The organism is Citrobacter sp. ABFQG (assembly GCF_004322975.1).
GTDB classification, from domain to species: Bacteria; Pseudomonadota; Gammaproteobacteria; order Enterobacterales; family Enterobacteriaceae; genus Citrobacter; species Citrobacter freundii.
The window spans coordinates 3,969,896-4,027,566 of the sequence record NZ_CP036435.1 but is presented as its reverse complement, the minus strand read 5'-3'; the positions used below and the strand labels follow the sequence as shown (position 1 = coordinate 4,027,566).

Below are 57,671 nucleotides of genomic sequence, written 5' to 3'. Positions count from 1 at the left end.
GGGCTTTGTGGTCTGGTGGTTGAAGGTGGACATCCAGGCTTGCAAGGCGAAGAGGCGCGCGTTCAGCGTCGTCTCTCGGATGGCCGCTGGGCTGCGCGTTTTCGCGCAGAGCCGCTACGTGAGGTGTTTAATGACTGGTATCAACAGCCCGTTTTTTCCTCGCTGAACACGGCACAAAGAGAGGCGCTGGTCGCTCTGCGTAGCCAGAATAATGGGCAAACGCTGGCGGCAATGCTGGAGGCCACCTCGCTTGCCGTACAACCTGATTTACGTGCGCAACTCACGACGCGCACATTTCCGTTTTATTATTTATGTGGTGAACGTGACGATAAATTCCGCGCTCTGGCGGCGGAAATATCAGTACCAAACCATGTGATTCGTAATGCCGGACACAACGCGCATCGGGACAACCCCGCGGGTGTAGTGGACTGTCTGGCTCAGATTCTGCGTCGCTGACTATAGGACATTTTATGATCTATCCTGATGAAACAATGCTTTACGCACCGGTAGAATGGCACGATTGCTCTGAAGGCTATACCGACATTCTTTACGAGAAATCCACCGACGGTATCGCAAAAATCACCATTAATCGTCCGCAGGTACGCAATGCCTTCCGTCCGGTCACTGTGAAAGAGATGATCCAGGCGCTGGCGGATGCTCGCTATGATGACAACATCGGCGTAATTATTCTGACCGGTGCTGGCGACAAAGCGTTCTGCGCAGGCGGCGATCAGAAGGTACGTGGCGACTACGGCGGATACCAGGATGACTCCGGTGTGCATCACCTGAACGTGCTGGACTTCCAGCGTCAGATTCGTACCTGTCCGAAACCGGTCGTGGCGATGGTTGCAGGTTTCTCCATTGGCGGCGGTCATGTGCTGCACATGATGTGTGACCTGACCATTGCGGCTGAAAACGCCATCTTCGGTCAGACCGGTCCTAAAGTCGGTTCCTTCGACGGCGGTTGGGGCGCTTCCTATATGGCGCGCATCGTCGGTCAGAAAAAAGCGCGTGAAATCTGGTTCCTGTGCCGTCAGTACGATGCGAAACAGGCGCTGGATATGGGGCTGGTCAACACCGTGGTTCCGCTGGCGGATCTGGAAAAAGAGACAGTACGCTGGTGTCGCGAAATGTTGCAAAACAGCCCAATGGCGCTGCGCTGCCTGAAAGCTGCACTGAACGCCGACTGTGATGGTCAGGCAGGTCTGCAGGAGCTGGCAGGTAACGCCACTATGCTGTTCTACATGACGGAAGAAGGTCAGGAAGGCCGTAACGCCTTTAACCAGAAACGTCAGCCTGATTTCAGCAAATTCAAACGGAATCCGTAATGCGTAGCGCGCAGGTATACCGCTGGCAGATCCCCATGGACGCGGGGGTGATTCTGCGCGACAGGCGGTTAAAAACGCGTGACGGGTTATACGTATGTCTTCGTGACGGTGAGCGTGAAGGGTGGGGAGAAATCTCCCCGCTGCCGGGCTTCAGTCAGGAAAGCTGGGAAGAAGCGCAAACCGAGTTGCTGGCCTGGGTGAAAGGCTGGCTGCAAGGGGATGCCTCCTTACCGCAACTGCCTTCAGTCGCCTTTGGCGTAAGCTGTGCGCTGGCCGAACTGGCTGGCGTATTGCCACAGGACGCAGACTATCGTGCTGCACCGCTGTGTACGGGCGATCCTGACGATCTGGTACTGCAACTGGCGGACATGCCGGGCGAAAAAGTGGCGAAGATTAAGGTCGGTCTGTATGAAGCGGTTCGCGACGGCATGGTAGCCAATCTGTTACTTGAGGCGATCCCGGAGCTGCATTTGCGACTTGACGCCAACCGGGCCTGGACGCCGTTGAAAGCTCAGCAGTTCGCGAAATACGTTAATCCGGAGTACCGTGGACGCATTGCCTTCCTCGAAGAACCGTGCAAAACCCGTGATGATTCTCGTGCCTTCGCGCGTGAAACCGGCATTGCCATCGCCTGGGATGAAAGTCTGCGTGAAGCGGATTTCACCTTCGAAGCCGAAGAGGGCGTCAAGGCTGTGGTTATCAAACCTACGCTGACCGGCAGTCTCGATAAAGTCCGTGAACAGGTGGCAGCGGCGCATGCGCTTGGTCTTACTGCCGTTATCAGTTCGTCAATCGAGTCGAGTCTGGGCTTAACCCAGCTGGCGCGAATTGCTGCCTGGTTGACGCCGCAAACCATCCCGGGTCTGGATACCCTGAGCCTGATGCAGTGCCAGCAGGTACGCACCTGGCCGGGTAGCGCGTTGCCGTGTATCGACGTTGATGCGCTGGAACGTCTGCTATGACCCAGCAGGAAATGCCCGATAGCGTGAGCTTATCGGGCCTGATACAACCCAGTGACTGGCCGTGGCGTCACTGGCGACAGGTTCGTGCGAAGGCGCCAGCCTTACGCCTCAACGATGAGGCATTAAGCTGGAGCGAGCTCTGTGCGCGCATCGACCATCTGGCCTGTGGTTTTGCCGCTCAGGGCGTGGAAGAAGGCGATGGCGTCCTGCTTCGCGCCTGGAATCATCCGCGCGCTTTGCTGGCCTGGCTGGCACTGTTGCAGTGTGGGGCGCGGGTTTTACCTGTGAACCCACAGTTGCCTCAGTCGCTGCTTGACGCGCTGGTTCCGGACTTAACGCTACGTTTTGCGCTGGATCTGGAGGCTGCTATCGCACTCCCGGAACTTAGTCTGCTACAGATGCAGTCGTTGCCAGGCTGTCACGCCGCCGCATGGTTGCCCGAGCGTTTGAGCACGATGACGTTAACCTCAGGTTCTACCGGATTACCAAAGGCGGCGGTGCATACCTGTCAGGCGCATCTGGCAAGCGCACAGGGCGTACTGTCATTAATGCCGTTTGGTGCTGAGGATGACTGGCTGCTCTCATTGCCGCTGTTTCATGTTTCCGGGCAGGGCATTTTGTGGCGATGGTTGTTCGCCGGGGCGCGAATGACCGTGCGCGACAAACAGCCGCTGGATCAAATGCTGGCTGGATGCACTCACGCTTCACTGGTGCCCACGCAACTGTGGCGCTTACTTGTTAATAACACGTCAGTCACGCTAAAAGCGGTGCTGCTGGGCGGTGCGGCAATTCCTGTTGAGTTGACGGAACAGGCGCGTGAACAGGGGATTCGTTGCTGGTGCGGTTACGGATTGACGGAGTTTGCTTCTACGGTTTGTGCGAAAGAGGCAGATGGCCTGGCGGATGTGGGCTCTGCTTTACCAGGGCGGGAAGTCAGGATCGTTAATGACGAAGTTTGGCTACGAGCCGCCAGCATGGCGCAAGGTTACTGGCGTAACGGACAGCTTATGCCTTTAGCGAACGCGGAAGGCTGGTTTGCAACCCGCGATCGCGGCGTGTTGAAGGACGGCAAGTTAACCATTGTCGGTCGTATGGACAATCTGTTCTTTAGCGGCGGGGAAGGCATACAGCCGGAAGAGGTGGAACGCGTGATTGCCGCACATCCACATGTTCTGCAGGCCTTTATTGTGCCGATAGAAGACAAAGAATTTGGCCATCGCCCGGTGGCGGTCGTTGAGTATGACGCTAATGCTGGAGAAACTAATCTGGCAGAGTGGGTAAAAGATAAGCTGGCACGCTTTCAGCAACCGGTATGTTGGTTGACATTGCCACCCGAGCTTAAAGCCGGAGGGATTAAAATCTCGCGTCGTGCGTTGTCGGATTGGGTAAGTGCTTCATCATTAACATTAAGAAAGCATTAATTACATTTCTCATTTTTGTCATTCCGCAGCTATTGTCCTTTTGTTTATCTGCTGAAGTGTAACCTATTGTGAAATTTTTTAACAAAAGGTGCGCTATGGAATGGCATGTGAAGAAGTCTTGCTGTCACAAGAAAGCAGAGAGGCTCTATATCGTACTTTGCGATAGTGGTGGTTCGCTTAAGATGCTCGCTGAGGCGCAATCTTTCGAGCGGGTTAAACCTGGCGATCTTCTTTCACCGCTGAAAGATGCGCAGTATTGTGTTAATCGCGATGTATCCCGCGTGATTAAAATAATCGATGCCAGACAGTACATATGTGACGAATGGGAGCGCCTGTTACGACTGTCGGCAGATAAATGAGCTCAGCGCCGGTGCTTGTCTGCAGGCAGAAAAATCGTCATTAAACCCGCCATGATGCACAGTACCCCAACCAGCGCCTTTACTGAAAATGTTCCCTGCCAGCCGGGCAGAATCATTGATGCAACCCAAACCAGCACATAGCTCAGGCTGAGCAGGGCATAAGCTTTGCTCAGCGCGAGCTGGTGCAGGGCTTTATGCCAGCAAATAACCGACAGCAAATAGCCTGCCAGCCCGGCAGATAAAGCAAACGCTCCAATACTGAGAGATAATACGGCGGAGATGAACTCCAGCGGCTGCATCATTGGCGGCAGATTATCCATTGCGAAGCCGAGGCTCAACTGGGCTGCGGAGGTGATAATAACGCTACATAATCCCCAAAAGATGCCCATTACACTGCGCTCCCAAGAATAAAGATGCCGGTAATGATCAGCCCAACCCCCAGCCAGTGGCGTGTAGTGACGGGTTCGCGCCAGATTTTCCAGGCGGCCAGCGTCACCCAAACAAAGTTAAGACTCAGCATGGGATAGGCGATGCCGACAGGAATGTTCTGCAGTACCGCCAGCCATAGCAGCATGGCCAGACCGAGGCTTGCCAGAGCAAGCCCAATCCATTGCGTGACGTGGCGTTTTCGCGCACGAACGGACACCGGTCGGGTCGCCTGCTTCTGGCATAGCTGGCCGCAGACGCTGAGCAGGCTGGCGAGAACTAAGGCTATCCAGATCATTTTGGCCGATACTGAATCAGGACCAGTCGCCCCTGATTATCAATGTAATCAGCGGGAGGGATAGCGAGATGATTAATATCTTCATCCTTATCAATCGTGAGCACGAGCGTAATATTTCCTTGCTGACGATGTTGCGCTAACCAGTCGGCAAAGTCTTCCCGACTGACAAAGCGCCCCTGAGCATCCGGGTAGTTGAGGCCATATTTTAACTCGCCCGTTTGGCCGTACATCATGATGTCGTCACGCTTCAGGCTCCAGGCCAGCCCTGCGGCAACGCCAACGTTGTCGGTGAGAATGTAACGGCTCGACTCCAGCGACTCTTTAGTCATCTCGACAAAAAACTGCGGCTGTTTAGACTCCATCACCCGGTCAGGGACTGAGAAACCAAACAACAGCGCGAGTCCCAGCGGGCACAGCGCGGCGAATTTCCAGTTCTTCTCGCGGTTATTTAGCGTATACCAACCGAACAGTGCCCAGGTGATAAAAATACCCCACGCGCAAAACACCTTATACGTTTCGATATGCGACCAGACCGGCGTCTTTAACGGACCCAATGTGGAAACAATAAATGTGGCGACAATGCCGGTCACGCCGAACAGCACGTTGATCCAGCCGTTCACGCGCAGTGCGGCGGAGCCTTTTTCCGCGGCCTGCAGGCCGAAACGCGCCGTTAATATCGCCAGCGGGGCGAAGCAAGAAAGAATATAGGTTGGCAGTTTTCCTTTGGCGATGCTGAAAAACAGGATTGGCATGACAATCCAGCTTAACAGGTACAGCGCGCTGCGCGGAACATCCCGCTCACGCCAGCCCGTACGCAGCGCGCCGGGGAGCAGCCCGAGCCATGGTAATGCGCCAGCCACGAATACCGGAATGTAGTACCAGATGGGAGCCTTGTGTTGGGCATCATCCTGTGCGAAGCGTTGAATATGTTCAACCCAGAAGAAGTAATGCCAGAAATCCGGCTCACGCTGGGCAATCGCTATTCCCCACGGCAGCACAATCACGACGCAGCCGATAACCGCCAGCAGACCGTAGAGCATGAGATCTTTCCAGCGCTTTTGCGCGAAAACCCACGGCAGTACGCTGAGCACAGGAACGGCAAGCGCCAGGAAGCCCTTGGTCATCACGCCCATACCGCAGGTTAACCCTAACAGCAAAAAAGCGATGATTTTGCGCGTTCTGGTGGTGGCCTGCATGCCTTCCCAAAAACAGCACATGCCCGCCATCAGCCAAAGCGCAATTATGGGATCAAGTACCGCGTAGGTGCCGATGCTGTAAACCGAGAAAAACGTTAAAAAGATAGCAGAAGAGAGTACGGCGGTACGCTTATCCTGCCATAACCGCATGGCAAGCCAGGCTACCAGTAGCGCCGTCAGCAAGGTGGCAAATATAGCCCCCGCTCTGACGCCAAAATTATTAGCGCCAAATAGCCATTGCCCGATGCTGTTTAACCAGTATCCGGCAATGGGTTTTTCAAAGTAACGAAGCCCTAAAAAGTGCGGCACGATCCAGTCGCCGGAAGTCAGCATTTCCCGACTGATTTCGGCATAGCGCGTTTCATCAGGCTGCCAGAGCAGGCGACTGTTGATGGGGAGAATAAAATACAGCGCAATAAACGCGATACAGGCCAGAGTGTAGCGGGCAGCAGGTTTCATTGTGTCGCACTCACCGGTTGTTGGCAGCCGAGCCATCCCTCTCTGCCCGGTATTTTTCCCCGCACGATCTGCCCTGTTGGCAGGGTGCTGATATCGTCTGGTAACAGCTCGCCAAGCGGGCAAAATGTCATCCCCATGTCCGCGGCGCGAGTAAGCAGCTCGTCAAAATTCTGATGAAAGGCGATGCCTTCAACTTCCGCATGAATGGTGTACACCGGTGTTCCTCTGCTCATCTGGATGTGGGAGAGAATATAAGCGTTGAAGTCCACCGCCTGGACCTCCTGACCAACCACTTCATCCCATGTTGGTAACGTGACGGGAATTTGCGGCGTACCTGTTTTCCCGGACGCCAGTACAGGGCGAAATAGCGACGTTCCCCGACAGTCGCTGTTATAGCGTAAATGGAACGTTTCTTTTGCCTCGACGACGCGGTTGTCGGCACGCCATCCGGCAACCGCAGAACAGGTAACCGGTTGTCCGATGATGGCTTCAAGGGCGGTAATGCCTCGTGAAATATCATCAATCAGCTGTTTATCATTCCAGTTTCCGCTTCGCGCTTGCCAGGCATGGTGATCCCAGGCATGCAAACCGGTTTCATGAATCAGGGCGGTTTGCGCAATGATCGCCGCATTGGCCTGGCCAATCTCTTTTCCCGGCCACGCGGTTCCCGCGAGCAATATATCCCATCCGTAGAGCGATGCTGCGTTTGAACGCAGCATCTTCCACAGAAATTGTGGCTTCACAAGACGCCAGAGATGGCGCCCCATGTTGTCAGGTCCAACGCTAAAGAAAAAACTTGCCCGAACGTTATGCCGGTTCAATGTCTCCAACAGGCGGGGCACACCTTCGCGCGTCCCCCGGAAAGTATCGACATCAATGCGCAAGCCTACTTTGGTCATGATGTGTGTTCCGTGATATCCACACTGCGTAAGAAGAAGTCCAGCGTCTCTTCTACCGTTTCCTGCATCTCAATGGTGGGCTCCCAGTTCAGGCAGCGTTTTGCATTACGAATGTTGGGCTTGCGATGCTCAACGTCCTGATAACCTTTACCATAGTAGCTACTGCTTTCGACGTCACGGAAACCGGCAAACGGCGGGAAGTGGTTGCGTAATGGGTGTTTTTCAAAGCAGGTAAGCAGCATTTCTGCCAGTTCCTGAATACTGGCCTCATTCTCCGGGTTACCGATGTTGATAATTTCGCCATCGCAGCGTCCGCCTTCGTTTTCAATGATGCGGTACAGGGCTTCGATACCATCGCGAATATCAGTAAAGCAGCGTTTTTGCTTACCGCCTTCAATCAGCTTAATCGGTGAACCTTCCACCAGATTGAGGATCAGTTGGGTAATGGCGCGTGAGCTGCCGATACGCGCGGCGTTAAGGCTGTCCAGACGCGGTCCCATCCAGTTAAACGGACGGAACAGGGTGAAGCGCAATCCCTCTTTTTCGCCGTATGCCCAGATTACGCGGTCCAGCAACTGCTTGGAAACGGAGTAGATCCAGCGTGGTTTATTCACCGGGCCGACGATCAGGTTCGAGCTGTCTTCATCAAAAACTTTGTCGGTACACATGCCGTAGACTTCGGAGGTTGACGGGAAAATGATGCGCTTACGGTATTTCACGCAGTAGCGAATGATTTTCAGGTTCTCTTCAAAATCGAGCTCAAACACGCGCAGCGGGTTGCGGGTATATTCGATTGGCGTGGCGATCGCTACCAGCGGCAGCACGACGTCGCATTTTTTCACATGATATTCAATCCATTCGGAGTGAATGCTGATATCGCCTTCGACGAAATGGAATCGTGGATGCTGCAGAAAACGACTAATGGCGTCGCTGCCAATGTCGAGTCCATACACTTCGTAATTGTCTTCTTGCAACAGGCGTTCGGTCAGATGGTTACCAATGAAGCCATTGACGCCAAGGATCAGCACGCGAGTACGGCGTTTAGCGGTAGTAACTGACTGGCTGTTCAGGCGAGAACCTGGTACCAGGCCCAGAACCTGCGCCAGCTGTGACCCCTGCATGGCAATACCATCGCCAGCTTGCCCGGTAATAATCTCCAGTGCGCCATCAGCGCATGCGATCAGCAAAGGAGAAACGGAGATGACGGTTCCTGGCCGGGCTGCGCGGTCATTTTTGCAAACACGTGACGACCAGACGGTGAATTTTTGCGTACCAACATAGCTAAATGCGCCCGGCCATGGATCGCTGACGGCGCGTACCTGGTTATGCAACTCTGCGGCTGGTTTGTTCCAGTCTAGGAAGCTATCTTCCGGCGTACGGCGACCAAAACAGGTCGCCTCTGCTTCCTGTTGGGCGTGTTCTGCATAATCTCCCGTTTTAATCGCGGGCAGCGCCTCTTCGAGTAACTGACGCGCTGCCTGGCACAATTTATGGTGCAGCGTTAACGCCACATCATCGGGCGAAATAGCAACCCGCTGCTGGGCAACAATGGCACCGGCATCCGCGCGTTTGACCATCCGGTGAAGCGTGACGCCGGTTTCGGTTTCACCATTGACCAGTACCCAGTTCAGCGGCGCGCGGCCACGGTATTTCGGCAGCAGCGAGCCGTGCAGATTAAATGCACCCTTAGGGGCAAGGCTGAGGATCTCATCACTCAGTAAATGGCGATAGTAGAACGAGAAGATAACATCAGGTGCCAGTTGGCTAATGCGCTCAATCCACAGGGGATGATTAACCTCGTCAGGGGCGTAAACCGGAATACCGGCGCTGGCCGCGAGGCGGGAAACAGATCCAAAAAACGCTTTTTCACCCGGATTGTCGGTGTGCGTAAAAATGGCAGCGATTTCATAACCTGCATCCAACAAGGCCTGGACACCCTGACATCCCATATCGTGATAGGCAAATACGACGGCTTTCATGCGCGGTTTTCCTCGGTTGACTGCGTGGTTTGTGGGCGGATAACGTGTTGAACAAAATAGCGGGGGCGGGCGCGGACATCGTTATAGATGCGACCGATATATTCGCCGAGTAAACCCATGCCAATAAACTGTGCGCCGATAAAGGTAAACAGGACGGCAAACAGCATGAATACCCCTTCCGCAGCCCACTGTGGGCCGAGCGTCAGGCGCAGAACAACAAGCAAGACTGATAAGGTAAAGCCCGTGGCGGCGATCACGCTGCCCAACAGACTCAGCATGCGAAGCGGTGTTGTGGTAAGGCAAGTCACCAGGTCATACATCAGGTTGATCAGACGCATGAAGCTGTATTTGGAATCACCAAATTCGCGCTCTGCATGATGTACCGGGATCTCCGTCGCGCGACGGGCAAAAATGTTGGCCAGAATAGGGATAAAGGTGCTGCGCTCCTGGCAATGCAGCATGGCATCGACGATGTGACGGCGATAGGCGCGTAGCATGCAGCCGTAGTCGCCCATTGCTTTACCGGTGGTTCGTTGGATCAGATGGTTGATCATTCGTGAGGCGGTCTTACGAAATACGCTGTCCTGCCGGTTCTGGCGCACCGTGCCCACCACATCAAATCCCTCATCTGCTGTGGCGACCAACCGAGGGATCTCCTCCGGCGGGTTCTGCAAATCGGCATCCAGTGTGATGATCAAGTCGCCAGTGACATGACTGAAACCGGCCATAATCGCCGAGTGCTGTCCGTAATTGCGATTCAGCAAAATAGAAACAATATGGCTGTTTGGCGCCTGGGAGGCGTTCATCATCAACTGAGCGGAATTGTCACTGCTACCGTCGTCGATTAGCAGAATTTCATAGTCTTTACCCAATTTCTCGCAGGCGGCGCTGGTGCGTCTGATTAACTCTGGCAGGCTTTCCTGTTCATTAAAAACGGGAATGACCACCGAGACTTTTTTGATTGGTGCTGCTTCAAACATGATTATTGTCCTGCAATCTCGCGAAGTGCCGTAATGACCCGCTGGGTATCCGCTTCGGTCATGTCTGGGAATAACGGCAGCGAGCAGATGCGCGCGCTGTTCCATTCAGTATTTGGGAGCGAAAGGGTAGTGAAGCGTTCGCGATAATATTTTTGCGTATGGGCTGCACGAAAATGCAGACCGGTGCCGATATCTTTAGTCTTCAGCGCTTCCATCAGGGCATCTCTGCTCAGCCCGCAGCGGGTTTCGTCAACACGAATGATGAATAAGTGCCAGGCATGAACGTGCGGCCACCGGGGCAGGTCCAGCGGTTGAAATGGCGTATCAGCCAGCGCCTGCTGGTATTGCTGGGCAATTTGCGCCCGGCGTGAATTCAGTTGCTCCAGCTTATTCAGCTGTACCAACGCAATAGCGGCATTGATATCCGTCAGGTTGTATTTGTATCCTGGCGCAAGCACTTCGGCCTGCGGTGCCCGGCCATAGGTTTGTCGATCAAAAGCATCAACGCCCAGACCGTGAAACTTCAGGCTGCGAAGCCGCTGGGCAAGCTGGCTGTCGTCGGTAACAATCAGTCCACCTTCTGCGCAGGTGATATTTTTGATGGCGTGAAACGAGAAGATTGCCGTACCGCGCGCCCCGACATGACGGCCCTTATACAATGTCCCTACGGCATGGGCCGCATCTTCTATGACCGGGATGCCATAACGCTCGCCAATGGCATAAATTGCGTCAAGATCGGCGGGGGCGCCTGCGTAATGTACTGGAACAATGGCTTTGGTTCGTGGGGTAATGGCGGCTTCAATTTGCTCAGGTGTGACCATAAGTGTATCGCGGTCGACGTCGACCATGACTGGCGTCGCACCCAGCAAGACAATCATGTTGAGGGTGGAAACCCACGTCATCGACGGCGTAATGACCTCATCGCCTGCACCTATGCCCAACGCCATCAGTGTGATGTGCATACCTGCCGTGGCAGAGCAGACGGCGACAGCGTGTTGATTTCCTGTGAGCTGACAGAAGGCTTCTTCCAGCTGTTGGTTCTTCGGGCCAGTGGTTATCCATCCAGAGTCCAGCACCGCTTTTACAGCGGCAAGCTCTTCAGCACCCATTGCCGGGCGAGAGAAAGGCAAAAAGTCAGACATCATTATTCCTTCAAGCCATTTAACGCTACCGAAGTTTTATTTTTAGGACTAAACAGGGGCGTCGTTAATTATTTCATCAGGCTACAAAGGTTAATGGCCGAAGGTTAATTTATCCTTAAGGGTTTAAGGTTTGGGAGATAATAACAAAGACAGTGGGGAGTGGTTTATTTGTTTGAATATAAAGAGTTTTTAGTCATTATGGCGGTATTGTTCTCTGTTGCTGAATGCTGAGAGCAATACCGCTAATGTGATCATTGTTTATATTACGTTTAAACTCGGGGGACTTACAGTAACCCTTTCAAGGTTAACGTTTTACGTGTGGCGATATTTAAGTCGTAGGTGCCGAGATCTTCCGCTTTAACCCAGGCGAACGCCTGGAACTCTTCGTTAATGTTCACTTCACGATTAGCTGCCACACAATCGAAGATGAGATAAATCATATAAATCTCTTCCTGGCTGCCATCCGCGTACGTTTTAGTACGAATATCGTCACTGAAAGTCCATGGCGTAATTTCTGATAACACCAACTGCTCGCCCAGCTCCTCTCTCACTTCCCGGCGCAAAGCTTCTTCGATGCGCTCACCCGGCTCAACGCCACCGCCAGACAGCGCCCACTGACCGGGAAACACGCCGCGGTCGTCAGCCATTTTGCAGAGTAAATAGCAGCCATCGTTTTGAATTAATGGGCAAACAATTGTTCTTTGGCGCATAGGTCAAGTCCTTGCAGGGGCGGGTATTAAGAATTCCATCATCCACCTATCTTACCTTTTGCTGACTGGAGAAAAAACGCTTCATCGACGATTAAGTCCGTACGGGCGAGGAAAAATTGATTGTTGTTGAAAATGGCGTTCAGGGATGCGAATGATAGATTACATAAAAAAATTTAACCTTATCTAATCTCATTAAGTAGTATTTAGTTACAATATGGTCTTGCATCGCTTTTTTAGCTCATTGATTCCTCGTCATCTGACAGTACAATTCACCGGTTTTGGGGCTATGTTTTGATTCTTGCAGGAAAGGATAGAAAATGAAAATAAGTTTACTGTTGGGTTTTGCCGGAATGCTGTTTGTTTCTGCTTCGGCAAACGCGATTAGCATCAACGGTCAGGCTGGCGAAGACTACACCAACCTTGGATTCGGTATGGGTACTGAGACCACCGGTCTGGCCGTCAGCGGCAACTGGATGCATAATGATGACGACGGCGATGTTGCTGGGCTGGGCCTGGGGCTGAATATCCCGCTGGGTCCACTGTTGGCGACCGTTGGTGGTAAAGGTGTATATACCAATCCAAACGATGGCGATGAAGGTTATGCTGCGGCTGTCGGTGGTGGTTTACAGTGGCCGATCGGCGACAGCATTCGTCTGTTTGGTGAGTACTATTACTCGCCTGATTCGCTTTCCAGCGGTATCGACAGCTATGAAGAAGCAAATGCCGGTGCGCGTTTGACTATTATGCGTCCGCTGAGCATCGAAGCCGGTTATCGTTACCTGAACCTGGCAGGTAAAGACGGTAACCGTGATAACGCAATTGCTGATGGCCCGTACGTTGGGGTTAACGCCAGCTTCTAACATTTCTGGCGCGGCGTTCAGTCGCGCCTTCCCCCCTCCATGCGTTATAGTGTTTTCATCATAAAAGCAGGAGAACACGATGTTAAACGTGGAGATGCTATCCACCGGGGATGAAGTGTTGCACGGACAAATCGTCGACACCAATGCCGCCTGGCTGGCCGATTTTTTCTTTAATCAGGGTTTACCGCTAACACGCCGCAACACAGTAGGTGACAATCTTAACGATTTAGTCTCCGTTTTGCGTGAGCGTAGCGAACACGCCGATATACTGATCGTTAATGGCGGTTTGGGGCCAACCAGCGATGATTTGAGCGCGCTGGCAGCGGCAACGGCAAAAGGCGAAGGGCTGGTGCTGCATGAAGCATGGCTGACCGAGATGGAGCGATATTTCCGCGATCGTGGCCGCGTGATGGCGCCGAGCAACCGCAAACAGGCTGAACTTCCCGCCAGCGCGGAGTTTATCAATAATCCGGTGGGTACCGCGTGCGGGTTCGCCCTGAAGCTTAACCGCTGCCTGATGTTTTTTACACCGGGTGTACCGTCAGAATTCAAAGTCATGGTTGAGCATGAGATTCTGCCGCGTTTGCGTGAGCGTTTCTCTTTGGCTCAGCCCCCGTTATGCCTGCGATTAACCACCTTTGGCCGTTCTGAAAGCGAGCTGGCACAAAGCCTGGATCCGCTAACTTTGCCACCGGGTGTAACAATGGGATATCGCTCCTCAATGCCGATTATTGAGCTGAAGCTGACCGGGCCGGATTCCCAACGCGAAGCGATGCTGGCGCTGTGGCCTGAGGTGAAAAAGGTTGCCGGGCAAAACATGATTTTTGAAGGTACGGAAGGTTTGCCTGCGCAAATCGCCCGCACGTTGCAGGAACGGCAATATAGCCTGACGCTGAGCGAACAATTTACCGGTGGTCTGGTCGCGTTGCAGCTTTCTCGCGCTAATGCTCCGTTGTTGGCGAGCGAAGTTGTTCCGCCTCAGGAAGAAACGCTGGCGCAAACGGCGCATTGGGTAACCGAGCGACGTAGCAAACATTATGCCGGGCTGGCTTTGGCGATATCAGCTTTCGAAAACGAACATATTAACTTTGCGCTGGCCACCCCCAATGGGACATATGGTTTGCGCGTTCGGCTGAACGCTAATCGCTACAGCTTGTCGATTCGTCAGGAAGTGTGCGCAATGATGGCGCTAAATATGCTGCGCCGTTGGCTTAACAATCAGGATCTTGCCAGCGAGCACGGTTGGATCGAAGTGGTTGAGTCGCTCACGATTTAATTATTAACAGGGAAGGTTACAAACCTTCCCAATCTGACTCATTCTGTGACATCGTCAGGCAATAGCCCAGTAATTAACCGAACCAAATCACGATCAATTCGATTTTCCAGCATCATGCGCGCGATACGTAAGGCTTCTTCTTGCGTTCCTTTTTGCACCCCTTTCTCTAACCCTTGTTGTAGCCCTTGTTGTAGCCCATTGTGGTGACCTTCTTGTTTTAGCCTCCCTGCGATTGTCATCAACCTCTCCTTATGATGGGGGGAACGTTCGGCAACTTCATGGATAAATTCGCTGACGTGAGAAACGTCACCGTACCGTAGCAGGTAATTAAATAGCGTTTGTAGCTGGCTGTCATTAGCGGTGCTTGTAACTAATGGTGCTTGTAACTGATAGAGAAGATGGCGTGACGGTATCCACTTTTAATATGCGCTGCATGCGGGAAATGGGGTCTTTGCGTGGATGAATCAGAGATAAATATGTCCGACTGCAACGTATTCAATTAAGCGGAACGGGCTACGCAAAAAAATGCCCGGTAGCAAATACCACCGGGCAACAGGTTTAACCCAACGCTTTGGCAAGCAGGGTGATGGGATGTTCGCAACGCTTACTGGTAGACATCTCAATCTGCCATTTACAGGTTTCGCAGTCGGTGACGACGATATCAGCGCCGCTTTCTTCAATTTGGCGGAATAACGGTGCGCCAATAGACTGTGAAGTCGGATAGTTTTCCTTTTTAAAGCCGTAAGTCCCGGCAATCCCACAACACTGAGAATCCAGCACTGTCAGCTCCAGCCCCGGAATTTGTCGCAGTAGTTCCAGCGTGTAAAGCGTCCAGCCCATTTTCTCCATATGACATGGCGTGTGATAGACCACCTTCAGTGGCAGCGTTTTCAGCGGCAGCGTTTTACCTTCATCCAGCTTGCGCCACAGCCAGCGGGTTGCCAGTTCAATGTGTTCTCGCAGGCCTGAGTTGTCGACATCCAGCACTTCCGGATATTCATCACGTAGCGCAAAGGTACAGGTTGATGAGGTGGCGATCACCGGAATGCCTTTGCCATCAATCGCTTCCCGGAGTGAGGCCACGTTGCTGACCGCCTGTTTACGCGCTTTATCTGTAAATCCGTTAGCAATCAGCGGTACGCCACAGCATTTCTCTTTACTCAGCAGTTGCACGCCGGTTCCCATCGCATTCAACACCTTGATCAGGTCTTTGCCAAGCTGGGGATGGTTGTAATTCACAAAACAGCCGTGGAAAAAGGCGACCTGATCCTGATACTGCGCCTGCTGTGCGGCAATGCTGCGATACCAGCGGCGGAAGGTGCCAAAGGAGTACTTCGGCAGCGTACGGCGATGATCGATTTTTAGCGCGTAATCCAGCAACTGACGTACCGGTTTTAGTGAGGTGGCGGTATTCACTATTGGGGCGAAGGGGGTGGAAACGCTCCCCATTAAATCGGTATGGCTTAAGACGAAGTTACGCAGCGATGGGCGCGTCGTGTCGTATTTGGCGCGCGCGCGCTGGATGATATCGCCGATTTTCACGTCTGACGGACAGGCCACTTCGCAGCGTTTACAGTTGATGCAGTATTTCAGCGCATCGTCATATAGCGCGCCATCTTTCAGGCGCAGACGTTCACCGTCCGGGCCGGCCTGCTTAGGGCCCGGGTAGCTCGGGTTGACGCGGCTTACCGGGCAGGCGGTGGTGCACACCGTACATTTGATACAACTTTCAAAACGTGTGTCGCTCATTGCTGTCCTCCTGCACGTTTCGCAATATGATGTGCGGCATGTAAGGCGCTGACTGCGCACACGCCGCCTCCGCAACCCTGGGCGATAGGGTCGAATCCGCCGAGGACGGAACCGATGGCGTACATGTTCTCTATCGTTTTTCCCGCCAGTGATGGGCGCAATGTGGCATCGGTTGTGACGCCAAACAGTTGCCACGGTTGTGGATCGAAAACGTCACGCTGATACCACTCGGCGCGGGTAGCTGTTTGCTGTACATCCAGTCCCAGGATTGGTTCGTGGATTGCCTCACGCGTGGCGACCAGCCCGCTGCTGAAAAAACTGCCGCTGGCGAGCACGGCGAAACGTGGCCGCAAGGGGATATCGGCATGATTTCGGGTCCAGATTTCGCTGACCACGCCGTCCTGACAGGTGATTTTCTTCACTTCATCACCCGGCATCCACACACCGCCCTGGCGCACAAACTGGCGCTGCAATTTGTTGTGTAAACGCATGCCCAGTACCGAAGGAGGTAGGGTCGGTAACAGTGTCAGCGAGCAGGGGAGGCGCTCGTTAAGCCACTGCCAGAGCCGCTCATCTGCCAGACCAAAGCAGGCCGGCATGATTATCATGTCGCAGGTTTTTGCCATTGGCAGCAATGCGTCATAGAGCAGCGACCATTTATCTTCGTTATCCAGCAGGCGCGCAATATTAACGGCGCGAAACTCGGTTGGGTTATCACGCAGGACATCCAGTTCCGGCAGTTCGATTTCTGCCGTCTCGACGCTGAGATTACGTTGGCGTAATGACGCCGCGGCGAGATGCGCCTGAAAATCCAGTAACCCGCTAATCCCTACAACGCATATACGCTGCGCGGACAGCGGCCAGACCGGCACTTCCGGGGAACTTAACCAGGTTGAGCGCAGGGTGCCCAGCGGGGTAACACGTTGATGTGCCTGATGCACGTTGCCTTGCAAATGCGTTCCGCATTCTTCCAGTAAATTTTGCGCCTGCTGGGCCAGTTCCAGAACGTTCTGCGTTCCGATGGTGCTATACGGATGTGCGGGTGCCTGAGTGTACAGCGCATTCAAACCCGCTTCTATATCCGTCACCGGTTGACCATCGGGTAAGCTGCTGAGCAAATCCAGTGAGCCGGAGGAAAAATGCAGGGCGCTTTGGCCGCGGGTAACAATCGTGCAGCGCAGTCCGCTTTTTTGCAGTTGCAGGCCGCATAGCAGTCCAGCGAGGCCGCCGCCGATAATGACGGTATCAAATTTCATCCTGGTGCTCCTTTTCCAGACCACACAACCCTTGATAAACCCAGCGAGTGAATTCGCTTTCGCGCAGTGCATCTCCCCAGGCGATAGGCTGCACACCTTTCCAGCGTTCGTTGAGGAAGTCGGAAAGCTGAGTAATGGATTGTGCTGCGGTAGTGACATTAAAACGTTGCAGCAAACCTGCAGCGCGACAGGCACACAATTCGCCCTGGCAGGTCCCCATTCCGACGCGGGTACGGCGACGTAAATCGAGCAGACTGTTAACGGTTAGATTCTCGACGGCGTATTGCACTTCGCCTGCGGTGACCGCTTCGCATTCACAGACCAGGCTGCGATGTTGACGGCCTTCGCTCAGCCACGCTGGGGTACGATCCCCATGGCGATAGACTGCCGAACCGCGTAGCGGCGCAGGTAACGAAATAACGCGTTTAAGCGTATGCTCGGTAGATTCCTGTGAGCCAGGCAACGCGGTGTCTGCGGTTGTGCAAGGCTGGGTATTGCCCAGCTTACGGCAAACAGCATCGGTAGCCCATTCCGCCATCAGGCGGTAAGTCATCAGTTTGCCGCCGGTAATGGTGATAAACCCTTCCAGTCCGTCACGCTCTGCGTGATCGAACAGTACAATCCCACGGCTGACGTTACGACCGGTGGGATCGTCGTCGCTGGCCACCAGCGGACGTACGCCGGAGTAGGCGCGTAAAATGCGCGTTTTCGCCATAATCGGCGCCAGTTTCTCGCCTTCACGCAGCAGAATGTCGACTTCTTCTGCGGTGACGCGGTTGCTGTCGATATCATCGTAATCAATGTGCTGCGAGGTGGTACCGATCAATGAGATGGTATCGCCTGGCACCAGAATATCGGCGTCAGACGGTTTACGGCAGCGGTTGATGACATGCTGGTTAATGCGATGATCCATAATCAGCAACGAACCTTTGGCCGGGAACATACGGATGCTCAGATCGGCATATTCCGCAATGCGTTGACCCCAGATCCCGGCGGCGTTAACGACAACCGGTGCATGCAGGGACTGCATTTCGCCCGTCAGATGATTGCGCACATTAACGCCGCAAACCGTCGCGCCTTCGCGAATCAGCCCTGTCACTTCATGCGCCGTTAAGATAACCGCGCCATGCTCACGCGCATCCAGCATGTTGGCGGCGGTTAAGCGGAAAGGATCAACCGTGCCGTCAGGCACTTTTACCGCACCAATCAGCTGTGGATTCACGGAAGGTTCGATAATACGTGCCTGCTGAGGGTCAATCGCTTCTGCGCGAATCCCTGCTTCTTCACAGGCGCGAATAAAGGTCGCCTGAAAGGAGAGCTCATCCTCCGGCAGGGTAATAAACAGACCGTCCGTTGGCTCAACGCAATGGCGGGCGATACGTTTCAGAATTTGGTTTTCGCTGATGCACTCACGGGCAGATTCAGCATCGGTGACGGCGTAGCGTGCACCGCTGTGCAGCAGGCCGTGGTTGCGCCCGGTCGCACCTGTGGCGATATCGTGGCGTTCCACTAAGATGACGCGCAACCCGCGCAGCGCACAATCGCGTGCGATCCCTGCACCTGTTGCTCCTCCACCAATGATAATCACGTCACTTGTTTGCGAGTCGCGAGTTTTCATTGTTTTTCCTCACAGTTCGTTTTTTATCATTTAGCCACATAAAAAACATGGATTGTTTGATTTCGCGCATAATCGCTCATTATTCGAAAATGAAACGTGATTTCGTGCGCCTTTATGAACATTTGTCATAAATCTGTAACAATATGTGCTGCGTTTCACATTTTTGTTATGTATCTTTCCTTAACATCGCGGCCACACTGGGAGCGGTAGGGTAGTAATGACGAACTGCAGTGTTTACTTCGAATGAAAGACGGCCACGGAGGCTACACTATGTTGAGCATTTTTAAACCAGCGTCACACACGGCGCGTTTGCCTGCAGCGGAGATCGACCCGACATATCGTCGATTACGTTGGCAGATTTTTCTGGGGATTTTCTTTGGTTATGCCGCGTACTATCTGGTACGTAAGAACTTTGCCCTTGCGATGCCGTATCTGGTTGAGCAGGGGTTCTCGCGTGGCGATCTGGGTTTTGCGTTGTCCGGTATCTCCATTGCTTACGGATTTTCGAAATTCATCATGGGGTCCGTTTCGGATCGCTCGAATCCGCGCGTTTTCCTGCCAGCGGGTCTGATACTGGCTGCGGCAGTGATGTTGTTTATGGGCTTTGTGCCGTGGGCGACATCGAGCATCGCGGTAATGTTTGTGCTGCTGTTCCTCTGCGGATGGTTCCAGGGGATGGGCTGGCCGCCGTGTGGTCGTACCATGGTGCACTGGTGGTCGCAGAAAGAGCGTGGCGGCATCGTTTCCGTTTGGAACTGTGCGCATAACGTGGGTGGCGGTCTGCCTCCTCTGTTGTTCCTGCTGGGTATGGCCTGGTTCAATGACTGGAAAGCGGCGCTGTACATGCCTGCTTTCGGTGCGATCGTTGTCGCGCTGTTTGCTTTTGCTTTGATGCGTGATACGCCGCAGTCCTGTGGTCTGCCGCCAATCGAAGAGTACAAGAACGATTATCCGGACGATTACAACGAGAAAGCGGAAGAAGAGCTGACTGCGAAGCAGATCTTCATGCAGTACGTACTGCCGAACAAACTGTTGTGGTACATCGCTATCGCCAACGTGTTTGTTTATCTGCTGCGCTACGGCATCCTGGACTGGTCGCCGACTTACCTGAAAGAAGTGAAGCATTTTGCACTGGATAAATCATCCTGGGCCTACTTCCTGTATGAATATGCGGGTATTCCGGGCACGCTGCTGTGTGGCTGGATGTCGGATAAAGTCTTCCGTGGAAACCGTGGCGCGACCGGCGTGTTCTTTATGACGCTGGTGACGATTGCGACCATCGTTTACTGGATGAACCCGGCAGGCAACCCGAACGTAGATATGGCTTGTATGATTATCATCGGCTTCCTGATCTACGGCCCGGTCATGTTGATTGGTCTGCATGCGCTGGAACTGGCACCGAAAAAAGCGGCAGGTACGGCGGCTGGCTTTACTGGTCTGTTCGGTTATCTCGGCGGTTCTGTGGCTGCGAGCGCCATTGTCGGCTACACCGTTGACTTCTTCGGTTGGGACGGCGGCTTTATGGTGATGATTGGCGGTAGTGTGCTGGCGGTTATTCTGCTGGTAGTCGTCATGATTGGCGAAAAACGCCATCACGAAGAGATCCAGCTCAAGCGTAACGGGGGCTAATAGATGAAAACCACATTGAAAAGTCTCAGCGTGGCGCTGATGCTGGCAGGTATGGTTGTGAGCAGCGCGGCGGTTGCCGCAGATAAAGTCGTGATTGCGCACCGTGGCGCCAGCGGTTATCTACCGGAGCATACGTTACCTGCGAAAGCGATGGCCTATGCTCAGGGAGCGGATTACCTGGAACAGGATTTGGTGATGACTAAGGACGACCATCTGGTCGTCCTGCATGACCACTATCTTGACCGCGTCACCGATGTTGCCGAGCGTTTCCCGGATCGCGCGCGTAAAGATGGGCGTTACTACGCTATCGACTTTACGCTGGATGAGATCAAGTCGCTGAAGTTTACTGAAGGCTTTGATATCGAAAATGGCAAAAAGGTCCAGACCTACCCGGGGCGTTTCCCGATGGGTAAATCTGATTTCCGTGTGCACACTTTCGAAGAAGAAATTGAGTTCGTTCAGGGATTAAATCATTCAACCGGTAAAAACATCGGCATTTACCCGGAAATGAAAGCGCCGTGGTTCCATCATCAGGAAGGGAAGGACATTGCGGCTAAAACGCTGGAAGTACTGAAAAAGTACGGGTACACCGACAAGAACGATAAGGTCTATCTGCAGTGTTTTGATGTCGCAGAGTTAAAGCGCATTAAGAATGAACTGGAACCGAAGATGGGGATGGATCTCAATCTGGTACAGTTGATTGCGTACACTGACTGGAATGAAACTCAGGAGAAAAAGCCAGACGGCAGTTGGGTTAATTACAACTACGACTGGATGTTTAAACCGGGTGCCATGAAGCAGGTTGCGCAGTATGCGGACGGCATTGGGCCGGACTACCACATGCTGATTGATGAGAAGTCGAAGAAGGGCAATATCTCGTTAACTGGCATGGTGCAGGACGCACATCAGAATAAGATGGTGGTGCATCCGTATACCGTTCGCGCCGATCAACTGCCGGATTACACCACTGACGTAAACCAGCTGTATGACATTCTTTATAACAAAGCGGGTGTTGACGGGCTGTTCACCGATTTCCCCGACAAAGCAGTGAAATTCCTGAACAAAGAGTAATGGCATAAGGCCTGTGATGCACCTCCGGTCACAGGCCTTATTGGACGAAACGTGATTAACTGCTAGATAAGGCCGTCTGCTGTTAACGTTTTCCTACATGCCTGCAGGAGAAATAAAGGGCTGCCGTTCATCGGCGGCTCTTTTACCAGTAACAATTTTTATCCCGCCTTGCGTTACAGCTCTATTTCAATATCGCCTTTTGCCCGGCAACAGCAGGGCAATATTTCACCCGGTTGAATGAAGGCCAGAGGTTCGGCAATCCAGTCAACCTGTCCCGCCACCAGGCGGGTACGACAGGAGCCGCAGTAGCCTTCACGACACTGATATTCGACTTCAACATCGTGCGACTCGAGTGCGGCAAGTAGGGAAGGATGTTCATCCTGGCACAGCAGTTGTGTGCCAGAGATGCGCAAAGTCACGCGGCCCATCAGAGCTGGAAGTTACTCAGGTCGTCGGTATCAACTTCCGAATCGATCTGACCGACCAGATAAGAGCTGACTTCCACTTCCTGCGGTGCGACCTGGACGTTATCAGACACCAGCCAGGTATTGATCCACGGGATCGGGTTAGAGCGGGTCTGGAAAGGCAGATCGAGTCCGACAGCCTGCATACGGATGTTGGTGATGTACTCAACGTACTGGCACAGAATGTCTTTGTTCAGGCCAATCATTGAGCCATCACGGAACAGATAGTCCGCCCACTCTTTTTCCTGCAGCGCGGCCTGTACGAACAGGTCGTAGCATTCTTGTTTGCACTCTTCGGCAATTTCCGCCATCTCCGGATCGTCTACACCGCTGCGCAGAAGGTTCAGCATATGCTGAGTACCGGTCAGATGCAGGGCTTCGTCGCGGGCGATCAGACGAATAATTTTCGCGTTGCCTTCCATTAGTTCACGTTCGGCGAATGCGAAGGAGCAGGCGAAGCTGACATAAAAGCGGATCGCTTCCAGCGCGTTGACGCTCATCAGGCACAGATACAGCTTCTTCTTCAGCTCACGCAGGTTTACGACAACCGTTTTGCCATTAACGGTATGCGTACCTTCACCGAGCAAATGCCAGTAGCTGGTCATCTCGATCAATTCGTCGTAGTAGCTGGAAATACCTTCTGCGCGTTTCTGGATTTGCTCATTAGTGACGATATCGTCAAACACCACCGCCGGATCGTTAACGATATTGCGAATAATATGAGTGTAGGAGCGGGAATGGATAGTTTCAGAAAACGCCCACGTTTCCACCCAGGTTTCCAGTTCAGGGATCGAGATTAACGGCAGCAGCGCGACGTTTGGACTACGTCCCTGAATGGAGTCCAGCAGCGTCTGATACTTCAGGTTGCTGATGAAGATATGTTTTTCATGTTCCGGCAATGCCTGGAAATCGATACGATCGCGAGAAACATCGACCTCTTCCGGACGCCAGAAGAAAGAGAGCTGCTTTTCGATCAGTTTTTCAAAGATGTCATATTTTTGCTGATCGTAGCGGGCGACGTTCACCGGCTGGCCGAAGAACATCGGTTCCAGAAGCTGATCATTTTTCGTCTGTGAAAAAGTGGTGTATGCCATTGATGAGAATCCTGTCTGGAATGTACTGCCGGATGCGCTTTGCTTATCCGGCCTACAATACCGCGAATTAATTTGTAGGCCGGGTAAGCGCTACGCCACCCGGCAAAAGATTAAATCTTACATGCGCCGCTTTCGCAGCCATCGTCCTGAATGGACGGTACCAGATCGTCCTGAGAGTCTTCCGCACCGTCACGGGTGTTCTGATAATACAGCGTTTTGACACCAAATTTGTAGGCGGTGAGCAGGTCTTTCAGCAACTGCTGCATCGGTACTTTTCCGGACGGGAAGCGCGACGGATCGTAGTTGGTGTTGGCAGAAATCGACTGATCAATAAATTTCTGCATGATACCTACCAGCTGCAGATAGCCGTCGTTGTTCGGCATTTCCCACAGCAGTTCGTATGCGTCGTGCAGGTGTTCGTAGTCCGGCACGACCTGACGCAGAATTCCATCTTTCGATGCTTTGATGCTCACGTAACCGCGTGGTGGTTCAATACCATTGGTGGCGTTGGAGATCTGCGAAGAGGTCTCGGACGGCATCAGAGCGGAGAGCGTGGAGTTACGCAGACCGTGAGTTTTAATTGATTCGCGCAGGCTTTCCCAGTTGTAATGCAGGGATTCGCTGACGATAGCATCCAGGTCTTTTTTATAGGTATCGATCGGCAGAATGCCTTTCGCATAGGTGGTTTCGTTAAACCACGGGCATGCGCCTTGCTCTTTCGCCAGCTCGTTAGACGCTTTCAGCAGGTAATACTGAATCGCTTCAAAGGTTTTGTGAGTCAGGTTATTGGCGCTGCCGTCAGAGTAACGTTTACCGTTTTTCGCTAGCCAGTAGGCATAGTTGATAACGCCAATACCCAGCGTACGACGACCCATCGCACCGCGTTTGGCGGCCGGAATCGGATAATCCTGGTAATCGAGCAGCGCATCCAACGCACGTACCGCCAGTACGGCCAGCTCTTCCAGTTCGTCCAGACTTTCGATAGCGCCCAGGTTAAATGCGGACAGCGTACACAGCGCAATTTCGCCGTTTTCATCGTTAACGTCGGTCAGCGGTTTGGTCGGCAGGGCGATTTCCAGGCACAGGTTGGACTGGCGTACCGGTGCGACAACCGGATCAAACGGGCTATGGGTGTTGCAGTGGTCAACGTTCTGAATATAGATACGACCGGTAGAGGCACGTTCCTGCATCATCAGTGAGAACAGCTCAACCGCTTTCACGCGCTGTTTGCGGATGCTGTCGTCGTTTTCATATTGGGTGTACAGACGTTCGAACTCATCCTGATCGGCGAAGAACGCGTCATACAGACCCGGGACGTCGGACGGGCTAAACAAGGTGATGTCGCCGCCTTTCAGCAAACGGGTGTACATCAGTTTGTTGATCTGTACGCCGTAGTCCATGTGACGAACGCGGTTGCCTTCGACGCCACGGTTGTTTTTCAGGACCAGCAGGCTTTCAACTTCCAGGTGCCACATTGGGTAGAACAGCGTGGCTGCACCGCCGCGTACGCCACCCTGAGAGCAGGATTTCACCGCAGTCTGGAAATGCTTGTAGAACGGAATACAACCGGTGTGGAACGCTTCACCGCCGCGAATCGGGCTACCCAGCGCACGGATGCGACCGGCGTTAATGCCGATACCGGCACGCTGAGAAACGTATTTCACAATCGCGCTGGAGGTTGCGTTGATGGAGTCAAGGCTGTCGCCGCACTCGATCAGTACGCAGGAGCTGAACTGACGCGTTGGGGTACGCACGCCGGACATAATCGGCGTCGGCAGCGAGATTTTGAACGTAGAAACGGCGTCGTAGAAACGTTTTACATATTGCAGACGTGTTTCACGCGGATAGTTAGAAAACAGGCAGGCTGCTACCAGAATGTAGAGGAACTGTGCGCTTTCATAGATCTCACCGGTAACACGGTTTTGCACCAGATATTTGCCTTCTAACTGCTTCACCGCAGCGTAGGAGAAGGTCATATCACGATCGTGTACGATGAACGAGTCCATCTGCTTGAACTCTTCTTCCGTGTAGTCTTCCAGCAGATGATTGTCGTATTTGCCCATTTCAACCATTTTCACGACATGGTCAAACAGTTTTGGCGGTTCAAACTCGCCATAGGCTTTTTTGCGCAGATGGAAAATCGCCAGACGGGCGGCCAGATACTGATAATCCGGCGCTTCGCGGGAGATCAGGTCGGCGGCAGCTTTGATGATTGTTTCATGGATATCGGAGGTCTTGATACCGTCATAAAACTGAATGTGGGAGCGCAGCTCGACCTGAGAGATCGATACGTTATTCAGTCCTTCTGCCGCCCAATCCAGAACTCGGTGGATTTTGTCGAGATTGATGCGCTCTGTACTACCATCACGCTTTGTCACCAGCAGACTCTGATTCATGTGGTTTTTTACCTGTCCGTGAAAGAAAAAATATCCCCCATATTATCCACAGAGTCATGTTGTGACTAAGTCTGTGGATAAATACTATATATAGGGGTTGTTTGATAAAATAGACGCTATATGGTGAGTATTCTAGTAGGGATTCTTTTCAGCACAAGAGTTGATTTTGAGGTTAAATTGAGGTTGCAAAAGGGTGAGAATCGCTAAGTGCGCGTCTTATAAGGCCTGGCGGGGATGTCAATAATTGAGAAAAAAAATAGAAATTTTGATCGAGTGCTGATTTCTTCATCTAAGGTAAGGAAAGTTCTTATGATCTGGCGCAAAAATTGCTGTACCGGTACTACTCAGGATTGGTAGGCGATGCGTAATAACGTAGGCCTGATAAGCGAAGCGCCATCAGGCGTTAAAGCCCGGAGTCGTGCCGGATGGCGGCGCTGGCGCGCTTTATCCGGCCTACAATCCAGCGTCATAAGGCCATGAGCGCTGGTTTATTCGCTTTTGGCGGTGGTATGCACCATATAGTTCACATCAACGCCCGGACCGAGTTTGAAGGTGTTGGTGATGGGGTTGTAGTGCAGGCCGGTCATATGACGCTCTTTCAGCACGGTCTGGTCAACCCACTCTAACAGTTCAGCGGGCTTAATGAATTTTTTCACATCATGCGTGCCTTTCGGCACCATCCGCAGAATATATTCCGCTCCGACCACCGCCATCAGCCAGGATTTGCCGTTGCGGTTAAGCGTGGAGAAAAAGACTTCGCCGCCCGGTTTAACCAGCCTGGCGCAGGCCCTGACCACCGACTGCGGATCTGGTACGTGCTCCAGCATTTCCATGCAGGTCACAACGTCATACTGATGCGCATGCTTATCCGCATGTTCTTCGACAGTTTCTTGTACGTACTCCACCTGGATGCCGCTCTCCAGCGCATGCAGTTTTGCGACCTGTAACGGTTCAAAGCCCATGTCCAGCCCGGTGACGGTTGCGCCTTCGCGCGCCATGCTTTCCGCCAGAATGCCGCCGCCGCAGCCGACGTCGAGAACCTTTTTACCAAACAGGCCGCCTGAGCGTTCAGTAATGTAGCCCAGACGCAGCGGGTTAATACGGTGCAGTGGCTTAAATTCACCCTCAAGATCCCACCAGCGTGACGCGACTGCTTCAAACTTGGCAATTTCTTCATGGTCAACGTTGTGAGTAACCGGGGGTTTTTCGGCATTCATTGGGGCTTCTACTCCTAAATTTGCGATGCAAATGAGTATATCAGCCTGACGGGATGAATAAAGCCTCTGTCAGGGGGAATCCATTTACCTGAATCTTCACGTATGTGTTATAATTTGCGACCTTTGAATCCGGGATACAGTAGAGGGATAGCGGTTAGATGAGCGACCTTGCGAGAGAAATTACACCGGTCAACATTGAGGAAGAGCTGAAGAGCTCCTATCTGGATTATGCGATGTCGGTCATTGTTGGCCGTGCGCTGCCAGACGTCCGAGATGGCCTGAAGCCGGTTCACCGTCGCGTACTTTACGCCATGAACGTATTGGGCAACGACTGGAATAAAGCCTATAAAAAATCTGCCCGTGTCGTTGGTGACGTAATCGGTAAATACCACCCTCATGGTGATATCGCCGTTTACGACACCATTGTTCGTATGGCGCAGCCATTCTCCTTGCGTTACATGCTGGTAGATGGTCAGGGTAACTTTGGTTCTGTCGATGGCGACTCCGCAGCGGCGATGCGTTATACGGAAATCCGTATGTCGAAAATCGCCCATGAGCTGATGGCTGACCTGGAAAAAGAAACGGTTGATTTCGTCGATAACTACGACGGCACCGAACAAATTCCTGACGTCATGCCGACCAAAATTCCTAACCTGCTGGTGAACGGTTCGTCCGGTATCGCGGTAGGTATGGCGACCAACATTCCGCCGCACAACCTGACTGAAGTGATCAACGGCTGTCTGGCATATATTGACGATGAAGACATCAGCATTGAAGGGCTGATGGAACATATTCCGGGTCCGGACTTCCCGACTGCAGCGATCATCAACGGTCGTCGTGGTATCGAAGAAGCCTACCGTACCGGCCGTGGCAAAGTGTACATTCGCGCACGCGCGGAAGTCGAAGCGGATGCCAAAACGGGTCGTGAAACCATCATCGTCCACGAAATTCCGTATCAGGTAAACAAAGCGCGCCTGATTGAGAAAATCGCCGAACTGGTAAAAGACAAACGCGTAGAAGGCATCAGCGCGCTGCGTGACGAGTCTGACAAAGACGGTATGCGCATCGTGATTGAAGTGAAACGCGATGCGGTCGGGGAAGTGGTTCTGAACAACCTTTACTCCCAGACCCAATTGCAGGTTTCCTTCGGTATCAACATGGTTGCATTGCACCATGGCCAGCCGAAGATCATGAACCTGAAAGATATTATTGCCGCGTTCGTACGTCACCGCCGTGAAGTCGTAACTCGTCGTACTATCTTTGAACTGCGTAAAGCCCGCGACCGTGCGCACATCCTTGAAGCGCTGGCGATTGCGCTGGCGAACATCGATCCGATCATCGAACTGATCCGCCGTGCGCCGACCCCGGCAGAAGCGAAAGCCGCGCTGGTTGCGCGTTCGTGGGAACTGGGCAACGTTTCCGCCATGCTGGAACGTGCTGGTGATGACGCCGCGCGCCCTGAGTGGCTGGAGCCGGAATTTGGCGTGCGTGACGGTCAGTACTACCTGACTGAACAGCAGGCTCAGGCTATTCTGGATCTGCGTTTGCAGAAACTGACCGGCCTTGAGCACGAAAAACTGCTCGACGAATACAAAGAGCTGCTGGAACAGATCGCTGAACTGCTGCACATTCTGGGCAGCGCAGATCGTCTGATGGAAGTTATCCGTGAAGAGATGGAGCTGATTCGTGAACAGTTCGGTGACGCTCGTCGGACCGAAATTACCGCGAACAGCGCTGACATCAACATCGAAGATCTGATTAACCAGGAAGATGTTGTCGTGACCTTGTCTCATCAGGGCTACGTGAAATATCAGCCGTTAACCGATTACGAAGCGCAGCGTCGTGGCGGTAAAGGCAAATCTGCAGCACGCATTAAAGAAGAAGACTTTATCGACCGCCTGCTGGTGGCCAACACCCATGACACGATCCTCTGCTTCTCCAGCCGTGGTCGTCTGTACTGGATGAAGGTTTATCAACTGCCGGAAGCGAGCCGTGGTGCGCGTGGACGTCCAATCGTTAACCTGCTGCCGCTGGAAGCGAACGAACGTATCACCGCAATTCTGCCGGTACGCGAGTACGAAGAGGGCGTCAACGTCTTCATGGCAACCGCCAGCGGTACCGTGAAGAAAACGGCATTGACCGAATTCAGCCGTCCGCGTTCTGCCGGTATTATCGCCGTCAACCTGAACGAAGGCGACGAACTGATTGGCGTTGATCTGACGTCCGGTAATGACGAAGTTATGCTGTTCTCTGCTGCCGGTAAAGTGGTGCGTTTTAAAGAGAACGCAGTTCGCGCGATGGGTCGTACGGCGACCGGTGTTCGCGGGATCAAACTGGCAGGTGAAGACTCCGTTGTTTCCCTGATCGTTCCACGCGGTGAAGGGGCAATCCTGACCGTCACACAGAACGGTTACGGTAAGCGTACAGCGGAAAGCGAATACCCAACCAAGTCTCGTGGTACGCAGGGTGTTATCTCCATCAAAGTCACCGAGCGTAATGGCTCCGTTGTTGGCGCAGTACAGGTTGAAGATACCGACCAGATCATGATGATCACTGATGCAGGTACGCTGGTACGTACTCGCGTGTCGGAAATCAGCGTGGTAGGGCGTAATACCCAGGGTGTTATCCTTATCCGTACTGCGGAAGACGAAAACGTTGTGGGTCTGCAACGCGTTGCTGAACCGGTTGATGATGAAGAGCTCGACTCCATCGACGGAAGTGCAGCTGAAGGTGACGAGGATATCGCGCCTGAAGCGGAAAGCGATGATGATGCAGCGGATGACGCTGAAGAGTAATTAAAACGTAATAAGAAGGGCCGGAGAACTCCGGCCCTTTTTTTAATGGCATTGCGACAAAAGACATTTACCGCTACCTTAACCACACTCTATTAATGCCCTGAGGCGGAGCTTCGCCCCTTTGAAATACCTTGCTTCCGTTCATTCAACCCTAAAAGTCTCACGCTACCTGTTCAGAGCGCTGGCGCTCGTTATCTGGTGTCTGATTGCGTTTGCCTCCGTGTTTTACATTGTGAATGCGCTGCACCAGCGAGAGTCTGAAATCCATCAGGAGCTTAATCTCAGCTCCGATCAGGCCCAACGTTACATTCAGCGCACCTCTGATGTGATTAAAGAGCTGAAATATATTGCCGAAAATCGCTTAACAGCGGAAAACGGCGTGATGTCGTTGCGGGCGCGAGATGATAAAACCGTCGTGCCTAATTTTGAGCCGCTGTTTGCCGACTCCGACTGTTCCGTAATGGGTAACGCCTGGCGAGGTTCTCTGGAATCACTGGCATGGTTTATGCGCTACTGGCGCGACAACTTTTCCGCCGCTTATGATTTAAATCGAGTGTTCCTGATCGGCAGCGACAACCTCTGTATGGCCAATTTCGGTTTGCGTGATATGCCCGTCGAACGAGACGAGGCCCTGAAGGCTCTGCATGAGCGCATTATTAAGTATCGCAATGCTACGCAAGAAGATAACGGCAACAACTTGTTCTGGATTAGCCAGGGGCCGCGTCCGGGGGTAGGGTATTTCTATGCACTGACGCCGGTTTACCTCGCCAATCGTCTCCAGGCGCTGTTGGGCGTAGAGCAACCTATTCGCATGGAGAATTTCTTCACGCCGGGCAGTTTACCGATGGGCGTGACCATCCTCGACGAAAATGGCCATGCGCTAATTTCTCTCACCGGCCCTGAAGGGAATATTAAGGCTGAGCCCCACTGGATGCAGGAGCGCTCCTGGTTTGGTTACACGCCGGGTTTCCGCGAGCTGGTATTGAAGAAAAATCTGCCTCCGTCCTCCCTGAGCATCGTGTACTCCGTTCCTGTTGACCTGGTGCTGGAGCGGATCCGCATGATGATCCTGAACGCTATATTGCTGAACGTGCTGGTCGGGGCGGCATTGTTTATGCTCACGCGCATGTATGAACGGCGCATTTTTATTCCAGCGGAAAGTGATGCTCAGCGGCTGGAAGAACATGAGCAGTTTAACCGTAAAATCGTGGCTTCTGCGCCGGTGGGTATTTGTATTCTGCGCACGATGGATGGCATTAATATCCTGAGTAACGAACTGGCGCACACCTATCTGAACATGCTGACGCATGAAGACCGTCAGCGGTTAACGCAAATTATTTGCGGCCAACAGGTCAATTTTGTTGATGTGCTGACCAGCAACAATACCAATCTGCAAATCAGCTTTGTGCACTCGCGTTATCGTAATGAAAACGTGGCAATTTGTGTCCTTGTTGATGTCAGTGCGCGCGTTAAAATGGAAGAGTCGTTGCAGGAGATGGCACAGGCGGCGGAACAGGCTAGCCAGTCAAAATCGATGTTCCTTGCGACGGTGAGCCATGAGCTACGTACCCCGCTGTATGGCATTATCGGTAACCTTGATTTGTTGCAAACCAAAGAGTTACCGAGTGGGGTGGATCGTCTGGTAACGGCGATGAATAACTCTTCCAGCCTGCTGCTGAAAATTATCAGCGATATTCTCGACTTCTCAAAGATTGAATCTGAACAGCTGAAGATTGAACCGCGAGAGTTTTCACCGCGTGAAGTCATGAACCATATTACGGCTAACTATTTGCCGCTGGTGGTCCGCAAGCAGTTGGGGTTGTACTGCTTTATCGATCCGGATGTGCCTGTGGCGCTGAATGGCGATCCGATGCGTTTACAACAGGTGATTTCTAATCTACTGAGTAACGCAATCAAGTTTACCGATACCGGTTGTATTGTGTTGCACGTGCAGTGCAGCGGCGACTACCTGAGCATTCGAGTGCGTGATACGGGTGTAGGGATCCCTGCCAAAGAGGTGGTTCGGTTGTTCGATCCTTTCTTCCAGGTGGGGACTGGCGTACAGCGTAATTTCCAGGGAACGGGACTTGGTTTGGCGATCTGTGAAAAACTGATCAGCATGATGGATGGGGATATTTCCGTCGATTCCGAGCCGGGAATGGGGAGCCAGTTTACGCTGCGTATTCCGCTTTATGGCGCACAGTATCCGCTGAAAAAGGGTGTTGAAGGATTGGCTGGCACGCGCTGCTGGCTGGCAGTACGTAATGCGTCACTGTACCATTTTCTCGAATCCAGCCTGACGCGTAATGGGATGATGGTGCTGCGATATGAGGGACAACAGCCCGATGCGGATGACCTGTTGGTGGCCGACGATGTGCTGGAACAGGACTGGCAGGGGCGAGCAGCGGTGATTTTCTGCCGCCGACATATTGGCATTCCGCTGGAAAGAGAGCCTGGAGAATGGGTACACAGCGTGGCGTCACCGCACGAACTGCCTGCGCTGTTGGCACATATCTACAGTGTAGAGTTGGGGAGTGAAGAGCTCTCCACGGCGCTGCCAACCCCGGATAAAGCCGGTGCGACGAACGATGACATGATGATCCTGGTTGTTGACGATCATCCTATAAACCGGCGCTTACTGGCCGATCAATTGGGATCGTTGGGATATCAGTGTAAAACCGCGAATGACGGTGTGGATGCGCTCAATGTGCTCAGCAAAAATCATATCGACATTGTGCTGAGTGACGTCAACATGCCAAACATGGATGGTTATCGCCTGACCCAGCGTATCCGCCAGTTAGGGTTAACGCTGCCGGTTGTCGGCGTGACGGCCAACGCGCTGGCCGAAGAGAAGCAGCGTTGCCTGGAATCGGGTATGGATAGCTGTTTGTCTAAGCCAGTGACGTTGGATGTATTGAAGCAAACGCTGACAGTCTATGCGGAAAGGGTGAGGAAGGCGCGGGAATAACAGATGCCGGATGGCGGCGCTTGCCTTATCCGGCCTACGGAACACGCACCACGCAGTGTCATTCGTAGGCCTGATAAACGGCGTGCCATCAGGCACTTTGGTGTTAAAAGAATTACTCTTTGTCTGAGGGACTCAGCGTTACGGAAGAGAGGTAATTCAACAGGGCGATATCGTTTTCCACACCGAGTTTCATCATTGCCGACTTTTTCTGGCTGCTGATGGTTTTAATACTACGGTTGAGTTTTTTCGCGATTTCAGTAACCAGGAAACCTTCGGCAAACAGACGCAGAACTTCACTCTCTTTCGGTGACAGACGTTTGTCGCCATAGCCGCTGGCGCTGATTTTTTCCAGCAGACGAGACACGCTTTCCGGGGTGAATTTCTTACCTTTCTGCAGTGCGGCAAGCGCTTTCGGCAGATCGGTTGGCGCACCTTGCTTCAGTACGATCCCTTCAATATCGAGATCCAGTACCGCGCTCAGAATAGCCGGATTGTTGTTCATGGTCAGAACGATAATCGACAGGCTCGGGAAATGACGCTTGATATATTTAATTAACGTGATCCCATCACCGTATTTATCTCCCGGCATGGAGAGGTCGGTAATCAACACATGCGCATCCAACTTAGGCAAATTGTTGATCAGTGCAGTGGAGTCTTCAAATTCGCCGACAACATTTACCCACTCGATTTGCTCAAGTGATTTACGAATACCGAACAGTACAATCGGGTGGTCATCGGCAATAATTACGTTCATAGTGTTCATGTATTGGGCTACCTTGCTACAGCAAGCTCTTGACGTAAACGTCAATGTCGCTGATGTATTTTTCTATACCTGGAGCATCTTTCTCTTGAATAAGATGTTCCAGCGCTTCACATAACTGCTTGCCGGGTACCAGATTAAGCATGGCAAACACGCCTTTCAGGCGATGGGCCGTTTGGGCTAACGCAGCGAAATCGCTGATAGCCGCCTCAGTATACAACCTCTTAACATCATCCGGTACTGTGTCTACAAAGAGAGCGTAGTAACCACTGGCATGAAGTTCGGCGTTTTCATCCCCGCCGAGGGGGAGTTCCTGGAACCCTTCTTGCGCCAGTTGCTCTTCAATCAGCTCAAGGACAGCTTCCTGCATAGCATTGCTCATATTAAAGTTAACGCGCAGTTGGCCAGGGCCAATTTTCCGCACGCCAGACTCATCATCGCTTAAAAGTAGGCCTGAAGCAGTAAGATTAGACGGATTATCCGTTAAAAAGAGATCATATTCTTGACTATTCAACCGTTCATCGGGCGTGATGCAGGTTGCCCCCCAGTTTTCCAGCTGACGTAATACAATGCTACGTACGTCATTTGAGGTGACATCAACCATTACGCAGACGTCATCCAACAGGCGTTCTTCACTATCAGCATGTTGATCGTGCAGCGGCATTTTAACATGGACGATATAACGTGTTCCAAGTTCTTCCCGCGCTTTGATATTCAGGTGTCCACCAAGCTTACGGGCTAACTGATCGCACAACCAGAACGTCAGAGGGTTGGCTTTGCCATACCGATCGCCCTGCGTGTCATTGATGAACGGGAAATGGAGATTATCAACTTCATTCAATGTGACGCCTTGCCCGGTATCCAGAATGCGGAAGGTCAGGCGTTCAGCCTCTGACTCATCCTGGTCTACTTCCAGCGTGATTTTACCAATCTGCGTGGTGGTTACCGCATATTGGATCAACAGCAGCAAAATACGGCGCAAGGCATCGCGATCGCCACGGCGTTCATCATGGGCGCTAAGATGATTTTTAATCAGTAGCTGCAGCCCCTTACGCTTAATGGCTGGCAGAACCTCCGGAACTACGTCGTCAATTAATGCCTGCACGGAAAACAGTGTGGATTCACCTTTCCAGGCATCGTTCTCCAGCAGGTTGGCTAGCTGGATTTCGTCCACCATTCGCACCAGAACGTCGGCCTGATTTGCCAGTTTCTGGCTGTCCGGTGTATTGAGCGCGGCGGCATTGGCAGCCAACGTTTTCGCGGGGTCTTTCAGCGCGCTGCCAATATTCTGCATAAAGGCCGCGCGGGCCTGCTGATTTTTCTCATACAGCCGCTGCGCTTGTTTCAGCTTCTTATTGACCAGCACTTCGCGGTCCTGGTCACGAATGATAAAGATCTGCGTTCTCGGGGAGATCTGGCTGCGAAACAGTCTGATTTCATACAGTTCATTATTGATGGTGGCTTGAATGATTCCCTGATGCTGCTCTGCCATGTTGGTAATGTTTTGCAGATTTAAATGCGGCAGCAGGTGATCGGCAATTTTGTTGCTGATAACCGTACGATTTGCTTCCTGATCGTGTACCAGTAATCCCAGCGGCAGAAGGGAAACAATCTCTTCGTTGATTGCGCGAAGAACGCGCAGTTCATTATTTGCCGCAAGGTTTGGCGCCACTTGGGTGGAACGGACTGGGAGGTGGCGAAAAGTGGTATAGCCAAATAGCGCCAGGGCCAGCAACGCAATGTTCAGCAAAAGCGGTAGCAGAATGCTTTGCAATGTGTCGAGCAGCAATGAGCCAAACGGAACCTGCCATACCAGCCGCATATCCGTTGAGTTTAGCGCCGAAGAGATCTCAATTTTACTGTTGTTGAAATTAATGCTGACGCTGTCAGGCGACTCTTTTTCATTCAGGTGCTCGGTCGTTGAGGTGGCATCAGGTTCCAGATAGAAACTGTCCAGCGGCATACCGGGCGGGATCAAGTCATTAATCGGCAGGTCAAAGGCGACAACCGTTGCCAGATGTCCTGGCTGATTAAAGGTCGTGCGTAGCGTGAAGTAATGCCCGTTCTGCCAGGCCAGACGGCGCAGTGAAGAGAAGCTTTCACGTTCATCTAGCGCATTAGCCTGTTGCAGCATCTCAGCGCGCCGGGAATCGACAATATTCCCAATCGTCGATTCTTTAAAACCGGAGGTAAGATCTTTCAGCGGTAACGTCGAGATTAGGATCAGGCTGTTGTCCTGACCATTCAGGTAATACATTGACCATGGGACATTCTCTGCGCCCCACAACGTATCCAGATATGTTGAAATGCGCTGGGTCATTTCCAATGTAGAACTGTCATGCGAGCCGAAAATCAGCGCCTCGGTCTTTCTGCGTGGCTTCTCAAGATAATAGACATCTTGTTTCAGACGCGTTTCCTGCAGCCCTTCTGCACCCGGCGAACTGGTTGAGGCGGCAATATTGTCATAGATTTGCCAGGTCACGTATCGCCAGGTATCGACCCTTTTATGAATGGCATGGGTAATATCGACGATCTGATAGCTCTTATCTTTTAACCAGGTGTTGACGGCGCTCTGGACCATAACACCCATCATCACCAACAGCACAACGATCAGTAATAAGAAGAAACGGGTAATACTTCCTGGCAACAGGGAGAATCGGGTGGAAACCGTTGTGTCAGACTGACTCATTCGTGTTTATGACCTGTTAAACGACGCGAAAGATGAAGGGGCAGTATAAAGGGTAATGTATGAATTACCACACTTACACCGCGCGGCAGAGGTTGCATTTTTTACGCCTCATTTGGTTGCACCCGTGACGGTGCAAAGGTGTACAGTGGATAACGGCGGGTACAAATATTCGTACGGAAAGTATACATTTAGCATTAAATAACAATCAATTATTTGTCAGGCTTATATCTGAGCGCAGTGCTATGAGATAGTTAATAGTCGTTATAGTTTTGCATCGGTAGCACAGAAAGGTAAGTTTTGTGTAAAGAAGGGTAAAAAAAAACCGAACGCTGAGCATTCGGCTGAAATAGGGGTAAACAGACATTCATAAATGAATGACGGTAATAAATAAAGTTAATGATGATAGCGGGTCTATTTTAGTTGCGAGTGAAGATTTTTTTTTTGTCATTCAGTGCTATAAGAATTTTTCGTGTAATCTGTTGATTTTAAAGATTATTGATATGATTCTTGATTATTTGTGCTTATTTTGCCTATTTTTTGATTTTAAAAAAGTTCCCTTTCATTAATATTTTGAAACATCTATGCAGATAAATGAAACACCTTAAAAGTTTTAGTATCATATTCGTGTTGGATTATTCTGTGTTTTTGCGGAGAATGAAGTTGCCGACTGGTTAATGACCTTAATCAGTATGCAGTGGCATAAAAAAGCAATAAAGGCATATAACAGAGGGTTAATAACATGAAAGTTAAAGTACTGTCCCTCCTGGTACCAGCACTGCTGGTAGCAGGCGCAGCGAATGCGGCTGAAATTTATAACAAAGACGGCAACAAATTAGACCTGTACGGCAAAGTCGACGGTCTGCACTATTTCTCCGATGACAAAAGCGCTGATGGTGACCAAACCTATATGCGTATCGGCTTCAAAGGCGAAACTCAGGTTAATGACCAACTGACCGGTTACGGCCAGTGGGAATACCAGATTCAGGGTAACTCCGCAGAAAATGAAAACAACGCCTGGACCCGTGTGGCGTTTGCGGGTCTGAAATTCGCAGACGTGGGTTCATTCGACTACGGTCGTAACTACGGCGTAGTTTACGATGTAACGTCCTGGACCGACGTTCTGCCGGAATTCGGCGGCGACACCTACGGTTCTGACAACTTCATGCAGCAGCGTGGTAATGGCTTCGCGACCTACCGTAACACCGACTTCTTCGGTTTGGTTGATGGCCTGAACTTTGCCATTCAGTACCAGGGTAAAAACGGTAGCGTGAGTGGCGAAGACGATACCGGCAGAACTTTCACTGGCGTGACCAACAACGGTCGTGAAGCACTGCGTCAGAATGGCGACGGCGTTGGCGGATCTATCACTTATGATATCGGCGAAGGCTTCTCTCTGGGTACTGCAGTCACCAGTTCCAAACGTACCGACGAACAGAACCGTTTGAACTTCGGTACCGGCGACCGTGCTGAAACCTATACCGGTGGTATTAAATACGACGCGAACAACTTCTACTTTGCAACTCAGTACACTCAGACCTACAACGCAACGCGTGCAGGCTCCCTGGGTTGGGCTAACAAAGCACAGAACTTCGAAGCGGTTGCTCAGTACCAGTTCGACTTCGGTCTGCGTCCGTCCGTGGCTTACCTGCAGTCTAAAGGTAAAGACCTGGGCCGTGGCTATGGCGACGAAGACATCGTGAAATATGTTGATGTTGGCGCGACTTACTACTTCAACAAAAACATGTCCACCTATGTTGATTACAAAATCAACCTGCTGGATGACAATCAGTTCACCCGTGACGCAGGTATCGGTACCGATGATATCGTAGCGCTGGGTCTGGTTTACCAGTTCTAATCTACATTTATTGTTATCAAAGGCCCTGCGGGGCCTTTTTTAATGCTGTTTTTCCGCCGTACAAACAACGATTTTTGGTGTACTCTTGCGCGCGTTCGCATGAGGATAATTACGTATGGAAATGAAATTTTATCGCGCAGCGCTGCTGGCGGTGACGATTTTCTTTGTCGGGTGCGATGAAGCCCCGAAACCTGCTCAGACCACAACGCCAGCCACCGTTCTGGAAGGTAAAACCATGGGCACTTTCTGGCGGGTCAGTGTCGTGGGCGTCGATGCAAAACGCGCCGCAGAACTACAGGTGAAGATCCAGACTCAGCTTGATGCCGATGATCAACTGCTCTCCACCTATAAAAATGACTCTGCATTGATGCGCTTTAACTTATCGAATAGTTTGTCACCATGGCCGGTTAGCGACGCCATGGCGGATATCGTGACCTCGGCGCTACGCATTGGCGCAAAAACCGATGGGGCTATGGATATCACCGTGGGGCCGTTAGTCAATCTGTGGGGCTTTGGCCCGGATCAGCAACCGTTGCATATTCCCACCCAAGAGCAAATTGACGCTGCAAAAGCGAAAACCGGACTTTCACATCTAAAGGTCGTGAATGAAGCGCATCAGAATTACCTGCAAAAAGACTTGCCGGATCTGTATGTGGATCTCTCTACCGTTGGCGAAGGGTACGCCGCCGATCATCTGGCACGATTAATGGAGCAGGAAGGGATCGCCCGTTATCTGGTTTCCGTTGGTGGTGCGCTAAACAGCCGCGGTATGAATGCTGAAGGGCATCCGTGGCGTGTCGCAATTCAGAAACCGACCGATCGTGAAAACGCGGTGCAGGCGATTGTAGACATTAACGGGCATGGCATTAGCACCTCCGGCTGCTACCGTAACTATTATGAGCTGGATGGCAAGCGTCTTTCCCATGTTATCGATCCGCAAACCGGTCGTCCGATTGAACACAACCTGGTGTCCGTAACGGTCATTGCGCCAACGGCGCTGGAAGCTGACGGCTGGGATACTGGATTGATGGTGCTCGGCCCGGAAAAGGCCAAAGAAGTTGTGCGTCGTGAAGGGCTGGCGGTCTATATGATTATGAAAGAGGGCGAGGGGCTTAACACCTGGATGTCGCCGCAGTTCAAAAGCTTTCTGGTCAGCGAAAAAAATTAAAAAGCAAGATTGCGGGTTTTTGTATCCGGCTATGGGGACACACTGACGCTAAGCGCTATGCTTAACAAAGGAGTCCGAAATGAAAAATCGTTTACGCATCACTGACGATGACCGTTGGCAGTCCGTTTTGGCTCGTGACGCCGACGCCGACGGTCAGTTTGTTTTTGCCGTCCAGACCACCGGTATTTTCTGCCGTCCGTCCTGTCGGGCAAAACATGCGCTGCGCAAAAATGTCCGCTTTTTCTCTGATGCTCAGCAGGCGCAGGCTGCCGGGTTTCGCCCCTGTAAGCGCTGCCAGCCGGATAAAAACAGCGCGCAGCAGCATCGGCTGGACAAAATTGCCCGCGCCTGCCAGTTGTTGGAGCAAGAGTCACCTCTTACGCTGGACGAGTTGGCACAACAGGTGGCAATGAGCCCGTATCACTTACATCGCTTGTTCAAAGCTACGACAGGCATGACCCCGAAAGCGTGGCAGCAGTCCTGGCGTGCCCGCCGTCTGCGCGATGCTCTGGCGAAAGGTGTTCCGGTTACGCAGGCGATTCTCAACGCCGGATTCCCCGACAGCAGCAGCTATTACCGCAAAGCGGATCAGACATTAGGCATGACCGCAAAGCAATTTCGTAAAGGTGGCGACAACGTTTCTGTACGCTATACCCTCGCAGATTGCGCTCTGGGTCGTTGTCTGGTGGCAGAAAGCGAGCGGGGTATCTGTGCGATCTTACTTGGTGATGATGACGCCACGTTAGTTGCGGATCTGCATGAGCTGTTTCCCGCCGCGCAGGATGTTCCTGCAGATGCCGATTTTCAGCAGCGCGTGCGCGAAGTGATCGCCGCGATCAACTCGCGTGACGCGTCGCTATCGCTACCCCTGGATATCCGGGGCACCGCATTTCAGCAGCAGGTGTGGCAGGCGCTGCGCGCAATTCCGTGCGGCGAAACAATGAGCTACCAACAGCTGGCCAGCGCCATCGGCAAACCGAAGGCGGTACGCGCGGTGGCCAGTGCCTGTGGGGCCAACAAACTGGCGATTGTTATTCCGTGTCACCGGGTGATCCGTGGTGATGGCGCACTTTCGGGCTACCGATGGGGTATTGCGCGCAAGGCGCAGTTACTGCAACGGGAAACTACTGGCGAGGAAACATAATGCTCGATCTTTTTGCGGATGCTAAACCCTGGCAGGAGCCGCTGGCTTCAGGTGCGGTTATTCTGCGACGTTTCGCTTTTGACTCTGCACCTACTTTACTGCAGGCGATAGCGGCTGTCGCCAGACAGTCGCCATTTCGTCAGATGGTAACGCCCGGCGGCTATACGATGTCGGTGGCAATGACCAACTGCGGCCATCTGGGCTGGACGACGGATCAGCATGGCTATCTTTATTCTCCGTTTGATCCACTCACCGGCGTGCACTGGCCGCCGCTGCCGGATGCATTTGCTGACCTGTGTCAACAGGCGGCGACGGCGGCGGGCTATGCTGATTTTCAACCCGATGCCTGCCTGATTAACCGCTACACGCCAGGGGCAAAACTGTCCTTACATCAGGATAAAGACGAGCCCGACCTGCGGGCGCCGATTGTCTCTGTATCGCTGGGGCTACCGGCCATCTTTCAATTTGGCGGATTGCGCCGTAATGACCCTTTAAAGCGTTTGCTGCTGGAACATGGCGATGTCGTGGTGTGGGGCGGTAATTCGCGGCTGTTTTATCATGGGATCCAGCCGCTTAAAACGGGGTATCATCCGTTGACCGGAGACTGTCGTTACAATCTGACGTTTCGTCAGGCAGGTAAAAAAGAATAAAAATAAGAATTATTATTGCTGTCAGCGAAGAGATGTTTAAACTGCGGGCTGTTATTACTTGTCCGGGTTGTGTGCATGGAACTTTTACTTCTTGTCTGGCGGCAGTATCGCTGGCCATTTATCAGCGTGATGGCGCTCAGCCTCGCCAGCGCCGCGTTGGGGATTGGGCTGATTGCGTTTATCAACCAGCGTCTGATTGAAACGGTCGACACCACGCTGATGGTGCTACCGGAGTTTCTTGGCCTGCTGCTGTTATTGATGGCCGTCACCCTCGGTTCACAACTGGCGCTCACCACGCTGGGACACCACTTTGTCTACCGACTGCGTAGCGAATTTATCAAACGGATTCTGGACACCCACGTCGAGCGCATCGAACAGCTTGGCAGCGCCTCGTTGCTGGCGGGTTTAACCAGTGATATCCGCAACATCACCATCGCCTTTGTTCGTCTGCCTGAGCTGGTACAGGGGATTATCCTGACAGTCGGATCGGCGGCGTATCTGGCGATGCTGTCGACTAAAATGCTGCTGGTGACAGCAATCTGGATGGCAATCACCATCTGGGGCGGATTTGTGCTGGTGGCGCGGGTGTATAAACACATGGCCACCTTGCGCGAAACTGAAGATAAGTTGTACAACGATTATCAAACGGTGCTGGAAGGGCGCAAAGAGCTGACGCTCAACCGTGAGCGTGCCGAGCATATCTTTAATCAGATGTACGTCCCGGATGCCAAAGAGTACCGTCACCATATTATTCGCGCCGATACTTTCCACCTGAGCGCAGTCAACTGGTCGAACATTATGATGCTGGGCGCCATTGGTTTGGTGTTCTGGATGGCCAACAGCCTGGGCTGGGCGGATACCGCCGTGGCGGCGACCTATTCGCTGACGCTGCTATTTCTGCGCACGCCGCTGCTCTCTGCCGTTGGCGCGCTACCGACGCTGCTCACCGCGCAGGTAGCGTTCAACAAGCTGAACAGGTTTGCCCTTGCGCCCTTTAAGGCCGAATTCCCACGTCCAAATGCGTTTCCGAACTGGCAGACGCTGGAGTTACGTAACGTGGTTTTCCACTATCAGGATAACGCCTTCTCCGTTGGACCCGTGAATCTGACGATTCATCGCGGTGAACTGATCTTTCTGATTGGCGGTAACGGTAGCGGGAAATCTACGCTGGCGATGTTACTGACTGGTCTATACCAGCCGCAGTCAGGCGAAATATTGCTTGATGGTAAGGCCGTTGCCGTTGAAAAACCGGAAGACTACCGCAAGCTATTTTCCGCCGTGTTTACCGACGTCTGGCTGTTCGACAAACTGCTGGGGCCGGAAGGTAAAGAGGCTAATCCGCAGCTGGTCGCGAAGTGGCTGGAACATCTGAAGATGGGGCACAAGCTGGAGCTGAGCGATGGCCGTATCCTCAATCTGAAACTGTCGAAAGGGCAGAAGAAACGCGTGGCGCTGCTGCTGGCTCTGGCGGAGGAGCGCGACATCATTCTGCTGGATGAATGGGCTGCCGATCAGGATCCCCATTTCCGCCGGGAGTTCTATCAGGTGCTATTGCCTTTGATGCAGGAAATGGGCAAAACCATTTTCGCCATTAGCCACGACGATCACTATTTTATTCATGCCGACAGGCTGCTGGAAATGCGTAACGGACAGTTGAGTGAACTGCTGGGCGATGAACGTGAAGCCGCCTCGCGTGACGCGGTGGCTCGCACAGCCTGATCCTACGTGCCGCCGGTTTTTTAGCCACCCGGCGGCACTGTTTATTGTTATTTACATAAATCAGCATCATGATTAATGATATTTCATATCATGGATTTATGATTAATGTCCGTAATAAACAAAAACAGCGCCAGGCTGCGTGATGAAGAGCGTGCGCGCCTTATCTGGCTGCTGACCACTGATAAAGCCATTATTTCAACACTGTTGGGCAAGCTTACCCTGGCTGAGCAATATGACGTCGGTACGTTAGCCGACGATATTGCTGAGGTAGGGGCGCTGGTCGCCCACCTGCCGCCTCCCGATTTAGCCGATACCCTCGAAGCATTACCTTCAGAAGAGCGTCACGCCCTGTGGCGACTGGTCGAAAGTGAAAAGCGTGGTAACGTCCTGCTTGAGGCGTCTGAAAACGTCTGGGACGACCTGATCGATGAGATGAGTGACCGCGAAATACTGGATGCGCTGCAATATCTCGATATCGATGAACAGATTTATCTAGTGCAGCATCTCCCGCGTAACCTCACTGGACGGTTGCTGGCGACGTTACCAGCCGAAGAGCGGGCGCGTGTCCGCCAGGTAATGCATTACGAGAAGAATCGCGTCGGCGCGATTATGGAGTTCGAAGTCATCACCGTGCGTCCGGACGTGACGCTGGAAGTGGTGCAACGCTACCTGCGACGGTTGGGCAAAATGCCGGAGAACACCGATAAACTCTTCGTGACCGATCGCAATAAAGTGCTGGTTGGAGAACTGACGCTAACCTGCATCCTGCTCAATGATGTGCAACGCAAAGTCAGCGAGGTGATGGAAGATGACCCGCTCACCTTTTCTCCGGACGATATCGCTGAAAACGCTGCACGTACCTTCGAACGTGACGACCTGGTCAGTGCTGCAGTCGTTGACCCTTCAGGCAAGCTGATGGGCCGCTTAACTATCGATGAGATCGTCGATGTGGTCTATGAAGAAACTGATACCGATTTGCGTCGAATGGGGGGCTTAAGCGCCGGAGAGGATGTGTTTGCGCCCGTTACCAAAGCGGTAAAAACCCGTTGGGCGTGGCTGGCCGTTAACCTCTGTACCGCCTTTATCGCCTCGCGGGTGATCGACGGTTTTGAACATACGATTTCGCAACTGGTGGCGCTGGCCTCGCTGATGCCAATTGTGGCGGGAATTGGCGGCAATACCGGGAATCAAACCATCACCATGATCGTTCGAGCGCTGGCGCTACAAAATATTCAGCCGGGGAACCTGACGTTTTTGATCCTGCGCGAAATGGGCGTGGCAGTGATTAATGGCCTCGTATGGGGCGGAATTATGGGCGGTATTACCTGGTGGCTGTACGATGACATGGCGCTCGGCGGAGTAATGACCCTGGCGATGATGCTTAATTTGTTGATGGCAGCATTAATGGGGGTCATCATTCCGATGACGATGGTGAAGCTCGGGCGCGACCCGGCGGTCGGCTCGAGCGTGATGATTACGGCTATCACCGATACCGGGGGATTCTTTATTTTTCTCGGTCTGGCAACGCTGTTTCTGATGTAGTCGCGCGTTTGCCTCTGACGATACGCGGCAGAATGAGCATTGCAATCACCCCGGCAACCACGCCAATCGCCAGGTTGCCGGTGGACACCGTGGCAGCGACGGTCATCAGCATCACCAGCGTTTCAGTGATGGGGAGTTTCCTCAGCGTGGCGGGCTGGATGCTGTGCCAACTGAAGGTTTTTACCGCCACAATCACCATAATTCCCGCCAGCACCGACATGGGTATTTCTGCCATCACTTCGCTTAACCCAGTGACTAACAGTAGTAATACCAGTCCGGCGGCAACCGTCGAGACGCGGCTGCGTCCTTTGCCCATCTCGACGTTAACGATGGTTTGACCAATCATCGCGCACCCGGCGATGCCGCCATAAAACCCGGCCAGAATATTGGCTATCCCCAGCCCGGCACTCTCGCGATTTTTATTCGACGGCGTCACCGTCAGGTCATCCACCAGACGGGCGGTTAACAGTGACTCCATCAAACCAACAAAAGCGATACTCAGCGCGCAGGGCCAGATAATCGCCAGCGTTTGCAGGTTGAGCGGAACCAACAACTGGGTGAAACCCGGCAGGCCGCCGCTCATCGAACCTTCGTCACCGACGGTCGGTAACAGTTGCCCACTGGTGACAGTGAACACGGTCAGCAGCACGATGGCGATAAGCGGTGCGGGGATGGCTTTAATAAACCGCGGAGCCCACAGCACAATCAGCAGCGTCAGGACAAACAGCCCCCAGATGAGCGGGCTTTTCCCCCAGAAATGAGGGACCTGGGCAAAGAAAATCAAAATACCTAGTGCGTTGACAAATCCGGTCATCACGGCCGTAGGGATGAATCGCATCAGACGTGCCATTCCCAATACACCAAACAGGATCTGAATCAACCCGGCCAGCACCACTGCAGGCAGGATGTATTGCACGCCGTGTTGATGCACCATCGGACCAATCACCAGCGCAACCGATCCTGCAGCGGCGGTAACCATTGCCGGACGACCACCTAAAAAGGACATCGCCAGGCACAGTACGACGGAGGCGATCAGACTGACTTTAGGATCAACGCCTGCGATAACGGAAAACGAGATCACTTCCGGGATCAGCGCCAGGGCGGTTACCACACCGGCCAGTGTTTCGCGAACCAGCAGACGGGGTTGGCGGAGCACCGCACGGGTCGCGTTTTCCGCGACTGCGACAGAGGAATGTTGAGTTGCAGACATAGTTACACTCAGGTCAAAAATGGCCTGATACAGCAGACCGACAGGCATCCGTGCGGTGAATAGCAAAGCGCAGCATAGTACCCGTCTGACGGACTGGTTTCCAGAAATGATTGTCAATAACCATATAAACTATCAACGTATTAATAACATTTTTAAAAATTAAATATAATCTATAAACAATATTTAATTATTTTTACTTAAGTGTTACCGTTGATGCCGCTCGATTTTCACCTGCATTAAAAGCAAAAAAGCGATACTAAAAGTAAGGCATTAACATTATGAAAAAAGTGACTGCCATGCTCTTCACCATGGCTGTAGGGCTGAATGTTGTCTCGATGGCGGCAAAAGCGAAAGCGGCGGAAGAGCAGGAAACGGATGTACTGTTGATTGGCGGCGGCATCATGAGCGCCACGCTGGGAACCTATTTACAGGAGCTGGAGCCGCAATGGTCAATGACCATGGTTGAGCGACTGGATGGTGTAGCGCAGGAAAGCTCAAATGGCTGGAATAACGCCGGAACGGGACACTCCGCACTGATGGAGCTGAACTACACGCCTAAAAAGGCCGACGGTAGCATCAGCATTGAAAAGGCAGTCGAAATTAACGAAGCCTTCCAGATTTCCCGCCAGTTCTGGGCGTATCAGGTCAACAATGGCGTGATGCATGAACCCCGCTCGTTTATCACCACTGTTCCCCATATGAGCTTTGTCTGGGGCGACGAGAACGTGAATTTCCTGCGTGCCCGTTACACGGCACTCCAGCAAAGCACCCTGTTCCGCGGTATGCGCTACTCTGAAGATCACGCGCAGATTAAAGAATGGGCGCCTTTGGTTATGGAAGGTCGCGATCCGCAGCAGAAAGTTGCGGCAACGCGTACCGAGATCGGTACTGACGTGAACTACGGCGAAATCACGCGCCAGTTGATTACCTCATTGCAGAAAAAGCCCAACTTTGCGCTGCAGTTGAGCACCGAAGTGCGCGGTTTTAAGCGTAATGCCGACAATAGCTGGACGGTCACGGTTGCCGATCTGAAAAATAACGAAGCGGAACATGATATCAAGGCGAAGTTTGTCTTTATCGGTGCCGGTGGCGCTGCGCTGAAGCTGTTGCAGGAAACCGACATTCCGGAAGCGAAAGGCTATGCCGGATTCCCGGTGGGCGGGCAGTTCCTGGTTGCGGACAATCCGGACGTAGTCAATCGCCACCTGGCGAAAGTGTATGGTCAGGCCTCCGTTGGCGCGCCGCCGATGTCCGTACCGCACATCGACACGCGTATCCTTGATGGCAAGCGCGTTGTGCTGTTTGGGCCATTCGCGACATTCTCCACCAAGTTCCTGAAAAACGGTTCATTGTGGGATCTGCTCAGCTCGACCACCACGTCGAACTTTATGCCGATGGTCAACGTGGGTCTGGATAACTTCGATCTGGTGAAATATCTGGTGAGCCAGGTGATGCTCAGCGACGACGACCGTTTTGCTGCGCTGCAAGAGTACTATCCGCAAGCGAAAAAAGAAGACTGGCGTTTATGGCAGGCGGGCCAGCGTGTACAGATCATCAAAAGCGATGCGGAGAAGGGCGGCGTGTTGCGTCTGGGTACTGAAGTCGTCAGCGATAAAGAAGGCACGATTGCTGCGCTGCTGGGAGCTTCTCCGGGCGCATCAACCGCGGCACCGATCATGCTGCATCTGATGGAAAAAGTGTTTAAAGATAAAGTGGCCAGCCCCGAGTGGCAGGCGAAGCTGAAAACCATCATTCCGTCTTATGGTACTAAGCTGAACGGTAACGTTGAGGCTACGGAACAAGAGTTGCAGTACACCAGTGAGGTTCTGGGTCTGAAATATGACAAGCCGCAGGTTGCTGATGAAGCACCGAAACCACAGCTGAAACCTCAGGCACAACCGCAGCCTGAACAGAAAGCCGTCGCGGATATCGCACTGTAAATACAATGCCGGATGGCGCTGCGCTTATCCGGCCTGTTTTATGCGTCTGTAGGCCGGATAAGGCGGTACGCCGCCATCCGGCACATCCTGACTTAGCGCGCGACTGCGTCCTGAATTTTATCTTCTGCTTTCCAGATACGGTATTTAACGTCCACGTTTTCCGGGGTGTAGACCACAATCGGCAGCTTGCTGTTGTAACGGAGCATGCCGTCATCACCCAGATACGCAGTAATGAATTTCTTCTCTTTCTTACCGTCCGGGCAGGCCATCATGGTTGAAACCGGAGATGTGACTTTGTCGAAGACGTAGTAGTCATATCCCCAACCTTCCAGCGTTTTGCTGTCCAGTTCGCCACCCAGGCGGTGTTGGTTGCAGTCAACTTCCAGCGTTTGTCCGATCAGCAGTTCTACTTTCAGAGTAGATTCATCTTTCTCAGGGGTAAGCTGGATAACCTGGCGCTTCATACCCTTTTCCGCCTTAGGATAAGGGGCGACTTTTTCCAGCGGTTGAGCGCCGGCTTCGTTACTGGCAGCCCATGCAGAGGTGCTGGCAAAGGCGGCGAAAAGTACGGCAGGGACAATTGTCTTCATCTTATTGTTCACAGTGTTTCCTTTCTTCTGTCTTTTGAACGAGTCTGGGGCAGGTTAACATATTCGCATCATCAATTAATCTGTATTTACTTATATTTTAAGTGTATCTAGCAATGGTTTACGTGCAATGTAGCTATATATTCTAAGAATCATCTTAAATGTAAGATTATTCTCTTACTATTTGATCGCTATATACATGACTATATAACTCATTGAAATGTGAGCAAAAGCGCATTTTTTCCCGCCAACTCAACACTCCTTTGATCCGGCAACAGCATTTACCCCAATTGGGGTATGCACCTCTAACACATCCTGAAATATCTTACGGCTAAAAATAACTACTCATAAATAGTGCAGTTTTTTATGTCGTTCAACCCGCCGAGGGAGGGCGTCATTATGGAAGGACAATGTCATGGTTGATTTATCCCGTCGAGGCATGTTGACAGGCAGTTGGCGAAACGCCAGCTCAGGGATCCGTCCGCCGTGGAGCAAGGAAGACTCTCACTTTCTGGCCCATTGCCTCCGTTGTGACGCCTGCATCCAGGCGTGCGAAACCGACATCCTGCAGCGAGGCCAGGGTGGTTACCCGAGCGTAAATTTCAAACACGGCGAGTGCAGCTTTTGCTATGCCTGCGCAGAAGCCTGTCCCGAATCACTTTTTCTTCCGCGCCACACCAGGGCATGGGATCTGAACTTTACGATTGGGGAAAACTGTCTCGCACATCAGTCCGTTGAATGTCACCGCTGTCAGGATAGCTGTGAGCCCATGGCAATAACCTTTCGCCCCACGCTGTCCGGTATTTATCAGCCGCAGCTCGACAATCAGGACTGTAACGGATGTGGCGCCTGTGTCGCTATCTGCCCGGTATCAGCCATTAACGCGGAGTACAACCATGGACAATAACTGGCAGGTCTGCAGCCTGGTCGTTCAGGCCAAAAGCCAGCATATCAACGATATCGCCACGCAGTTGCGTTCCTTTCCCGGTTGCGAAGTTGCACTCAGCGATGTGGAAAGTGGTCAGTTGATTGTGGTGGTGGAAGCTGAGCAAAGTGAAACGCTAATGAAAACAATTGAGTCAGTGCGCAACGTTGCGGGCGTGCTGGCGGTGTCGCTGGTTTATCACCAGCAGGATGAGCAAGGTGAGGAAACACCATGAAACTCAGTCGTCGTAGCTTTATGAAAGCTAACGCCGTTGCGGCCGCTGCGGCGGCTGCCGGGTTAAGCGTGCCGGGCGTTGCCCGCGCGGTAGTCGGTCAGCAAGAAGCCATCAAATGGGACAAAGCCCCGTGCCGTTTTTGCGGGACGGGCTGCGGCGTATTGGTCGGAACGCAGCAAGGGCGTGTTGTTGCATGCCAGGGCGATCCGGATGCGCCGGTTAACCGTGGGCTTAACTGCATCAAAGGTTACTTCCTGCCGAAAATCATGTACGGAAAAGACCGTTTAACGCAGCCGATGCTGCGCATGAAAGACGGCAAATATCACAAAGAAGGCGAGTTCACCCCGATTAGCTGGGACCAGGCTTTTGACGTGATGGAAGAGAAATTCAAAACGTCGATGAAAGAGAAAGGTCCGGAATCTATCGGCATGTTCGGCTCTGGCCAGTGGACGATTTGGGAAGGTTATGCTGCTGCCAAATTGTTTAAAGCGGGTTTCCGTTCCAATAACATCGACCCGAACGCACGTCACTGCATGGCCTCAGCGGTAGTCGGCTTTATGCGTACCTTCGGTATGGATGAACCGATGGGCTGCTATGACGATATCGAACATGCAGACGCCTTCGTCCTGTGGGGTGCGAATATGGCAGAGATGCACCCGATCCTGTGGTCGCGCATCACCAACCGTCGTCTGTCCGATCCTAACGTCAACGTCGCGGTTCTCTCCACTTTCCAGCACCGCAGCTTTGAGCTGGCGGATAACGGTATGGTCTTCACGCCGCAAACCGATCTGGTGATCCTCAACTACATCGCGAACTACATCATTCAAAACAATGCGATTAACCAGGATTTCTTTAGCAAGCACGTCAACCTGCGTAAAGGCGTGACGGACATCGGCTACGGTCTGCGTCCGACCCATCCGCTGGAAAAAGCGGCGAAAAACCCGGGATCCGATGCCTCTGAACCGATGAGCTTTGAGGATTACAAAGCCTTCGTTGCTGAGTACACGCTGGATAAAACCGCCGAAATGACCGGCGTACCAAAAGATCAGTTGGAACAACTGGCGCAGCTGTATGCCGATCCGAAGAAAAAAGTCATCTCCTACTGGACGATGGGCTTTAACCAGCACACCCGCGGTGTATGGGCCAACAACCTGGTCTATAACCTGCACTTGCTGACTGGCAAAATCTCCCAGCCAGGCTGTGGCCCGTTCTCTCTGACCGGCCAGCCTTCCGCCTGCGGCACCGCGCGTGAAGTCGGTACATTCTCCCATCGTCTGCCTGCGGACATGGTGGTGACAAACGAAAAACACCGCGATATCTGCGAGAAGCACTGGAATATTCCGTCAGGGACCATTCCGGCAAAAATCGGTCTGCACGCCGTGGCGCAAGACCGCGCGCTGAAAGATGGCAAGCTCAATGTCTACTGGGCGATGTGTACCAACAACATGCAGGCTGGTCCGAACATCAATGAGGAGCGTATGCCGGGCTGGCGCGATCCGCGCAACTTCATCATTGTCTCCGATCCGTACCCGACGGTCAGCGCCTTGTCTGCTGACCTGATCCTGCCGACTGCGATGTGGGTAGAGAAAGAAGGTGCCTACGGTAACGCTGAACGCCGTACACAGTTCTGGCGTCAGCAGATTAAAGCACCGGGCGAATCGAAGTCGGATCTGTGGCAACTGGTGCAGTTCTCTCGTCGCTTCAAAACAGAAGAAGTGTGGCCCGAAGAGCTGCTGGCACAAAAGCCGGAGCTGCGTGGCAAAACGCTGTATGACGTGCTGTTTGCCACGCCAGCAGTGACAAAATTCCCGGTGACTGAACTGGCTGAAGATCAACTGAATGATGAATCCCGCGAGCTGGGCTTCTATCTGCAAAAAGGGTTGTTCGAAGAGTACGCCTGGTTTGGTCGCGGCCACGGGCATGACCTTGCGCCATTTGACGATTACCACAAAGCCCGCGGTTTACGCTGGCCGGTCGTTGAAGGCAAAGAGACCCAGTGGCGCTACAGCGAAGGCAACGACCCTTACGTGAAAGCAGGTGAAAGCTACAAGTTCTACGGTAAACCGGACGGTAAAGCGGTTATCTTCGCGCTGCCGTTTGAGCCTGCTGCTGAAGCGCCGGATAAAGAATATGACCTGTGGCTATCCACCGGACGTGTTCTGGAACACTGGCATACCGGCAGTATGACGCGTCGTGTGCCTGAACTGCACCGCGCTTTCCCGGAAGCTGTGCTGTTCATCCACCCGCTGGATGCAAAAGCACGCGATCTGCGTCGTGGCGATAAGGTCAAAGTGATTTCCCGTCGTGGCGAAGTGATTTCGATTGTTGAAACACGCGGTCGTAACCGTCCGCCGCAGGGGCTGGTGTACATGCCGTTCTTCGACGCCGCACAGCTGGTGAACAACCTGACACTGGATGCGACGGATCCGCTCTCAAAAGAGACGGATTTCAAGAAGTGCGCCGTGAAACTGGCGAAGGTGTAACGCGTTATGTCCCGGTCAGCAAAACCCCAAAATGGCCGCCGCCGCTTTCTGCGCGATATGGTTCGCGCAGCGGGCGGGCTGGCCGTCGTTGGCGTGGCGCTGGGGTTGCAACAACAAACCGCACGCGCAACCGGCGTGCGGTTGCGCCCGCCTGGTGCACTGAGCGAGGAGGCATTCGCCAGCGCCTGCGTACGTTGCGGTCAGTGCGTTCAGGCATGTCCGTATGACACGCTGAAGCTGGCGACGCTGGCCTCCGGGCTGGCGGCTGGTACGCCATATTTCATCGCCCGTGATATTCCCTGCGAAATGTGTGAGGACATTCCATGCGCCAAAGTCTGCCCCAGCGGCGCGTTGGACAGAGAAATTGAATCCATTGACGATTCGCGTATGGGGCTGGCGGTACTGCTGGATCACGAAAACTGCCTCAACTATCAGGGATTACGCTGTGACGTTTGCTATCGCGAGTGCCCGAAAATCGATGAGGCGATCACCCTGGAGCTGGACCGTAACATGCGTACCGGCAAACATGCGCGGTTTATTCCTACCGTGCACAGCGATGCCTGTACCGGCTGCGGGAAATGCGAAAAAGTCTGCGTACTGGAGCAGCCAGCAATAAAAGTGCTGCCGTTGTCGCTGGCGAAAGGGGAGTTAGGACACCATTACCGCTTCGGTTGGCTGGAGGGGAACAATGGCAAATCGTAAACGTGATGCCGGGCGTGAAGCGCAGGCAAAAAAAGGATGGTGGAAGAGTCATCGTTGGCTGCTGCTGCGTCGTCTGAGTCAGTTTCTGATACTGGCGATGTTCCTTAGCGGCCCGTGGCTTGGTGTTTGGATCCTGCATGGCAACTACAGTAGCAGCCTGTTGCTGGACGCTATCCCGTTCACCGATCCGCTGATTACTCTGCAAAGCCTGGCCAGCGGGCATCTGCCCGCGACGGTGGCATTAACGGGGGCAGCCATCATTACGGTGCTGTATGCCCTGGCCGGTAAACGACTGTTTTGCAGTTGGGTTTGTCCCATGAACCCGGTCACCGATTTAGCCAGCTGGCTGCGCAGAAGGTTTGACCTGAATCAGTCTGCGACCCTGCCGCGCCATATACGGTACGTCCTGCTGGTGGTCATTCTGGTCGGTTCAGCGCTGACTGGTACGCTGCTGTGGGAGTGGATAAACCCGGTTTCTTTGCTGGGACGTAGCCTGGTAATGGGATTCGGTAGCGGAGCGTTGCTGATCCTCGCGCTGTTTTTATTTGATTTACTGGTCGTTGAGCATGGCTGGTGCGGGCATCTCTGCCCACTGGGTGCGCTGTATAGCGTGGTGGGAAGCAAAGGTGCATTAACCGTTTCGGCAAAAGAACGTAACAGATGTAACCGCTGTATGGATTGTTTTCATGTTTGCCCGGAACCGCATGTGCTACGTGCGCCGGTGCTGGATGAGCAAAGTCCGGTGCAGGTAACCAGTCGCGATTGCATGGCCTGCGGTCGCTGTGTGGATGTCTGTTCTGAGGATGTTTTTACAATAACAACACGATGGAGTTCGGGAGCGAAATCATGAAAAGCCATGACCTGATTAAAGCGCTGAGTCAATGGATGGCCGCGCTGGCCTTGCTAGTCAGTGGGGCAGTTTGGGCTGCAAACGGAGTGGATCTGAGCCAGTCACCGGAAGTCTCAGGAACACAGGAAGGGGCGATTCGCATGCCGAAAGAGCAAGTGCGTATGCCGCTGAACTATGTGAATCAGCCGCCGATGGTTCCGCACAGCGTTGAAGGATATCAGGTGACGACTAACACCAACCGCTGCCTGCAATGCCACGGTGTGGAAAGCTATCGTACCACCGGTGCGCCGCGCATCAGTCCGACGCACTTTATGGATAGCGACGGCAAGGTATTGGCTGAAGTCGCGCCGCGTCGTTATTTCTGTCTGCAATGTCACGTTCCGCAGGCTGACGCCGCGCCGATTGTTGAAAATACCTTCACCCCCTCGAAAGGTTACGGGAAATAAGAGGTCATTATGGAAAATTCTAACCGTAAACCAGGCTGGATTAAGCGCGTCTGGCAATGGTGGCGTCGCCCCAGCCGTCTGGCGCTCGGCACGCTGTTGTTAATCGGCTTTGTGGGCGGCATTATTTTCTGGGGCGGCTTTAATACCGGTATGGAAAAGGCCAATACAGAAGAGTTCTGCATTAGCTGTCACGAAATGCGCAATACGGTGTACCAGGAATACATGGAAACCGTACACTACAACAACCGCAGTGGTGTGCGAGCGACTTGCCCTGATTGCCACGTCCCACACGAGTGGGGCCCGAAAATGATCCGTAAGATCAAGGCCAGTAAAGAGCTGTACGCGAAAGCACTGGGGTTAATAGATACACCGCAGAAATTTGAAGATCATCGTTTAACGATGGCGCAAAATGAGTGGCGGCGTATGAAAGATAACAATTCGCAAGAGTGTCGAAACTGTCACAACTTCGAGTTTATGGATTTAACCGCCCAGAAAGGCGTCGCGGCCAAAATGCACGACCAGGCCGTGAAAGACGGGCAAACCTGTATTGACTGCCATAAAGGGATAGCGCACAAACTGCCTGATATGCGCGAAGTCAAACCGGGCTTTTAACAGGATGTAGATAACCAGGTATGCTTGAAGCCAGAGAATTACTTTGCGAGCGGGATGACAGAATACTGTTCAGCGAGTTGTCATTTCGCGTCAACGCAGGGGAATGGGTACAAATTACCGGCAGCAACGGCGCAGGGAAAACCACTCTGCTGCGGTTGCTTACCGGGCTGGCGCGTCCCGACGCAGGGGAGGTTTGCTGGCAAGAGCAACCGCTGCATCACGTGCGGGACAGCTACCATCAGCAACTACTGTGGATTGGACATCAGCCGGGGATAAAAACCCGGCTTTCGGCGTTGGAGAACCTGCGTTTCTTCCATCATGACGGCGACATCGCGCAGTGTCTGGCTGCGCTGGCGCAGGCGGGACTTGCCGGATATGAAGATATCCCAGTGAACCAACTTTCCGCCGGACAACAGCGGCGCGTGGCGCTGGCCCGTTTGTGGCTGACCCGCGCCCGACTGTGGATCCTCGATGAACCCTTTACCGCCATTGATGTGAACGGCGTTGAGCGACTGACTCAGCGTATGGCGCAGCATACGGAGCAGGGCGGTATTGTTATTCTCACCACCCACCAACCGCTCAATGTTGAAACCGATAAAGTGCGACGTATTGCGCTGACCAGTGAGAGGGCAACGCAATGATGTGGCGAATCTTTCGTTTAGAACTGCGAGTTGCGTTTCGTCATAGTGCGGAAATTGCTAATCCTTTATGGTTCTTCCTGATTGTTATTACGCTGTTCCCCCTGAGTATTGGGCCGGAGCCACAGCTGCTGGCGCGCATAGCGCCGGGCATCATCTGGGTTGCGGCGCTACTGGCGTCATTGCTGGCGCTGGAACGGCTATTTCGTGATGACTTACAGGATGGCAGCCTTGAGCAACTGATGCTGCTGCCGTTACCGCTACCGGCCGTGGTGCTGGCGAAAGTGATGGCGCACTGGGTCGTGACAGGTCTGCCGCTGCTGATCCTCTCGCCGCTGGTGGCGCTGTTGCTGGGCATGGATATGTACGGCTGGAAAATTATGGCGCTGACCTTGTTACTCGGAACGCCGACGCTGGGTTTTCTCGGCGCGCCGGGCGTGGGGTTGACGGTGGGCTTAAAGCGCGGCGGCGTGCTGTTAAGCGTGCTGGTACTACCGCTCACCATACCCTTACTGATTTTTGCGACCGCCGCGATGGATGCGGCTTCTATGCACTTACCGGTTGAAGGGTACATGGCGATTCTGGGTGCGTTGCTGGTCGGCAGCGCCACGTTAAGCCCGTTTGCCACAGCCGCGGCGTTACGGATAAGCGTGCAGTAACGAGAATTAGATGTGCAGGCCGGGCATGGCGCTCCGGCACAACGGATTTTAATTTATGGAGTCTGGTGACTGAACTATGTGGAAAACACTTCATCAATTGGCGATGCCCCCTCGGCTCTATCAGATCTGTGGCTGGTTTATCCCGTGGCTGGCGATTGCCAGCGCGGTGGTACTGATAACGGGATGGGTCTGGGGCTTTGGTTTTGCGCCTGCAGACTATCAGCAGGGGCAGAGCTATCGCATTATTTATCTGCACGTTCCGGCGGCAATCTGGTCGATGGGCATATACGCCTCGATGGCCGTTGCCGCGTTTATCGGCCTGGTCTGGCAGATGAAAATGGCCAATCTGGCGCTGGCTGCGATGGCGCCGATTGGTGCAGTGTTTACCTTTATTGCGCTGGTGACAGGTTCCGCATGGGGCAAACCGATGTGGGGAACCTGGTGGGTTTGGGATGCCCGACTCACCTCTGAACTGGTGCTGCTGTTTCTCTACGTTGGCGCCATTGCGCTGTGGCATGCCTTTGATGACCGCCGTCTGGCAGGTCGTGCCGCCGGTATTCTGGTGCTGATTGGCGTGGTCAACTTACCGATTATCCACTACTCGGTTGAGTGGTGGAATACGCTGCATCAGGGTTCTACCCGCATGCAGCAAAGCATCGATCCGGCGATGCGTACGCCGCTGCGTCTGGCGATCGTCGGCTACCTGTTACTGTTTGTCACGCTGGCGCTGATGCGCATGCGTAACCTGATTTTGATGATGGAAAAACGCCGCCCGTGGGTGAGCGAACTGATCTTAAAAAGAGGCCGCCAATGACCCCTGCATTTGCATCATGGAGTGATTTTTTCGCGATGGGCGGCTACGCCTTGTATGTCTGGCTTGCCGTAGCGATGAGCGTTATCCCGCTGGTGGTGCTGGTAGTGCATTCCACGTTACAGCATCGCGCAATTTTACGCGGTGTAGCGCAGCAGCGGGCGAGAGAAGCACGTATGCGTGCGGCGCAAGTGCAACGGGAGGCGGCGTGAATATTCGACGTAAAAATCGGTTATGGATAGCCTGTGCGGTACTGGCGGGTCTGGCTTTGACCATTACGCTGGTGCTTTATGCGCTGCGTTCCAATATTGACCTGTTCTATACGCCGGGAGAGATACTCTACGGTAAGCGCGAAACGCAGCAGATGCCTGAAGTCGGTCAGCGCCTGCGCGTGGGCGGTATGGTGATGCCCGGTAGCGTAAAGCGCGATCCGCAGTCATTAAAGGTGAATTTCAGCATCTATGACGCCGAAGGTGTGGTGGATGTAACCTATGAAGGTATTCTGCCGGATCTGTTCCGCGAAGGGCAGGGTGTTGTTGTTCAGGGCGAACTGGACGAGGGAAATCATGTACAGGCCAAAGAGGTTCTGGCCAAACATGATGAAAATTACACCCCGCCGGAAGTTGAAAAAGCGATGCAGGAAAACCATCGTCGTCCGGAAAGCGTGTATAAGGATAAAACGTCATGATGCCTGAAATTGGCAATGCGCTGTTGTGCCTTGCGCTAGGCGTGGCGTTACTGCTGTCGGTCTATCCGCTGTGGGGCGTAGCGCGCGGCGATGTGCGGATGATGGCTTCCGCGCGGCCCTTTGCCTGGGTGTTGTTTATCTGTGTGATGGGTGCATTCCTGATTCTGGTCAACGCCTTCGTGGTTAATGACTTTACCGTCACCTACGTTGCCAGCAACTCCAATACCCAGCTTCCGGTCTGGTATCGGGTGGCAGCAACCTGGGGCGCGCATGAAGGCTCTCTGCTGCTGTGGGTACTGCTGATGAGCGGCTGGACGTTCGCCGTTGCGGCATTCAGCCAGCGTATGCCGCTGGACATCGTCGCCCGCGTGCTGGCGGTGATGGGGATGGTCAGCGTTGGCTTTCTGCTGTTTATTCTGTTTACCTCCAATCCATTTGCCCGTACGTTGCCCAACTTCCCTATTGAAGGGCGCGACCTGAACCCGCTGTTGCAGGATCCGGGGCTGATTTTCCATCCGCCGTTGCTGTACATGGGGTATGTCGGTTTCTCCGTGGCCTTTGCGTTTGCGATTGCCGCGTTGATGAGTGGCCGACTGGACAGTACCTTCGCCCGTTTTTCGCGTCCGTGGACGCTGGCGGCGTGGGTGTTCCTGACGCTGGGTATTGTGCTCGGTTCCGCCTGGGCCTATTACGAGCTGGGCTGGGGCGGCTGGTGGTTCTGGGATCCAGTTGAAAATGCCTCGTTTATGCCATGGCTGGTGGGAACGGCGCTGATGCACTCGTTGTCGGTCACCGAACAGCGTGCC

At 53.0% G+C, this 57,671-nt stretch carries 50 protein-coding genes and 2 pseudogenes (2 of these 52 running past the window's edge); 31 read left to right on the top strand and 21 right to left on the bottom strand.

Annotation, left to right across the window (positions count from 1 at the left end; genetic code table 11):
- From menH to pmrD, 5 genes are all read left to right on the top strand, one after another.
- Positions 1-456, top strand: the 3' portion of a protein-coding gene (menH, locus tag WN16_RS19860) for a 2-succinyl-6-hydroxy-2,4-cyclohexadiene-1-carboxylate synthase (protein ID WP_044701178.1). The gene continues 303 nt to the left of window position 1, outside the view; 456 of the gene's 759 nt are visible here — the last part of the coding sequence; its start codon lies off the left edge, out of view; its stop codon occupies positions 454-456.
- 14 nt (positions 457-470) lie between these two features.
- Positions 471-1,328, top strand: coding sequence for a 1,4-dihydroxy-2-naphthoyl-CoA synthase (gene menB / locus WN16_RS19855; RefSeq protein ID WP_003027671.1), 858 nt, complete (start codon positions 471-473; stop codon positions 1,326-1,328).
- Complete coding sequence (gene menC / locus WN16_RS19850; RefSeq protein ID WP_003027669.1) at positions 1,328-2,290, top strand: o-succinylbenzoate synthase; 963 nt, start codon at positions 1,328-1,330, stop codon at positions 2,288-2,290. The genes menB and menC overlap by 1 nt, the downstream gene beginning before the upstream one ends.
- Positions 2,287-3,711 (top strand): o-succinylbenzoate--CoA ligase, encoded by a 1,425-nt coding sequence (menE, locus tag WN16_RS19845; protein WP_044701177.1) that lies wholly within the window; start codon positions 2,287-2,289, stop codon positions 3,709-3,711. The genes menC and menE overlap by 4 nt, the downstream gene beginning before the upstream one ends.
- Before the next feature lie 95 nt (positions 3,712-3,806).
- Positions 3,807-4,070: a signal transduction protein PmrD gene (gene pmrD, locus WN16_RS19840; protein WP_003839377.1), complete on the top strand. Its 264-nt coding sequence runs from the start codon at positions 3,807-3,809 to the stop codon at positions 4,068-4,070.
- A gap of 2 nt (positions 4,071-4,072) precedes the next feature.
- Here the strand turns inward: pmrD and arnF are convergent, their stop codons facing one another.
- The 8 genes from arnF to nudI all read right to left on the bottom strand — a co-directional run bounded on the left by arnF (position 4,073) and on the right by nudI (position 12,159).
- Positions 4,073-4,459: a 4-amino-4-deoxy-L-arabinose-phosphoundecaprenol flippase subunit ArnF gene (gene arnF, locus WN16_RS19835; protein ID WP_032936583.1), complete on the bottom strand. Its 387-nt coding sequence runs from the start codon at positions 4,457-4,459 to the stop codon at positions 4,073-4,075.
- Positions 4,459-4,794: a 4-amino-4-deoxy-L-arabinose-phosphoundecaprenol flippase subunit ArnE gene (arnE, locus tag WN16_RS19830; RefSeq protein ID WP_003027661.1), complete on the bottom strand. Its 336-nt coding sequence runs from the start codon at positions 4,792-4,794 to the stop codon at positions 4,459-4,461. Before arnE ends, arnF begins: the two co-directional genes overlap by 1 nt.
- Positions 4,791-6,449, bottom strand: a complete 1,659-nt coding sequence (gene arnT / locus WN16_RS19825) for a lipid IV(A) 4-amino-4-deoxy-L-arabinosyltransferase (RefSeq protein ID WP_044701175.1) — start codon at positions 6,447-6,449, stop codon at positions 4,791-4,793. Before arnT ends, arnE begins: the two co-directional genes overlap by 4 nt.
- Positions 6,446-7,348: a 4-deoxy-4-formamido-L-arabinose-phosphoundecaprenol deformylase gene (arnD, locus tag WN16_RS19820; RefSeq protein WP_003027653.1), complete on the bottom strand. Its 903-nt coding sequence runs from the start codon at positions 7,346-7,348 to the stop codon at positions 6,446-6,448. The genes arnT and arnD overlap by 4 nt, the downstream gene beginning before the upstream one ends.
- Positions 7,345-9,327: a bifunctional UDP-4-amino-4-deoxy-L-arabinose formyltransferase/UDP-glucuronic acid oxidase ArnA gene (gene arnA / locus WN16_RS19815; protein WP_044701174.1), complete on the bottom strand. Its 1,983-nt coding sequence runs from the start codon at positions 9,325-9,327 to the stop codon at positions 7,345-7,347. The genes arnD and arnA overlap by 4 nt, the downstream gene beginning before the upstream one ends.
- Positions 9,324-10,307: an undecaprenyl-phosphate 4-deoxy-4-formamido-L-arabinose transferase gene (gene arnC, locus WN16_RS19810; RefSeq protein WP_003027648.1), complete on the bottom strand. Its 984-nt coding sequence runs from the start codon at positions 10,305-10,307 to the stop codon at positions 9,324-9,326. The genes arnA and arnC overlap by 4 nt, the downstream gene beginning before the upstream one ends.
- Positions 10,308-10,309: 2 nt before the next feature.
- Positions 10,310-11,449, bottom strand: coding sequence for a UDP-4-amino-4-deoxy-L-arabinose aminotransferase (gene arnB / locus WN16_RS19805; RefSeq protein ID WP_003027645.1), 1,140 nt, complete (start codon positions 11,447-11,449; stop codon positions 10,310-10,312).
- A gap of 284 nt (positions 11,450-11,733) precedes the next feature.
- Positions 11,734-12,159, bottom strand: a complete 426-nt coding sequence (nudI, locus tag WN16_RS19800; protein ID WP_003027643.1) for a nucleoside triphosphatase NudI — start codon at positions 12,157-12,159, stop codon at positions 11,734-11,736.
- 317 nt (positions 12,160-12,476) lie between these two features.
- Between nudI and WN16_RS19795 the strand changes: the two genes are divergently transcribed.
- Together WN16_RS19795 and WN16_RS19790 are read left to right on the top strand one after the other, a co-directional pair.
- Entirely contained in the window at positions 12,477-13,019 is a 543-nt protein-coding gene (locus WN16_RS19795) for a YfaZ family protein (protein WP_032936588.1), read from the top strand.
- A 79-nt stretch (positions 13,020-13,098) separates the two neighbouring features.
- The gene (locus WN16_RS19790) at positions 13,099-14,295 is read left to right on the top strand and encodes a nicotinamide mononucleotide deamidase-related protein YfaY (protein ID WP_032936590.1); all 1,197 of its coding nucleotides are present in this window, start codon (positions 13,099-13,101) and stop codon (positions 14,293-14,295) included.
- A 38-nt stretch (positions 14,296-14,333) separates the two neighbouring features.
- On the opposite strand, the gene WN16_RS19785 is transcribed toward WN16_RS19790, so the two are convergent.
- From WN16_RS19785 to glpA, 4 genes are all read right to left on the bottom strand, one after another.
- Positions 14,334-14,534 (bottom strand): hypothetical protein, encoded by a 201-nt coding sequence (locus tag WN16_RS19785; protein ID WP_080708713.1) that lies wholly within the window; start codon positions 14,532-14,534, stop codon positions 14,334-14,336.
- Between the two features lie 319 nt (positions 14,535-14,853).
- Entirely contained in the window at positions 14,854-16,044 is a 1,191-nt protein-coding gene (gene glpC, locus WN16_RS19780) for an anaerobic glycerol-3-phosphate dehydrogenase subunit GlpC (protein ID WP_003027620.1), read from the bottom strand.
- A complete protein-coding gene (gene glpB, locus WN16_RS19775; protein ID WP_032936591.1) occupies positions 16,041-17,300 on the bottom strand; it encodes a glycerol-3-phosphate dehydrogenase subunit GlpB in 1,260 nt (419 codons plus the stop codon). The genes glpC and glpB overlap by 4 nt, the downstream gene beginning before the upstream one ends.
- Positions 17,290-18,918, bottom strand: coding sequence for an anaerobic glycerol-3-phosphate dehydrogenase subunit A (glpA, locus tag WN16_RS19770; protein WP_003845117.1), 1,629 nt, complete (start codon positions 18,916-18,918; stop codon positions 17,290-17,292). Before glpA ends, glpB begins: the two co-directional genes overlap by 11 nt.
- A gap of 270 nt (positions 18,919-19,188) precedes the next feature.
- Here glpA and glpT point away from each other — a divergent pair, with 270 nt between their 5' ends.
- Positions 19,189-20,547: a glycerol-3-phosphate transporter gene (gene glpT / locus WN16_RS19765; RefSeq protein ID WP_044701171.1), complete on the top strand. Its 1,359-nt coding sequence runs from the start codon at positions 19,189-19,191 to the stop codon at positions 20,545-20,547.
- Positions 20,548-20,550: 3 nt separating this feature from the next.
- Entirely contained in the window at positions 20,551-21,618 is a 1,068-nt protein-coding gene (gene glpQ / locus WN16_RS19760; RefSeq protein ID WP_003839410.1) for a glycerophosphodiester phosphodiesterase, read from the top strand.
- 62 nt (positions 21,619-21,680) lie between these two features.
- Here glpQ and WN16_RS24710 read toward each other — a convergent pair.
- The 5 genes and pseudogenes from WN16_RS24710 to ubiG all read right to left on the bottom strand — a co-directional run.
- Positions 21,681-21,770 (bottom strand): annotated as a pseudogene (locus WN16_RS24710) (hypothetical protein); the annotation flags it as partial.
- Positions 21,771-21,791: 21 nt separating this feature from the next.
- Positions 21,792-22,046 carry a ferredoxin-like diferric-tyrosyl radical cofactor maintenance protein YfaE gene (yfaE, locus tag WN16_RS19755; protein WP_003027609.1) on the bottom strand — a complete coding sequence of 85 codons (255 nt, stop codon included), beginning with the start codon at positions 22,044-22,046 and terminating at the stop codon, positions 21,792-21,794.
- On the bottom strand, positions 22,046-23,176 hold the full coding sequence (nrdB, locus tag WN16_RS19750) for a class Ia ribonucleoside-diphosphate reductase subunit beta (RefSeq protein ID WP_003027605.1): 1,131 nt from the start codon (positions 23,174-23,176) through the stop codon (positions 22,046-22,048). Before nrdB ends, yfaE begins: the two co-directional genes overlap by 1 nt.
- Before the next feature lie 110 nt (positions 23,177-23,286).
- Complete coding sequence (gene nrdA / locus WN16_RS19745) at positions 23,287-25,572, bottom strand: class 1a ribonucleoside-diphosphate reductase subunit alpha (protein WP_003027604.1); 2,286 nt, start codon at positions 25,570-25,572, stop codon at positions 23,287-23,289.
- A gap of 488 nt (positions 25,573-26,060) precedes the next feature.
- Positions 26,061-26,789: a bifunctional 2-polyprenyl-6-hydroxyphenol methylase/3-demethylubiquinol 3-O-methyltransferase UbiG gene (gene ubiG, locus WN16_RS19740; RefSeq protein ID WP_003027601.1), complete on the bottom strand. Its 729-nt coding sequence runs from the start codon at positions 26,787-26,789 to the stop codon at positions 26,061-26,063.
- A gap of 158 nt (positions 26,790-26,947) precedes the next feature.
- Between ubiG and gyrA the strand changes: the two genes are divergently transcribed.
- Complete coding sequence (gene gyrA / locus WN16_RS19735) at positions 26,948-29,584, top strand: DNA topoisomerase (ATP-hydrolyzing) subunit A (protein ID WP_044701169.1); 2,637 nt, start codon at positions 26,948-26,950, stop codon at positions 29,582-29,584.
- A 121-nt stretch (positions 29,585-29,705) separates the two neighbouring features.
- Positions 29,706-32,552, top strand: coding sequence for a two-component system sensor histidine kinase RcsC (gene rcsC, locus WN16_RS19730; RefSeq protein WP_044701167.1), 2,847 nt, complete (start codon positions 29,706-29,708; stop codon positions 32,550-32,552).
- A gap of 112 nt (positions 32,553-32,664) precedes the next feature.
- Here the strand turns inward: rcsC and rcsB are convergent, their stop codons facing one another.
- Together rcsB and rcsD are read right to left on the bottom strand one after the other, a co-directional pair.
- Positions 32,665-33,315, bottom strand: a complete 651-nt coding sequence (gene rcsB, locus WN16_RS19725) for a response regulator transcription factor RcsB (protein WP_003027592.1) — start codon at positions 33,313-33,315, stop codon at positions 32,665-32,667.
- A gap of 16 nt (positions 33,316-33,331) precedes the next feature.
- Positions 33,332-36,001 (bottom strand): phosphotransferase RcsD, encoded by a 2,670-nt coding sequence (gene rcsD, locus WN16_RS19720; RefSeq protein ID WP_003845134.1) that lies wholly within the window; start codon positions 35,999-36,001, stop codon positions 33,332-33,334.
- A 739-nt stretch (positions 36,002-36,740) separates the two neighbouring features.
- On the opposite strand from rcsD, the gene WN16_RS19715 reads away from it, so the two are divergent.
- The 6 genes and pseudogenes from WN16_RS19715 to mgtE all read left to right on the top strand — a co-directional run bounded on the left by WN16_RS19715 (position 36,741) and on the right by mgtE (position 44,079).
- Entirely contained in the window at positions 36,741-37,856 is a 1,116-nt protein-coding gene (locus tag WN16_RS19715) for a porin OmpC (protein WP_003027588.1), read from the top strand.
- A 115-nt stretch (positions 37,857-37,971) separates the two neighbouring features.
- Positions 37,972-39,024 (top strand): FAD:protein FMN transferase ApbE, encoded by a 1,053-nt coding sequence (gene apbE / locus WN16_RS19705; protein ID WP_044701165.1) that lies wholly within the window; start codon positions 37,972-37,974, stop codon positions 39,022-39,024.
- A gap of 79 nt (positions 39,025-39,103) precedes the next feature.
- Positions 39,104-40,168, top strand: a complete 1,065-nt coding sequence (ada, locus tag WN16_RS19700) for a bifunctional DNA-binding transcriptional regulator/O6-methylguanine-DNA methyltransferase Ada (protein WP_044701164.1) — start codon at positions 39,104-39,106, stop codon at positions 40,166-40,168.
- Positions 40,168-40,858 (top strand): annotated as a pseudogene (alkB, locus tag WN16_RS19695) (DNA oxidative demethylase AlkB). Before ada ends, alkB begins: the two are co-directional and overlap by 1 nt.
- 35 nt (positions 40,859-40,893) lie before the next feature.
- Positions 40,894-42,537 carry a multidrug ABC transporter permease/ATP-binding protein gene (locus tag WN16_RS19690; RefSeq protein ID WP_003027580.1) on the top strand — a complete coding sequence of 548 codons (1,644 nt, stop codon included), beginning with the start codon at positions 40,894-40,896 and terminating at the stop codon, positions 42,535-42,537.
- A 105-nt stretch (positions 42,538-42,642) separates the two neighbouring features.
- Positions 42,643-44,079 (top strand): magnesium transporter, encoded by a 1,437-nt coding sequence (gene mgtE / locus WN16_RS19685; protein WP_003027576.1) that lies wholly within the window; start codon positions 42,643-42,645, stop codon positions 44,077-44,079.
- Here mgtE and WN16_RS19680 read toward each other — a convergent pair.
- Positions 44,042-45,289 (bottom strand): SulP family inorganic anion transporter, encoded by a 1,248-nt coding sequence (locus WN16_RS19680; RefSeq protein WP_044701223.1) that lies wholly within the window; start codon positions 45,287-45,289, stop codon positions 44,042-44,044. The genes mgtE and WN16_RS19680 overlap by 38 nt on opposite strands.
- A 278-nt stretch (positions 45,290-45,567) precedes the next feature.
- Between WN16_RS19680 and mqo the strand changes: the two genes are divergently transcribed.
- Entirely contained in the window at positions 45,568-47,229 is a 1,662-nt protein-coding gene (gene mqo, locus WN16_RS19675; protein WP_044701163.1) for a malate dehydrogenase (quinone), read from the top strand.
- A 92-nt stretch (positions 47,230-47,321) separates the two neighbouring features.
- Here the strand turns inward: mqo and eco are convergent, their stop codons facing one another.
- Positions 47,322-47,819: a serine protease inhibitor ecotin gene (eco, locus tag WN16_RS19670; RefSeq protein ID WP_003027568.1), complete on the bottom strand. Its 498-nt coding sequence runs from the start codon at positions 47,817-47,819 to the stop codon at positions 47,322-47,324.
- A 412-nt stretch (positions 47,820-48,231) separates the two neighbouring features.
- Here eco and napF point away from each other — a divergent pair, with 412 nt between their 5' ends.
- The 13 genes from napF to WN16_RS19605 all read left to right on the top strand — a co-directional run.
- Positions 48,232-48,723 carry a ferredoxin-type protein NapF gene (gene napF, locus WN16_RS19665; RefSeq protein WP_044701160.1) on the top strand — a complete coding sequence of 164 codons (492 nt, stop codon included), beginning with the start codon at positions 48,232-48,234 and terminating at the stop codon, positions 48,721-48,723.
- Positions 48,713-48,976 (top strand): chaperone NapD, encoded by a 264-nt coding sequence (gene napD, locus WN16_RS19660; protein ID WP_003027560.1) that lies wholly within the window; start codon positions 48,713-48,715, stop codon positions 48,974-48,976. Before napF ends, napD begins: the two co-directional genes overlap by 11 nt.
- Positions 48,973-51,459 (top strand): nitrate reductase catalytic subunit NapA, encoded by a 2,487-nt coding sequence (gene napA, locus WN16_RS19655; protein ID WP_003027558.1) that lies wholly within the window; start codon positions 48,973-48,975, stop codon positions 51,457-51,459. The genes napD and napA overlap by 4 nt, the downstream gene beginning before the upstream one ends.
- Before the next feature lie 6 nt (positions 51,460-51,465).
- Complete coding sequence (napG, locus tag WN16_RS19650) at positions 51,466-52,161, top strand: ferredoxin-type protein NapG (protein ID WP_003027555.1); 696 nt, start codon at positions 51,466-51,468, stop codon at positions 52,159-52,161.
- Positions 52,148-53,011: a quinol dehydrogenase ferredoxin subunit NapH gene (gene napH, locus WN16_RS19645; RefSeq protein WP_003027552.1), complete on the top strand. Its 864-nt coding sequence runs from the start codon at positions 52,148-52,150 to the stop codon at positions 53,009-53,011. The genes napG and napH overlap by 14 nt, the downstream gene beginning before the upstream one ends.
- Entirely contained in the window at positions 53,008-53,457 is a 450-nt protein-coding gene (gene napB, locus WN16_RS19640) for a nitrate reductase cytochrome c-type subunit (RefSeq protein WP_003839442.1), read from the top strand. The genes napH and napB overlap by 4 nt, the downstream gene beginning before the upstream one ends.
- Before the next feature lie 9 nt (positions 53,458-53,466).
- On the top strand, positions 53,467-54,069 hold the full coding sequence (napC, locus tag WN16_RS19635; protein ID WP_003027548.1) for a cytochrome c-type protein NapC: 603 nt from the start codon (positions 53,467-53,469) through the stop codon (positions 54,067-54,069).
- A 20-nt stretch (positions 54,070-54,089) separates the two neighbouring features.
- Entirely contained in the window at positions 54,090-54,710 is a 621-nt protein-coding gene (gene ccmA, locus WN16_RS19630) for a cytochrome c biogenesis heme-transporting ATPase CcmA (protein WP_003027545.1), read from the top strand.
- Positions 54,707-55,366, top strand: coding sequence for a heme exporter protein CcmB (ccmB, locus tag WN16_RS19625; protein WP_003027542.1), 660 nt, complete (start codon positions 54,707-54,709; stop codon positions 55,364-55,366). Before ccmA ends, ccmB begins: the two co-directional genes overlap by 4 nt.
- Positions 55,367-55,442: 76 nt before the next feature.
- On the top strand, positions 55,443-56,180 hold the full coding sequence (locus WN16_RS19620; protein WP_003027538.1) for a heme ABC transporter permease: 738 nt from the start codon (positions 55,443-55,445) through the stop codon (positions 56,178-56,180).
- A complete protein-coding gene (gene ccmD, locus WN16_RS19615) occupies positions 56,177-56,389 on the top strand; it encodes a heme exporter protein CcmD (RefSeq protein WP_003027536.1) in 213 nt (70 codons plus the stop codon). The genes WN16_RS19620 and ccmD overlap by 4 nt, the downstream gene beginning before the upstream one ends.
- Positions 56,386-56,865 (top strand): cytochrome c maturation protein CcmE, encoded by a 480-nt coding sequence (gene ccmE, locus WN16_RS19610; RefSeq protein WP_003834619.1) that lies wholly within the window; start codon positions 56,386-56,388, stop codon positions 56,863-56,865. Before ccmD ends, ccmE begins: the two co-directional genes overlap by 4 nt.
- Positions 56,862-57,671 carry the 5' end (the start) of a heme lyase CcmF/NrfE family subunit gene (locus tag WN16_RS19605; protein ID WP_003839444.1) on the top strand. 1,146 nt of this gene lie beyond the right edge of the window, so the window shows 810 of its 1,956 coding nt (coding positions 1-810); it begins with the start codon at positions 56,862-56,864; its stop codon lies off the right edge, out of view. Before ccmE ends, WN16_RS19605 begins: the two co-directional genes overlap by 4 nt.

What these genes read in the sequence shown, in the direction of transcription:
- menB (WP_003027671.1), top strand. Translation starts at nt 471, where the DNA reads ATGATCTATCCTGATGAAACAATGCTTTACGCACCGGTAGAATGGCAC.
- menC (WP_003027669.1), top strand. Translation starts at nt 1,328, where the DNA reads ATGCGTAGCGCGCAGGTATACCGCTGGCAGATCCCCATGGACGCGGGG.
- menE (WP_044701177.1), top strand. Translation starts at nt 2,287, where the DNA reads ATGACCCAGCAGGAAATGCCCGATAGCGTGAGCTTATCGGGCCTGATA.
- pmrD (WP_003839377.1), top strand. Translation starts at nt 3,807, where the DNA reads ATGGAATGGCATGTGAAGAAGTCTTGCTGTCACAAGAAAGCAGAGAGG.
- arnF (WP_032936583.1), bottom strand. Translation starts at nt 4,459, where the DNA reads ATGGGCATCTTTTGGGGATTATGTAGCGTTATTATCACCTCCGCAGCC.
- arnE (WP_003027661.1), bottom strand. Translation starts at nt 4,794, where the DNA reads ATGATCTGGATAGCCTTAGTTCTCGCCAGCCTGCTCAGCGTCTGCGGC.
- arnT (WP_044701175.1), bottom strand. Translation starts at nt 6,449, where the DNA reads ATGAAACCTGCTGCCCGCTACACTCTGGCCTGTATCGCGTTTATTGCG.
- arnD (WP_003027653.1), bottom strand. Translation starts at nt 7,348, where the DNA reads ATGACCAAAGTAGGCTTGCGCATTGATGTCGATACTTTCCGGGGGACG.
- arnA (WP_044701174.1), bottom strand. Translation starts at nt 9,327, where the DNA reads ATGAAAGCCGTCGTATTTGCCTATCACGATATGGGATGTCAGGGTGTC.
- arnC (WP_003027648.1), bottom strand. Translation starts at nt 10,307, where the DNA reads ATGTTTGAAGCAGCACCAATCAAAAAAGTCTCGGTGGTCATTCCCGTT.
- arnB (WP_003027645.1), bottom strand. Translation starts at nt 11,449, where the DNA reads ATGTCTGACTTTTTGCCTTTCTCTCGCCCGGCAATGGGTGCTGAAGAG.
- nudI (WP_003027643.1), bottom strand. Translation starts at nt 12,159, where the DNA reads ATGCGCCAAAGAACAATTGTTTGCCCATTAATTCAAAACGATGGCTGC.
- WN16_RS19795 (WP_032936588.1), top strand. Translation starts at nt 12,477, where the DNA reads ATGAAAATAAGTTTACTGTTGGGTTTTGCCGGAATGCTGTTTGTTTCT.
- WN16_RS19790 (WP_032936590.1), top strand. Translation starts at nt 13,099, where the DNA reads ATGTTAAACGTGGAGATGCTATCCACCGGGGATGAAGTGTTGCACGGA.
- WN16_RS19785 (WP_080708713.1), bottom strand. Translation starts at nt 14,534, where the DNA reads ATGACAATCGCAGGGAGGCTAAAACAAGAAGGTCACCACAATGGGCTA.
- glpC (WP_003027620.1), bottom strand. Translation starts at nt 16,044, where the DNA reads ATGAGCGACACACGTTTTGAAAGTTGTATCAAATGTACGGTGTGCACC.
- glpB (WP_032936591.1), bottom strand. Translation starts at nt 17,300, where the DNA reads ATGAAATTTGATACCGTCATTATCGGCGGCGGCCTCGCTGGACTGCTA.
- glpA (WP_003845117.1), bottom strand. Translation starts at nt 18,918, where the DNA reads ATGAAAACTCGCGACTCGCAAACAAGTGACGTGATTATCATTGGTGGA.
- glpT (WP_044701171.1), top strand. Translation starts at nt 19,189, where the DNA reads ATGTTGAGCATTTTTAAACCAGCGTCACACACGGCGCGTTTGCCTGCA.
- glpQ (WP_003839410.1), top strand. Translation starts at nt 20,551, where the DNA reads ATGAAAACCACATTGAAAAGTCTCAGCGTGGCGCTGATGCTGGCAGGT.
- yfaE (WP_003027609.1), bottom strand. Translation starts at nt 22,046, where the DNA reads ATGGGCCGCGTGACTTTGCGCATCTCTGGCACACAACTGCTGTGCCAG.
- nrdB (WP_003027605.1), bottom strand. Translation starts at nt 23,176, where the DNA reads ATGGCATACACCACTTTTTCACAGACGAAAAATGATCAGCTTCTGGAA.
- nrdA (WP_003027604.1), bottom strand. Translation starts at nt 25,572, where the DNA reads ATGAATCAGAGTCTGCTGGTGACAAAGCGTGATGGTAGTACAGAGCGC.
- ubiG (WP_003027601.1), bottom strand. Translation starts at nt 26,789, where the DNA reads ATGAATGCCGAAAAACCCCCGGTTACTCACAACGTTGACCATGAAGAA.
- gyrA (WP_044701169.1), top strand. Translation starts at nt 26,948, where the DNA reads ATGAGCGACCTTGCGAGAGAAATTACACCGGTCAACATTGAGGAAGAG.
- rcsB (WP_003027592.1), bottom strand. Translation starts at nt 33,315, where the DNA reads ATGAACACTATGAACGTAATTATTGCCGATGACCACCCGATTGTACTG.
- rcsD (WP_003845134.1), bottom strand. Translation starts at nt 36,001, where the DNA reads ATGAGTCAGTCTGACACAACGGTTTCCACCCGATTCTCCCTGTTGCCA.
- WN16_RS19715 (WP_003027588.1), top strand. Translation starts at nt 36,741, where the DNA reads ATGAAAGTTAAAGTACTGTCCCTCCTGGTACCAGCACTGCTGGTAGCA.
- apbE (WP_044701165.1), top strand. Translation starts at nt 37,972, where the DNA reads ATGGAAATGAAATTTTATCGCGCAGCGCTGCTGGCGGTGACGATTTTC.
- ada (WP_044701164.1), top strand. Translation starts at nt 39,104, where the DNA reads ATGAAAAATCGTTTACGCATCACTGACGATGACCGTTGGCAGTCCGTT.
- WN16_RS19690 (WP_003027580.1), top strand. Translation starts at nt 40,894, where the DNA reads ATGGAACTTTTACTTCTTGTCTGGCGGCAGTATCGCTGGCCATTTATC.
- mgtE (WP_003027576.1), top strand. Translation starts at nt 42,643, where the DNA reads ATGTCCGTAATAAACAAAAACAGCGCCAGGCTGCGTGATGAAGAGCGT.
- WN16_RS19680 (WP_044701223.1), bottom strand. Translation starts at nt 45,289, where the DNA reads ATGTCTGCAACTCAACATTCCTCTGTCGCAGTCGCGGAAAACGCGACC.
- mqo (WP_044701163.1), top strand. Translation starts at nt 45,568, where the DNA reads ATGAAAAAAGTGACTGCCATGCTCTTCACCATGGCTGTAGGGCTGAAT.
- eco (WP_003027568.1), bottom strand. Translation starts at nt 47,819, where the DNA reads ATGAAGACAATTGTCCCTGCCGTACTTTTCGCCGCCTTTGCCAGCACC.
- napF (WP_044701160.1), top strand. Translation starts at nt 48,232, where the DNA reads ATGGTTGATTTATCCCGTCGAGGCATGTTGACAGGCAGTTGGCGAAAC.
- napD (WP_003027560.1), top strand. Translation starts at nt 48,713, where the DNA reads ATGGACAATAACTGGCAGGTCTGCAGCCTGGTCGTTCAGGCCAAAAGC.
- napA (WP_003027558.1), top strand. Translation starts at nt 48,973, where the DNA reads ATGAAACTCAGTCGTCGTAGCTTTATGAAAGCTAACGCCGTTGCGGCC.
- napG (WP_003027555.1), top strand. Translation starts at nt 51,466, where the DNA reads ATGTCCCGGTCAGCAAAACCCCAAAATGGCCGCCGCCGCTTTCTGCGC.
- napH (WP_003027552.1), top strand. Translation starts at nt 52,148, where the DNA reads ATGGCAAATCGTAAACGTGATGCCGGGCGTGAAGCGCAGGCAAAAAAA.
- napB (WP_003839442.1), top strand. Translation starts at nt 53,008, where the DNA reads ATGAAAAGCCATGACCTGATTAAAGCGCTGAGTCAATGGATGGCCGCG.
- napC (WP_003027548.1), top strand. Translation starts at nt 53,467, where the DNA reads ATGGAAAATTCTAACCGTAAACCAGGCTGGATTAAGCGCGTCTGGCAA.
- ccmA (WP_003027545.1), top strand. Translation starts at nt 54,090, where the DNA reads ATGCTTGAAGCCAGAGAATTACTTTGCGAGCGGGATGACAGAATACTG.
- ccmB (WP_003027542.1), top strand. Translation starts at nt 54,707, where the DNA reads ATGATGTGGCGAATCTTTCGTTTAGAACTGCGAGTTGCGTTTCGTCAT.
- WN16_RS19620 (WP_003027538.1), top strand. Translation starts at nt 55,443, where the DNA reads ATGTGGAAAACACTTCATCAATTGGCGATGCCCCCTCGGCTCTATCAG.
- ccmD (WP_003027536.1), top strand. Translation starts at nt 56,177, where the DNA reads ATGACCCCTGCATTTGCATCATGGAGTGATTTTTTCGCGATGGGCGGC.